We start from the raw sequence: 56,328 nt of genomic DNA, 5'->3' as shown, positions 1-56,328 counted from the left end.
AAGCACGACACGATCGGGCAGGACCTCGTCGGCATGGTCGTCGACGACATCGTCGTGGTCGGCGCCAAGCCGCTCTTCATGACGGACTACATCGCCTGCGGCCGGGTCGTCCCCGGGCGCATCGCGGACATCGTCGCCGGCATCGCCCGCGGCTGCTCGGAGACCGGCACCGCGCTGGTCGGGGGCGAGACGGCGGAGCACCCCGGGCTGCTCGGGCCGGACGACTACGACGTGGCCGGTGCCGCGGTCGGCGCGGTCGAGGCCGGGTCGCAGCTCGGCGCGCACCTCGTGCAGGACGGCGACGTCGTCGTGGCGATCGAGTCCTCCGGGCTGCACTCCAACGGGTACTCGCTCGTGCGGCACATCCTGTCGTCGCGCGGCGTCGGGTACACCGACTCGTTGCCGGAGCTCGGCGGCCTCGTGGGGGAAGCCCTGCTCGAGCCGACGCGCCTCTACACGACGCCGCTGCTGTCGCTCATCGAGCAGCACCCGGGCGCCGTGCACTCGCTGTCGCACGTCACGGGTGGTGGCATCGCGGCGAACCTGGCGCGCGTGCTGCCCGTCGGGTCCTGGGTCGAGGTCGATCGCTCCACGTGGGAGCCGCTCCCCGTCTTCCGTGTGCTCGCGTCGATGGCGGGCACTCCCATCGAGGACACCGAGGGCACCTGGAACCTCGGCATCGGCATGTTCGCGGTGGTCTCGGCCGCTGCGGCGTCGGACGTCATCGCGTCGCTCGGGACCGCCGGGCTGCCGTCGTGGGCGGTCGGGACGATCTCGACCTCGGCGCGTGACCTCGACGGGTTCGAGCAGGGCGCGAAGGGCGTCGACGGCGGCGCGGTGCGGCTCGTGGGGGCGTACGCGGGCTGAGCGCGGGCGCCCGGGGCCGCGCGGGCCGCGCGGGCTCGAGGTCGCACGAACTGCCGTCCGGACTCCTCCCGGGCGGCAGTTCGTGCGACCGGGGCGGAACGGGCGCGGCAGGTCGTGCGACCTCGGGTTGGTCGTTCGTTGCGTGCGCGGGTCGTTGCGGGCGCGCGTGTGCGACATCGTCGCTGTCGTACGACGTCGGATTCGTCGTTCGTCGCGCGCGGGGGTCGTTGCGGGCGCGCGTGTGCGACATCGTCGCTGTCGTGCGACGTCGAGGATGTCGTTCCGAGTCCGCGGGGCCCCGGCCGACGTCAGACGCGGGCGGCACTGGGCGGCACCGGGCGGCACGCACGACGAAACGCCGCGCTGCCCCGGAGGGTGCGCGGCGTCGTCATCGAGCCTGGGTCAGGCGGACTTGTTCTGGTCCTGCTGCGGTTCGAACTCGTCGTCTTCTTCGAGCTGGTCATCACCGTATTGGTCTGCCCAGCGGTCGACGTAGGAATTCTCGTCCGAGTGTTGCCCGGCGGAGAGCTCTCGTTCGAGCGCACCGTAGTTCGTCTCCGGGCTGAAGTACTTCAGTTCCCGGGCGACCTTGGTGTGCTTCGCCTTCTGACGGCCGCGCCCCATGCGTGACCCCCTCGTGATCGGCTCTGGTCCGGTCCTGGCGGGAGAGGAGTCACCCGGGGAACCGAACGGTTTCGTGGTTTGAAATCTGCCGATCACTCTACCATGTACCCCGATCTGGACGTCGCCGCGACGGCCCCGCCCACAGCAGAATCGAAGTGATGACAGACGACGCGCAGGCCCCGGCCGACCAGCACGCCCGGGTCGTGGTGATCGGCGCGGGTCAGGCCGGCCTCTCGGTGGGATACCACCTCCGCCGGCTCGGCCTGACGCCGGGGAGCGATCTGGTGCTGCTCGACCGGGCGCCGAGCACGGGTGGAGCCTGGCAGTTCCGGTGGGAGGCCCTCCGCCTCGGAGCCGCGCACCGCGTGCACGACCTGCCCGGGATGAACGCGATGGGCCTCCGGTTCGACGACGCCGACCGGTCGCGACCGGCGCGGGACGTCGTCGGCGAGTTCTACCGGCGCTTCGAGCAGCACTACGACCTGCGGGTCCGTCGTCCGGTCTCGGTGTCGTCCGTGTCGCGCATCGGGGACAGCCTCGGAGCGTCCGGAGGCCTGTGCGTCACCGTCCGGACCGCCGACGGGCGCACGAGCCGGATCGGCGCCGAGGTCGTCGTGAACGCCTCCGGAACGTGGGGCACGCCCTTCGTCCCGTGGTACCCGGGTCGCGATGCCTTCGGCGGTCGGCAGCTGGACACGACGGAGTACCGGAGTGCGGCGGAGTTCGCCGGTCAGGACGTGGTGGTCGTCGGCGGTGGCACCAGCGCGATCGGGTTCCTGCTCGAGCTCGACGGCGTCGCCGCGCGGACCCGGTGGTTCACCCGGCGGCCGGTGGTGTGGTCGGAGTCGGCGGCGCTCGACCTCGAGTCCGCGGTGGCGGCGGTCGAGGAGCAGGACCGGGCCGCCAGGGCGGGGGAGACCCTGCCGAGCATCGTCTCCGGCACCGGTGTCCCCGTGTCGCGCCGGATCCGTGCCGGGCTCGAGCGGGGTGTGCTGCGGGACTCGCCGATGTTCACCCGGCTCGACGAGACCGGTGTGGTCACGGCAGACGGTGAGCACGTGCACGCCGACGCCGTGATCTGGGCGACCGGGTTCCGTGCGGACCTGCGGCACCTCGCGCCGCTGCACCTGCGAACCGCGGCCGGCGGCATCGTGGTCGAGGACGGTCGGTCGGTGGACGAGCCGCGGTTGTTCCTGGCGGGGTACGGGCCACAGGCGTCGACGATCGGAGCGAACCGTGCCGGGCGGCGGATCGCCCGGCAGGTGATGGACGTGCTCGCGGGTGACGATGCGGGATCGGCGCCGGCGGTCGGGTCCGACTGACCTCGCACGGTGCGACCTCGCCGACGCACCGTGCGAGGTTCCGCGCCCGGTGCGGGGCGGAGGCCGTCCCACGGAGCGCGGAACCTCGCACACTGGCGGGGGCGTCAGGCGGGCAGGGGCTCCTCGACGCCACGACGCCGGCGCGAGGCCAGCAGGAACACGGCGTCGAGCGAGAACCGCCCCGGCCCGGTCAGCGCCACCGCGAGGGACGCCACCGCGAGCACGAGGACGTACTCGAACCCGCCGTCCTGCGAGTAGAACCCCGCGGACGCGTGCGCGAGCAGGCCGGCCACGACCATGTCGACCGCGAGCAGCACGCCCACGATCCGGGTCGCGACGCCGAGCACGAGGAACACCCCGCCGACGAGTTCGAGCCCGGCGACGAGGGGCGCCGCGACCTCGGCGAGGGGGACGCCCATGCCGGAGAAGCCCTGGGGCACGGAGCCGATCCCCTGCGCGAACTTCTGGGCGCCGTGGGCGATGAACACCACGCCGAGGACGATGCGGAGCGCGGTCAGGCCGATGGAGGTCGATGTCGTTCGCATGCCGTCGAAGCTAACCGGTGACGCGTCATCATCCACCCCCGTCCGGGGGACTTCCCGGACATCACCAGAACATGCCCAGGCCCGGGTCCGCAGAAGCGCGGACCCGGGTTCAGGAATCGGCGCCGCGTCCGGTCTGCTGCTGCAGGCGGTCGATGTGCTCCGAGGCCTCGGCCTTGGTGAGGTCGGCGGGGAGTTCCTCGCCGGCCTCGCGGGCGAGGGTGTCGAGGTAGCTGCGCTGCGGCCCGGTCATGGGCTCGTCACCGGTGACCCACTGCTCGGGGTCCTTGCTGGCGTCGGTGCTGGGGTCGGGGCGGGCGCCGCCGAGGGTCTCGGGCTGGTCGGTGCGGTCGTCGATCGGGTCTGCGTCACTCATGGCGTGGACGCTACGCCGCACCCCCGACCGGAAACCCCACCGTGGCGTCCCCCGGACACACGGCACCCACGTCCGCGGTCAGTCCGCGACCGCGGTGTACCGCACCAGGTCCGGGCCGACCGAACTCACCGCGATCGGGACCGACCGGTCCTCGCGGCGGATCCAGATCGTCGCGGCACGCTCGTCGATCCGCTCGACCTCGTGCAGGGTGCCGTCGATCAGGACGGCAGCGCGGACCAGGACGTGCCCGGTGCCCGAGCGCGGCGGCAGCCCCACGACGTCGTCGCCGAAGGCCGGGTACCGACCGGGCGACAGGAACGGCGACACCGGGGTGGTCACGATCTCGAGGCCCTCGTCGACCGCGCGCACCGCCACGAGCCGCACCGCCTGGTCGGTGGGGAGCGGCACGTCGACGACCGGGGCGTCCGCGGAACCCGCCAGTGCGCGGAAGGCGGGCCGACCGTCGGGGGCGAGCCGCGCCTCCAGGCCGTCGATCCGGACCCGACCGCGACCGCGCGAATCCGCGTACGTACCGGGTTCGATGCCGGACCGACGCGCCTCGATGCGGGAGACCACCACACGGTCCGGGCGGTACCAGTCGCGGAGCGTCGCCGGGTCGACCCAGCCGATGCGGTGCGTCGAGTCGTCGGCCGCCCGTTCGTCGAGCGCACCGAGGGGGTGCGGGCCGCGGACGGCGACGAGTCCCTCGTGCGGGCCGCCGGGCGTCGGCTCGTGGTCGAGCACCTCGACGCGCTTCGAGACCTTGCCGCCGTGCCCGTCGAACGTGGCGAACGTGCGCAGGTCGGAGATCGTCATGACGACAGATGCTACGACGAGCGACCGTCGCCGCGTGGAGGTGACGGGACGAGGACGTGCATCTCACCGGTGCAGTCGGTCGGGTCGACGCCCTCGGCGGGACCGGCCGGACGGGTCGCGCGGCGCGGCTGCAGGCTGTTCCGCTGGGCCGACCGGAGCAGCCGGTCGTCCTCGGCGTCGTGCTGGACGACGCCGTGCGGGGAGCGGCGGAGTGCGGGGCGGATCGGCTCGCCGCGACGCTCCTGGCCGGGGAGCGGGCGGGATCGCCGGCCGTACAGGAGCTCGGAGGAGTCGAGCAGCCAGGGCACGAGCGCGACGGTCACGCCGTGCACGAGCAGCAGCTTCTTCCGGATGCGGCGACCGCGGTGGTTGTGGAGGAAGGTCTCCCACCAGTGCCCGACGATGAAGACCGGCGTGTAGACGGTCACGACCTCGGAGCCGTGCTCCATCCGGTGCGCCTTGATGTACTTGATGAGCGGCATCGAGATGTCGCGGTAGGGGCTCGGCACGATGGTCAGGGGGACCTCGATGCCGTACTCCTCCCACTGTGCCCTGAGCCGGGCCGCATCGGCGTCGTCGATCGCGACGTGCAGGGCCTCGAAGCTCGCGTGCTTCGCGGCGATCGCGTAGTCGAGGGCCTTGAGCACGGGCTTCTGCAGCTTGTTCACCAGGACGATCGCGTGGTCGCCGGTCGCGCCGAACCGGGTCTCCTCGTCGGCCTCGATCTCGTGCGAGACGTCGCGGTAGTACCGGTTCACGCCGAGCATGAGCACGAACAGGATCGGCATGATCAGGAACACGAGCCAGGCGCCGTGCGTGAACTTCGTGATCGTGACGATGACGAGGACGACGAACGTGAAGGTGGCGCCGGTGGCGTTGATGGCGCGGGAGCGCATGACCTGCCCACGGTTGACCGGGCCGTCCGCGGTGCCCGCCCGGTCCGCCCGCAGCAACCGCGTCCAGTGCACGATCATCCCGGTCTGCCCGAGCGTGAACGACACGAACACACCGATGATGTAGAGCTGGATGAGGCTCGTGACGTTCGCCCGGTACACGATCAGCAGCGCCGCCGCGACGAGGGCGAGCACGATCACGCCGTTCGAGTAGATGAGCCGGTCGCCGCGGGTCGACAGGGCCTTCGGGGCGTACGAGTCGCGCGCGAGGATCGACCCGAGCAGCGGGAAGCCGTTGAACGCCGTGTTGGCGGCGAGCAGCAGCACCGCCGCGGTGGTCGCCTGGATCACGAAGAAGAGGACCGTGTTGTCGCCGAACGTCGCGGCCGCGATCTGCGCGATCAGGGAACGCTGCGGCGTCGTGGCGCACTGCGCGAAGCCCTGCAGGTCGCACGCGCTCTCGGCGTAGTGCACGCGGGAGATGAGGGCGAGCGTGATGAGACCGACGAACAGCACGATCGCGATCGACCCCATGAACACGAGGGTCATCTGCGCGTTCTTGATCTTCGGGCGGCGGAACGCCTGCACGCCGTTCGCGATCGCCTCGACACCGGTCAGCGCCGAGCAGCCGGACGCGAACGCGCGGAGGAGCAGCAGGATGAACGCGGCCTGCGTCGTGTGCTCGACGTTCTGCACGGTGTAGGCGGCGGACTCCGCGACCGGGGCGTTGCCGGCCGCGGCCCGGACGAGCCCGACGACGACCATCACGAAGACGCTCGCCACGAAGAGGTAGGTCGGCACGGCGAAGGCCTTGCTCGACTCGCGGACACCCCGGAGGTTCGCGGCGGCGAGGAGCACGACGAACACCAGGGCCAGTTCGACCCGGAACTCGTTGAGGAACGGGAGCGCGGAGATGATGTTGTCCACGCCGGACGCGACCGAGACCGCCACCGTCATGACGTAGTCGACGAGCAGTGCGGAGGCCACGACGAGCCCCGCCTTCTCGCCGAGGTTCCGGTGTGCCACCTCGTAGTCGCCACCGCCGGACGGGTACGCCTTGATGAGCTGTCGGTAGGACGCGACGACCACGACGAGCAGCAGCACGACGAGGGCGGCGACCCACGGGGCGAACGTCAGGAACGCCATCCCGCCGAGCAGCAGGATCATGAGGAGTTCCTGCGGCGCGTACGCCACGGAGGACAGCGGGTCACTCGCGAAGATCGGCAGTGCCAGGTGCTTCGGGAGGAGCTGTCCCTCGAGCTTCTCGGAGGGGAGGGGATCCCCGATCAGTCGCGCTTTCAACGACCGGATCTCGTTCGTCACGAGCGGCAAACCTACTCATTTCCGGGCGCGAGTCAACACGGCCGACCCCGGTGGTATTCCCCGTCCGTGCCGGTTCGGGTCGGGCGCACCCCGGAAACCCCTTGCGGTTGACGCTGCGTCAACCTCTACCGTGGCCTGCATGAGGGATTCGACAGACACGGCAGCCGCAGCTGCGAAAGCACCGCACGGCATCGCCGACGTGGCGCGTTCCGCCGGTGTGTCGAGCCGCACGCTCCGGCACTACGACGCGATCGGCCTGCTGCCCGCGACCGCGGTCGGCGAGGGCGGGCTCCGACGCTACGACGACCGCGCGCTGGTCCGGCTGCAACGGATCCTCCTGCTGCGCGGGCTCGGACTCGGGCTGGCCGACGTCGGCCGGGTCCTCGACGGCGAGCAGGACGACGTCACGGCCCTCACGGCGCACGTCGCGTGGCTCGAACGCGAGCGCGACCGGCTCGCGCGGCAGCTCGCGGCCGTGCGCACCACCATCACGAGGATCGAGGAAGGACAGGACATGGACGCCACCGACACGTTCGACGGGTTCGACCAGACCCGCTTCCGGCAGGAGGTCGAGGAGCGCTGGGGGCCCGCGGCCTGGGACCGAGGCGCACGCTGGTGGGAGTCGAAGGACCCCGCCGCGAAGGAGGCCTTCCAGGCGGAACAGCGGGCGATCGCGCAGGACGCCGCAGCGCTCGCCGCGTCGGGCGCGGGTCCGGCATCGGAGGCCGGCGCAGCACTCGCACGGCGTCAGTTCGCCTGGCTCGCCGAGGCGACGCCCCCGGCCGAGCTCACCGCCGACCGGTTCCGCACGCTCGGCGACATGTACGTGCAGGACGAGCGGTTCACGCACGCCTACGAGTGGGCGGGCGCGGGTGCCGCCCGCGCCCTGCGGGACGCGATGCACGCCCTGGCCGACCGCGGTCTGTGAGGGACGACCCGCGCCTCCTGGCGGACTGCCTGGAGGCGCGGGTCGTCACCGTCTGTCGGCCGCCGGTCGTCAGAGGGACTTGCGCAGCGCCTCCAGGCCGTCGCGCAGACGCGTGACCGTGTCCGCACCGAGCGTGCCGCGGGTCGCCCGACGGCGGAGGTCCGCCCGGACCTGCTGCCGGAACGACGACAGGACCATCTCGACCTCGCGCAGGGCGCCGGCACCCTCGGACGGGACGTCCACGGGCTCGTCTGCGGTCCGGCCGCGCGGTGCCTGCGCGCTCGCCGCGAGGTCGGCGCGGAGGGACCGCATCGCCTCGCCCACCGAGGCGCGGACGCCGTCGGCGAGGGACTTCACCGAGTCGTTGACGCCGTTCTCGACCGCGGCGATCTCGTCGGCACGGGCGTCGAGCTCGGCGCGGCCCGCGTCGGTGATCGCGTAGACGGTCTTCCGGCCGTCGGCGGACTTCGTGACGAGTCCCTCTTCCTCGAGCTTGGCGAGCCGCGGGTACACGGTGCCGGCGCTCGGGACGTAGGTGCCGCCGAAGCGGTCGCCAAGGGCCTGGATGACCTCGTACCCGTGCATCGGGTGGTCGGCCAGCAGCACGAGCAGGTAGAGGCGCAGGTGGCCGTGCGCGAAGACGGGGCTCATTCGGGCACCTCGCCGTCGTTCACCGGCGCCGCGGGCATGGTCGGTGCAGCCGGCGCCGTCGGTGCCGTCGGCTCCGCGACGGGTGGGGCGTGCAGCACCGCGATGTCGCCGGACACCGAGTTCACCTTGAGGTCGAGCCACTGCCCGGACAGTTCGCCGCCCTGCTTGACGTACGACCCCCGCACGCCGCGGATCTCCGAGTCGTCGAACTGCAGCTTGCCCGAGGCGGTGCTGACGGTGCACTGGTAGGGCACGCCGTCCTCGAGTCGGACGCTCACCGCACCGGACACCGTGTTGACGCGGGCCTGGTCGGGGGTGCCGTGCAGGTCGAGCACCACGTCGGCGTTCACCCCGTCGGCCGAGAACCGCGGGATCGCCCCGGTCGCCACGACGTCGCCGGACACGGTGTGGACCGTCAGTGCACCGTCGAGCTCGCGGATGGTCGTCGTGCCGGACACCGCGTTCACGGTGACGTCACCCGCGACGTCGTCGACGACGAGGTCGCCGGACACCGTGTTGAGCGTGGCGCCGCGGTTCGTGCCGGACAGCAGGGCCCCGGCCGAGACGACGCCGAGGGTGACGATGGCGTCGCGTGGCACGAGGACGCTGACGTCGGCGTGGGCCTTGCCACGGAACGACTTCAGGAAGCCGATCGGGTCGTCCCACCGGACCTGCGGGTGGTCGATCGTGAGCGTGTCGCCGTCGAGCTCGATCTTCATCGGCTTGCCGGACACGCTGTGCACCTCGACGCGGGCGGTCGGCTCGTCGTGCGCGACGACGTCCACCTGTCCTCCGGCGAGGCCCACGCGCAAGCGGCGGACGATCCCGGTGTCGATCACCTTCGGCTCCTCGACGAGCCACTTCTCCTGGGCCATGTTGCCTCCTCGAACTCGCGATGTATCGCGTCTGTAGCAGACACGTTATATCGCGACCTGGACGCACGCAAGGGCTCTAGGCGACCTCCGAGGCGGCGGCGGCCCGCGCCTCCTGGACCGGTGTGGCGGCACGCGTCCGTTCCGGGCTCCACGGGAACCGGCGGAAGACCGGCATGAGCGGCTGCACCATCGGACCGATCGCGAACGCCGCGACCACGGTGCCGGCTCCGACGTCGCCGCCGAGGAACCAGCCGACGATCACGACCGAGACCTCGATGACGGTCCGCGCCACCCACACCGGCCAGCCGAGGCGCTCGTGCAGGCCGACCATCAGGCCGTCACGAGCGCCCGTGCCGAAGCCGGCGCCGATGTAGAACGCGGTGGCGACCGCCAGGAGCACCAGCCCGGCGACGAACAGGAGGACCCGGCCGACGAGTTCCGACGGCGTCGGGACGAGCCAGAGCACGAGGTCGGCGCTCGGTCCGATCGCCAGGGCGTTGAGCAGCGTCCCGATGCCCGGCTTCTGGCGGAGCGGGATCCAGAACAGCAGGATGACGCCGCTCGACACCACGGTGATGACGCCGAAGGACCACGGCACCACGTTCTCGAGGCCCTCGGTGAGGACCGTCCACGACGAGACCCCGACGACCGCACGCACCTGCAGTGCCGTCGAGGCGCCGTAGAGGAACAGGCCCACGAAGAGCTGGACGAAGCGGAGCGTGAGGGCGGTCGAGCGGGGCATGGCTCGATCGTCGTGGAGATTGGACTGCGGGTCGAGAGCCAATTCCGCTACCGTGGATCCATGACCCCGGTCCTGCTCAGTGCCCGATCAGCAGCACTCCTCCTCACCGACTGGCGCGCCGGTACCGACGCCCCGGCGTACGAGGCGCTGTCCGACGCGCTGCGCGTGCTCGTCATCGACGGCCGGATCCCGCAGGGCGTGCGGCTGCCCGCCGAGCGGGGCCTCGCCACCGCGCTGGGCGTCTCGCGCACCACGGTCGCGAACGCGTACTCGAGGCTCCGGTCCGACGGCTTCGTGGTGTCGCTCCGGGGGTCCGGCAGCGTGGTCCGGCTCCCGGCCGGGCTGATCGGCCGACCGGACCCGGAACGGCTCGGCGGCGTCGTCGACGACGACCTGCTCGACCTCCGCAAGGCCGCACTGCACGCGGCTCCCGGGATCGCCGAGGCGGTCGAGCGCGCGGTGCGGCACGTACCCGCGGCGCTCGCCGGCATCGGGTACGACACCGTCGGGGACCCCGGGCTGCGCGCGGCGATCGCCGCGCGGTACACCGAACGCGGCCTGCCCACCGACCCGTCCCAGGTCGTCGTGACGATCGGGGCGCAGCACGCGATCGCCCTGCTCGCCCGGGTGCTCGTCCGCCGGGGCGACGCCGTCCTCGTCGAGTCCCCGACCTACCCGCACGCGCACGAGGCCTTCCGTGAGGTCGGCGGTCGACTCGTCGGCGTGCCCGTCGACGCGCGGACCGGGTGGGACGCCACGGCGCTCGAGACCACGATGCGCCGCACGGCGCCGGCGGTCGCGTACGTCATGCCCGAGCTGCACAACCCGACCGGAGCGACGATGTCCGCGTCCACCCGGGAGCTCCTGCTGTCCGTCGCTGCGTCGACCGGGACGACGGTCATCGCGGACGAGACCATGGGCGAGCTGCGGATCGAGGGCTCGCCGTCCCTGCCACTGGCAGCGGCCGACCCGTCCGGGGCATCGGTCGTGATGATCGGGTCGGCCGACAAGGTGTTCTGGGGCGGCCTGCGGATCGGTTGGATCCGCGCCGCACCGGCGCTCCTGCAGCGGCTGCTCCTCGCCCGTCCGACGGGCGACCTCGGCACGCCCGTGCTCGACCAGTTGGTCGCGCGGGAGCTCGTCCCGCGCACGGAGGCGGTCCTGGAGGCGCGGCGCGAGTACCTGCGCCAGGGTCGCGACGACGTCGTGGGTGCGTTGCGCGCGCGGCTCCCGGAGTGGGATGTGCCGTCGCCGGCGGGCGGGTTGACGACGTGGGTCGGGCTCGGGCGACCGGTGTCGAGCGCGCTGGTGCTCGCCGCACGCGCCGAGGGAGTCGTGCTGGCGTCCGGCGGGGTCTTCGGGCCGGACGGCGGGTTCGAGCGGTTCCTGCGGGTGCCGTTCACGATGCCCCCGGCCGACCGGGTGCGGCTCGTCGACGTGCTCGAACGGTCGTGGGCGCGGATCGGTGGTGACGCCGCCGGCGTGCGGGGGTCGCTCGCCGCGGTGGTGTGACGCGCCCTCCCCGCTCGGCAGTGTCATCCTCCGGGGTGACGCTCCTCGTGCGATCTGGCTCTGCGGAGTGATGCGTGCGACGCCCGGCCACCGGGATCCTGGTCCCATGGAGACGACCATGCACGCCGGCACGACGGCCCGTCCGGCGCCCGCTCCGACCCACGCGGTGCCCGCCGCCGCCCGGGTCTCGATGGCGCTCACGGGGGCACTGCTCGCCGGGGTGCTGACCTCGTTCGGGCAGGCGGTGCCCGGACTCTCCTCCGTCGCGAACTCCGCCGGACCCTGGTTCGTCGTCGCGGCTGCGCTGTGCCTGCTCGCCGGTGTGCGGTCGGGGCGCTGGGCGTCGCCGGTCGCGATGGTGCTCGGCGTCGTGCTCCTCGAGCTCATGCACGTGGGGTACTGGGCGACGACGAACCTGCGCGGCTACCCGGACGTCCTGTCGATCACGAACTTCTGGGTCCTGATGGGCATCCCCGCCGGGGTGCTCGCGGGTGCGGTCGCGGTGGCACTCCGGTCCCGGGACGTCGGGTGGCGCGGGGCAGCGCTCGGGGCGACCGCCGCCGTGCTGGTCGGCGAGGGCGTCCGGGCCCTGCTGCAGGTCGCGGACACCACGGGGCCGGTGACCTGGGTGGTCGAGATCGTCGTCGGTCTGGCGGTGCTCGTCGTGGCGGTCCTGACGGCACGGACCCCGCTCGGCCGGATCGTGGCGCTCGCGACCGGCGTGCTCGGGACCGTGGGCGTGCTCGGCGCGTACCTGCTCCTCGGCGGCTGAGCGCGTCGAGGGACGCCCTGCAAGGATCAGGGTGTGCACCTCCTCTCGGTCTTCAGCCTCCGCAACCGGGCGCTCATCGCGCTCGTCACCGTCGTCGTCGCGGTGTTCGGCGGCATCGCGCTGACGAGCCTCAAGCAGGAGCTCATCCCCAGCGTCCAGTTCCCGCAGGTCGCCATCGTCAGCGCGTACCCCGGTGCCACGCCCGAGGTCGTGTCGAACGACGTGTCGACGAAGATCGAGCAGGCGATCCAGGTCGTGCCGAACCTCGAGTCGACCACCGCGACGTCGTCGACCGGGCAGAGTGTCGTCTCGGCGTCGTTCGACTACGGATCGAACCTCGCCAGCGCCGAGGACAAGATCCAGACCGCGGTGAACGCCCTGTCGCTCCCGGACACCGTGCAGACGCAGATCGTCACCGGGTCCTTCGACGACCTGCCCGTGCTGCAGCTCGCCGTCACGGGGAAGGGCGACCAGGAACAGCTGGTCGACCGGCTGAACGCCACGGCGATCCCCGACATCGAGAAGCTCGACGGGGTCCGCCAGGCCGACGTCTTCGGCAACCCGGGGCGCCGCGTCGTGATCACCCCGGACACCGACGAGCTGGCTTCGCGGGGCCTGAGCACCCAGTCCATCGCGGACGCACTCGACGACAACGGGACGCTCGTCCCCGGTGGCACGATCACCCAGGACGGCACGACGCTGTCCGTGCAGACCGGGGAGCGGATCGCCTCGATCAAGGACATCGAGGGGCTGCCGTTGACCGCGTCGTCGAGCGGCGGGTCGTCGTCCGGGGCGGGATCCTCCGGCAGCTCCTCGTCCGGCGGTGCGGCGGATGCCGGGGCAGGCGCGACCGGCGGGGCGGGCTCGACCGGGGCCGTGGACGCGACCAGCGGGACTGCGGCGAGCAGTGCGGCGGGGGCGGGCAGCGCCTCCAGTGCGACCGCCGGTACCGGGACCGCCGCGACGACGCCGACCACCATCGGCGACGTGGCGAAGGTCGCGATCGAGGAGTCGCCGCGTACCTCGATCAGCCGCGTGAACGGCGAGACGGCACTGACCATCGCGATCACCAAGACGCAGGAAGCGAACACCGTCGACGTCTCGAAGACGGTCCGCGACGCCCTCCCCGGCATCGAGGCGAAGGTCGCCGGCGACCCCCGGTTCACCGTCGTGTTCGACCAGGCGCCCTACATCCAGCAGTCGATCGACTCCCTCGCCGAAGAGGGGCTCCTCGGCCTCGGGTTCGCCGTCGTCGTGATCCTGCTGTTCCTGCTGTCGGTGCGGTCGACGATCGTCACCGCGATCTCGATCCCGACCTCGGTGCTCCTCGCCGCGATCGGCATGCGGGCGACCGGGTACACGCTGAACGTCATCACGCTCGCCGCGCTCACCATCGCGATCGGACGCGTGGTGGACGACTCGATCGTGGTCATCGAGAACATCAAGCGGCACCTGCAACCCGGGGTGGACCGGACCCGGGCGGTGCTCGACGCCGTCCGCGAGGTGGCCGGTGCCGTCACCGCGTCGACCCTCACCACCGTCGCTGTGTTCCTGCCGGTCGCGTTCGTCGCGGAGCTCGTCGGCGAGCTGTTCCGGCCGTTCGCCCTGACCGTGACGATGGCGCTCGTGGCGTCGTTGCTGGTGTCGCTGACGATCGTCCCGGTGCTCGCGTACTGGTTCCTCCGGACACCTGCCGCCGGTGGCACCGTCGCCGGTGGCGCCGCCGCTGGTGGCGCTGCTGCCGGTGGCGCTGCTGCCGGCGGTGCTGCTGCCGACGGGTCCGCTGCGACCGCCGCGCTGTCGTCCGCCGAGGACCTGCACGACGCCGGCACGTCCGACCGGCTCCGGCGCGGGTACCAGCCCGTGCTCCGCTGGGCCATCGGTCGGCCGGCGCTCGTGGTGGTCCTGGCGGTCCTCGTGCTCGGCGGCACCGCGGCCGCCGTGCCGTTCGTCAAGACGAACTACCTCGGCGACTCCGGGCAGAACACCTTCACGGTCACGCAGGACCTCGAGCCGGGGACGAGCCTCGGCGAGCAGTCCGACGCGGCGAAGGAGGTGGAGCGCGTGCTCCGCGGTGTCCAGGGTGTGCAGACCGTGCAGACCACCATCGGGACGAGCGGGCAGTCCATCCAGGCGGCCTTCGGAGGCGGGGCGTCGGCCTCCGTGCAGTACAACGTGACGACGGACGCCGGCGACGACCAGACCGCCATCCAGTCCACCGCGCGCGACCGCATCGACCGGATCGACGGCGTCGGCGAGGTCAGCCTCTCGTCGGCCGGTGGCGGCTTCGGCGGCTCGAGCGACATCGAGGTCGACGTCACCGCGCCGACCCAGGCAGAGCTCCGGACCGCGGCGGCGTCGGTGCTGCGCGAGATGCGGAAGGTCGACGGCACGACCGGCGCGACGAGCAACCTGTCGGCGTCCGAGCCGTACCTCGCCGTCCGGGTCGACCGGCAGGCGGCCGCGGAGCGCGGGCTGACCGAGACACAGGTCGGCGGGATCGTCGCCGCGGCGGTCTCGCCCCGCGACACCGGCACGATCGAGATCGACGACGCGACGCTCGACGTGTACATCGCCGACCCCGAGCCCCCGACGACCGTCGCCGCACTGCGGTCGCTGTCCGTCCCCACCTCGACCGGGTCGGTGCCGCTGTCCGACCTGGCGACCGTCGAGCAGTCCGAGGGGCCGACGTCCATCACGACGTCGAACGCCGTCCGGACGGCCACGATCACGGTGACCCCGGACTCGACGAACCTCGGCGCCGCCGTGCAGAACGTGACGGCGGCCGTCGACGCGCTCGACCTGCCGCGTGGCGCATCCGCCGAGATCGGCGGTGTCGCCTCGAGCCAGTCGTCGGCGTTCAGCCAGCTCCTGTTGGCCATGCTCGTCGCGGTCCTGATCGTCTACGTGATCATGGTCGCCACGTTCCGGAGCCTGCGGCAGCCGCTGCTGCTCCTCGTGTCGGTGCCGTTCGCGGTCACCGGCGCGCTGCTCCTGCAGATCGTGACGGGGATCCCGCTCGGTGTGGCGTCACTGATCGGCCTGCTCATGCTCGTCGGCATCGTGGTGACGAACGCGATCGTCCTCATCGACCTCGTCAACCAGTACCGGCGCCGGGGGCTCCGCGTGCACGATGCCCTGATCGAGGGTGCGACCAGACGACTCCGGCCGATCCTGATGACCGCCCTGGCGACGATCTTCGCGCTGCTCCCGATGGCCGTCGGGCTGACCGGCCGGTCCGGGTTCATCTCGCAGCCGCTCGCGCTCGTGGTCATCGGCGGGCTGGTGTCGTCGACGCTGCTCACCCTCGTGGTGCTGCCGTCGCTGTACGCCCTCGTCGAGGGGCTCTTCGAGCGGCGGGCCGACCGGCGGGCGGCGCGTGGGGCCGCGGCGGGGGAGGCCACTGCGCGTGAGGCCACTGCGGGGGATGCCGCGGCGCGCGAGGCCACTGCGGGGGTCGCCGCGGCGCGTGGGCCCGCGGCGGGAGAGGACTAGCGGCGGTACTCCGCGTCGATCGCCGAGATCGGGTCGACGACGGAGGCAGCCGGCGCCGCCGCGGGTGCCTCCTCGCGCTCGACGGCACGGAACCACGACACGAGGACGCACGTCAGCGTCACGAGGAACACCACGCCGGCGCCCTGCGACAGCACGGTCATCCGTCCGGTCACGGCCGCGTACCCGCCGAAGGCGACCGCGGCGGTGAACGACAGACCGAGCAGGAGCTCGGCGAACGTCTGCAGCGAGGAGTGCCGCTCCCAGCGGGAGGCAGTCGCGTGTGCAGGGCGCATCGAGGTGTCGGTCACCCCCGAAGTCTGCGGTGCGCGGGCGGCGAGCGGCAGTCCCGACTCCGGGTGCCACCCGGCCGGGGCACGCGCGGCCGGTGCCGGTGCGGGTGCCGGTGCCGGTTCCCGAGTCTCGGCCCCGCGGACACTTTCGCGTCCACACCGCCCGAGGAACGTCCGCTGAACCGAGACTCGGGGCCGCGGCGGCCACCAGCCACCACCAGCCACGCGCGGCCCCCGGCCGCGCGCGGCTCCCGGCCGCGCCTCAGCCCAGGTGCTCCCGCAGGAAGCTCGCCACGCGCTCGCTCATCGCCTCGTCGAGCTGCGCGATGGAGTGCGCCGACCCCTCGACCGCGACGAACGTCACCGGCACGTCATGTCGTCGGAGCGTCGCCGCGAACTCCTGCGACTCCCACAGCGGGATGAACTCGTCGGTGGAGTGGCCGATGAAGAACGGCGCCGTGTCTGAGGTCACGTGGTACTCCGGCGATGCGCGGGTCGCGGCCGGACAGTCCGAGTAGGTCCGGCAGCCGAGGTACAGCAACTGCTTCCGCTGGAACGCGGCGGAGACGCCGTCGGCCTCGGTCGAACGGGTCGTCAGGTTCGTGGGGCCGCTCAGGTCGACGACGGCCCGGATCCGGTCGCCCTCGGCGTAGGCGGTCGAGTCGTGGTCCGTCACGGCGAGCATCGCCGCGAGGTTCCCACCGGCGCTGCCCCCGAACACCCCGACCCGCTTGCTGTCGACGTCGTAGGTCGACAGCGTCGTCGGACGGAACACCCAGTCGAGTGCCCGTCGGACGTCGTCCAGCCCGGCCGGGAACGGGTCCGTCGGGGCGAGCCGGTAGTCGACGTTGAAGGTGACGAAGCCCTCGGAGGCCAGGTACTTGCACACCGATCGGTACGCGGCGGTGGCCTTGTCGCCGTGGGACCAGCTCCCGCCGTGGATCATCAGGACGGCGGGACGCGCGCCGCTGGCCGCCTCGGCGACGACGGCGTCGCCAGCACCAGCACCGGCAGCGTCACCCTCGCCGCCGCCGGTCCCGTCGTCGGCGGCCCCGGCCCCCACCCCCGCAGCGGCGACGCCGGCCCCGGCAGTCCCGGCACCACTCGCGCTCCCGTCCCCGCCCGCGTCGGCCCCGACCTCGTCCGGCGTCGCGGAAGCCGTCCCGCCCGGCGTCGGCGTCGGGGTCCTCGTGGTGTCCGGCGCACTGTCCGCCGGCAGGCACACGTCGAGCCGCTGCAGCGCGTCCGACCCGTACGGCACGTCGGCGACGACGTCGATGCCGTGGTACCGGAGCGACAGCGGGTAGATCACGGGTCCGGCGGTCACCGTGCGGTTCTCGTCACCGACCGGGTCCGTGCTGCACGACGCGACCGCGCCGAGCGCCACGACCGCGGCGACGAGCGCGAGCAGCGTGCGACGGCCTGACCTCATCGGATCAACGGTAACCCGGTCCCCGCACGCCGTCGTCCACCCACGGGAGGAACCGACCCGCCCCGAGGACCACCGCCGGACGAACCCGTCCGGCGGTGCCAGGATGGTGACGACCCCGCAGGAGGACCCGTGAGCCGTCGCAAGGCCTGGAACGCCGACCCCGAACCACTGCTCCGCGTCGAGGAGGGGTTCCGCCTCGACCGGGTCGACCCCGACGGCACCCCGGGCTTCCCGGGGCGGAAGATCGACGGGCTCGAGGCGCTCGCCGCCGGGGCCTCCCGACTGTCCGCGCTGCAGGAGCGACTCTGGGCCGCCTCGACCGCCGGTGACCAGCGCCGCGTGCTCCTCGTGCTCCAGGCGATGGACACCGCGGGCAAGGGCGGGATCGTCTCGCACGTCGTCGGCGCGGTGGACCCGAACGGCGTGCACTACGCCGGCTTCAAGGCGCCGAACGCCGAGGAACGCGAGCACGACTTCCTCTGGCGCATCGAGCGACAGCTCCCGGGCGCCGGCCAGCTCGGCGTCTTCGACCGCTCCCACTACGAGGACGTCCTCATCCAGAAGGTCCGCGCGTTCGCCCCGCCGGAGGAGATCGAGCGCCGCTACGGAGCCATCGTCGACTTCGAGGACCAGCTTGCCGCGTCGGGCACGAGCCTCGTCAAGGTGATGCTCCACATCTCGAAGGACGAGCAGCGCGAACGACTCGGTGAGCGCCTCGACCGACCCGACAAGCACTGGAAGTTCAACCCCGGCGACATCGACGAGCGCCTGCTCTGGGACGACTACCAGGACGCGTACCAGACGGTGTTCGACCGCACCTCGACCGCGACGAACCCCTGGTACGTCATCCCGGCGAACCGCAAGTGGTACGCCCGGCTCGCCGTGCAGCAGCTCCTGCTCCGCACGCTCGAGGACATGCAGCTCACCTGGCCCGCAGCGGACTTCGACGTGGCCGAGCAGCGGCAGCGGCTCGCCGAGTCCTGACCCGCGAACGGTCCAGGAGGCACGGATCGCCCCCGCCTCGCAGCCCCGGCCCGGCGGTGGGCTGGCCAGCGACGGTCCGATCGCGTAGACTCACTCGGTCGGCCTTCGACGCCGTGACATTGCGATCACGGAGTTTTCGTTTGGGTGTGTGTTGCTCGAGGGCTGGATTCACGTCGATCCGCGACGGGAAGAACCCCCTCTCCGCACGCAAGCCCCCGCCGATGTCGCTGCCGGGCGCTGCGGTACGTCTGCACCCCGAGAAAGTAGCCATGGCCCCGTACAACAAGGGCGGCGCGGACAACCGCGCCTCCGACCGTGTCCGTCACCCGAACGGCACCCCCGCCGCTCGCAGCAGCAAGCACCGCGGTTTCCGCGCCGCCGACCCGTCCGCTCCGCGGCAGAAGCAGCGTTGGGACGCCGAGGAGCGTCGCGGCCGTGCGGCGCAGGGCGAGCGCCCGAGCCGTCCGAACTGGGAGCCGCGCGACGGTGGCCAGGGCCGCCCGCAGCGTGATGACCGTGGCGGCCGTCGCTTCGACCGCGATGACCGCGCTCCCCGTCGCTTCGACCGCGACGACCGTGCGCCCCGTCGTGACAACAACGACGACCGTCCGCGTCGCTCGTTCGACCGCGACGACCGTGCCCCGCGTCGCTTCGACCGCGACGACCGTGCCCCGCGTCGCTTCGACCGCGACGATCGTGCCCCGCGTCGCTTCGACCGCGACGACCGCGCTCCCCGTCGTGACGACGACCGCGCTCCGCGCCGGTTCGACCGTGACGACCGTGCGCCCCGTCGTGACAACGACGATCGTCCGCGCCGGAACTTCGACCGTGACGACCGCGCGCCCCGCCGGTTCGACCGCGACGATCGTGCGCCCCGCCGTGACGCCGACGACCGTCCGCGCCGGAACTTCGACCGCGACGACCGCGCTCCCCGTCGCTTCGACCGCGACGATCGTGCGCCCCGTCGTGACGACGACCGCGCCCCGCGCCGCTTCGACCGCGACGATCGTGCGCCCCGCCGTGACGCCGACGACCGTCCGCGCCGGAACTTCGACCGCGACGACCGCGCCCCGCGCCGCTTCGACCGCGACGACACCGAGCGCAAGCCCTTCGTCCCCGCCGACGACGTCAAGCTCGAGAAGCTCCAGGCCGAGGCGACCCTCGCGGCCGACGTCGAGGGCGTGACCTTCGCCGACCTCGGCATCGGCGGCAACATCTCCCGCGCCCTGGCCGAACTCGGCGCCACGAGCCCGTTCCCGATCCAGGCAGCGACGATCCCCGACGTGATCGCGGGCAAGGACGTGCTCGGCCGCGGCCGCACGGGCTCCGGCAAGACGATCGCCTTCGGCGCCCCGCTCGTCGAGAAGCTCATGGAGAACGGCGGCGGCACGAAGCGCAAGATGGGCCGCGCCCCGCGTGCGCTCATCCTCGCGCCGACCCGTGAGCTCGCCCTGCAGATCGACCGCACCGTGCAGCCGATCGCCCGCTCGGTGGGCCTCTTCACGACGCAGATCTACGGCGGCGTCCCGTACGGCCGCCAGGTCGGTGCGCTCGAGCGTGGCGTCGACATCATCGTCGGCACCCCGGGGCGCGTGCAGGACCTCATGAACAAGGGGACGCTCGACCTCAGCGAGGTCGTCATCTCCGTGCTCGACGAGGCCGACCACATGTGCGACCTCGGGTTCCTCGAGCCGGTGCAGGAGATCCTCTCCGCCACGGCCGAGGTCACCCCCGAGGGCAACCGCGCCCAGAAGCTCCTGTTCAGCGCGACGCTCGACGCCCAGGTCGCGTCGCTCGTCGAGCAGTTCCTGCACGAGCCGTCCGTCCACGAGGTCGCCGGTGAGGACCAGGCCTCGTCGACGATCGACCACCGCGTGCTCGTGGTCGAGCAGCGCCAGAAGGACCAGCTCCTCGAGGAGCTCGTTGCCGGCGCCGGCAAGACCATCGTGTTCGCTCGCACCCGCGCCTACGCCGAGCGGCTCGCCGACCAGTTCGAGGACGCCGGCATCCGCGCGACCTCGCTCCACGGCGACCTGAACCAGTCGCGCCGGCAGCGCAACCTGCAGCTCCTCACGAGCGGCCGCGTGAACGTGCTCGTCGCGACCGACGTCGCCGCCCGTGGCATCCACGTGGACGACGTGTCGCTCGTCGTGCAGGCCGACGCACCCGACGACTACAAGGCGTACATGCACCGCTCGGGCCGCACGGGGCGTGCCGGCAAGGAGGGCACCGTCGTCACGATCGTCCCGCGCAGCCGTCGCCGCAAGATCGAGGGCATCCTCGAGCACGCGGAGATCGAGGCGGACCTCGTCGACGCCGCCCCCGGTGACGGGATCGTCGCGGAGCTCGCCGCGCGGTAGTCGCGAGCAGACGCAGGACGGGAGGCGGGGGGGGCGGGGGGGCCCCCCCCCCCCCCCCGGCCCCGCGGGGGGGCGGCGGGGGGGGGGGGGCCCCGGGGCCCCCGCCCCTCCCGTCCGTCACATGGTGAGCAGAAGCGGTCGGGTCGCCGCCGTCGACCCGACCATTCCTGCTCACGATGCGCCGCGTCAGCGGTTGAAGAAGAGCAACCCGCGCACGTACCCGGCCTGCCCGGCATGCTGCGTGCAGTCGTCGAGGATGCTGACGAGCCGCGCGCCCCGCGTGACGGGCGGGTCCCACGCGTCGTCGACCACCGGGTCGAAGTCCGCCGGCTCGAGCGTGCCGACGTAGGCGACCGTGCGGTCGTGCACCGCGCGGAGGTAGTCGACCAGCAGGGCTGCCGAGGCGCGGACGCGTCCGACGTCGTCCCGCGACATGCCGTAGCCGAGCGCCTCGGCGGGGAACGGCAGTCCGAACCGCTCCACCCAGCCGTCCGCCGTCCACACCTGCTCGGTGCCCGCGAGGTCCGCGATCTGGGCGTCCTGCCCGCGCGCGATGTGCCACGCGAGCCAGGCGAGGGTGTTCGCACCGGCGGCCGGACGTGCGGCCAGCTGGTCCTCCGACAGCCCGCTGACGGCGCGCTCGACCGTGGCGGGGACGCGGGAGAACGCTTCGATGAGGAGTTCTGAGGGGGTCATGCCGGCAACGCTACGCGCGGTGTCCGACACCGTTCGTCACGGCTGCAGGCCGGCGATCGTCCCCGCGACGGAGACCGATCGCGAGTGGCGTTCGAGCGCAGCGCCGAGCCGGTCGAAGGCGTCGGCGAGGCCGGCGCGGTCGCCGGGAGCGATGACCTCGCGGAACGCCGACGAGTAGACGGCACCGATCTCGCGCGCCACCTCGGACCCGGACGGGGTGAGGTGGAGGAGGATGCTGCGGCGGTCGTCGGGGTTCGGACGACGCTCGATGTGGTCGCGCTTCTCGAGCCGGTCGATCAGGCTCGTCATGGCACCCGTGGAGAGCTCGAGGTACTCGCCGGCCTGCTTCGGCGTGATGCCCTCGCCGTCGGCGGACGCGAGGAAGAACACGAACCGGGCGTCCGTGGCGTTCAGCCCGCGGGTGGAGCTCTCGTGGTGCAGGACGCGCGCGTGCTGCATCTGCAGCACGCGGAACGCCGTCATCAGCTTCGCGACGTCGCCGTCCGGGTCGACCTCGGGGATGCTGACGGTCGGCGACACGGGGGCAGGGGGGAGCTGCGCGGCGTCGAGGGGTCGCGCGAGCGCGGTGGTGGTGTCCGTCATCGGGCGGCTCTTCTCGGGAGGGTGATCGCCTGCGCGATCGGCGGGACGGCACGGGTATGCCGTCGTGCTGCTCATTGAACAAGTATCTCACCGATTGAAGTACCCCCAACTGTGGGGGTGTAGCTTCCCTTGTGAGCCACACGGCGCTCAAGTAGCTTGATCGTCGTAGCAACCACGGCGCCGTCGCGACCAACCACCGCGGAACCCCGGCGCCCCCTTTGGATCAGGAGCTCCGTCATGTCCCGTGTCTCCCCGCGCGCTGCGCGTCTCGCCGCCTGGATCGCCATCCCCGCCGCTCTCGTGGCCTCGGGTGTCGTCGTCTCGACCGCGTCCTACTCGGCCTTCTCTGCCACCACGGTCAACCCGACCAGCAACTGGACGGCCGGCAGCGTCGCCCTCACCGACGACGACAACAACACCGCGCTGTTCAACGCGACCGGCCTCAAGCCCGGCTCGACCGGTGCGAACTGCATCACGGTCACCTCGACCGGCACGCTGCCCTCGACCGTGAAGCTCTACGGCACGAACGCGGCCACGACGAACGCCCTCGCGTCGAACATCAACCTCACCGTCGAGCAGGGCACGGGCGGCGGCTTCGGCTCCTGCACCGGCTTCACCGCGGCGTCGACCAACGGCACGCTCTACAGCGGCACCGTCGCGGGCTTCGGCACGGCCTCGACCAACTTCGCCACGGGTGTCGGCAGCTGGGCCCCGACCGGCAGCGGCTCGGAGTCGCGTGTCTACCGCTTCACCTACACCGTCTCGAGCACCGCACCGAACACCGTGCAGGGCGGCACCGCGGCCCTCGGCTTCACCTGGGAGGCCCAGAACAGCTGAGCCGGCGACACGGCAGCGTGATCGACGCTCCCGTGTCCACCGCGTGACGTCCGGGACCGAGCCCGATGCGGGCCCGTCCGTCACCGTCCGACAACGCGCCCCCGGTCGAAGGCAGTCATGGTCAGCATCGAAGTGCACGGCGGTCCCACGCCGCACGACGCGCTCCGTGACGCCGTCGACTGGGGGCGCGTCGTCGTCGCCACGCTCGCCCGCGGCGTCGTCGCGACCCTGCTCGGGCTCGCGCTCTGGGCAGCTGCTCCCGCCGTCATCGGCTGGCAGCCGACGACGGTGATGACCGGATCGATGGAGCCGCGGCTCACCCCCGGCGACGTCGTGGTCTCCCGCCCGGTGTCGGCCGGGGACGTCCGGATGGGCAAGGTCCTGCTCGTCGACGACCCGGACCAGCCCGGGCACCTCCGCATGCACCGCTACGTCGAGGACGGTCCGCGCGGCACGATCGTCACGAAGGGCGATGCCAACCCCCGGCAGGACTCCACGCCCGTCGAACCCTCGGCCGTCCACGGAGTCGCGTTCCTGCGGGTCCCGTTCGTCGGTGCGCCGATCGTCTGGCTCCGGGCGGGGGAGTGGGGCAAGGTCGGGATGCTGGCACTCGGTCTGGTCGCGGTGCTCGCGCTCTGCACGATCGACGGATCGCTGCGGCGGTTGGTCGGTCCGGCGGGGCGCTCGTCGGACGAGGATGCGTCGCGCGACGAGGGTGGCGGGCCGGACGGTGGCGCTGGCGCTGGCGGCGTCCGTGTCCGTGACGATGGCGCTGTCGGCGGCGGTGACAGCGTCGGCGTCGGCGCCGGTGACGGTGACGGCCAGGAGGCGCGGGTCGACTCCGCCCCGCGCGTCGCCACGGCCCCGACCAGCGCCCCCACCGCCGTCGCGAGCCGCCGTACCCGCCGTCGCGCGGACCGCCGAGTGCGTCGGTTCCGCCGTCTCGGCGGCGCGGCCGCCGTCCTCGTGCTCGCGGGCGGCGCCGGGTTCCTCCTGCCGGCGGAGGCCGTCGCCGGGCCGTGGTCGCGGACCACCGTCACGTCCACCTCGTTCGGCGCTCTCACCGTCCCGCAGGCCACCGCGCTCGCCTGCACGCCGAACGGCGACGGCTCCGTGAACATCGGCTTCACCTACGGCGGGCCGGCCGCGACCTCGTTCTCCGTGATGAACGGGACGACCGCGCTCGCCACCCAGTCGACCTCGCCCGTGCGCGTCGCCGGCTCCGGTCTCCTCAACCTCGGCCAGGTGTACACCGTCACCGTCCGCGTGAACTACCTCGGGAACTGGACGTCGACGAGCACCGCGACCGCCCGGATCCAGACGGCCCTCATCGGTACCAACCTCAGTTGCGCCTGAGTTCTCCACAGGTCGCCGCGGGGCACCCGGCGATGTCCCCGGCCGGCGCTACCGTGACCGCATGCGCATCCTGCACACCGGCGACTGGCACCTCGGCCGCACACTGCTGGGTGCCGACCTGCTCGAGCACCAGGCGGCCTTCCTCGACTGGCTCGTCGACCAGGCACGGGCGCGTGCGGTCGACCTCGTCGTCGTCGCCGGGGACGTCTACGACCGAGCCATCCCGCCGGTCGACGCCGTCCGGATGCTGTCCCGGGTGCTCGAACGGCTGGCCGAGACGGCCACGGTCGTCATCACCCCGGGCAACCACGACTCCGCCGCACGACTCGGCTTCGGTGCCGGCGTGATGGACCCGCGGGTGCGGATCCTCGCCGAGCCCGCAGGCATCGCCACCCCGGTCCTCGTCGACGACGCCGACGGGCCCGTCGCGGTGTACGGCATCCCGTACCTGCACCCCGACCTCACCCGGTACGCCCTCGCGGCGGTGCCCGACGAGCCGCTCGCCCGCTCGCACCAGGCCGTCGTCGGTGCGGCGATGGACCGCGTCCGCGCCGATCTCGCCCAGCGGCCCGGTACGCGCAGCGTCGTCGTCGCCCACGCGTTCGTCGGCGGGACCGAACCGAGCGACAGCGAGCAGGACATCCGCGTCGGCGGGGTCGACCGGGTGGCGCGTGCCGTGTTCGACGGCATCGACTACGTCGCGCTCGGGCACCTGCACGGGCCGCAGCGCGTGGGGGACGGCGACCGCGTGCGGTACGCGGGCTCGCCGCTCGCGTTCTCGTTCGGCGAGCGGCACCAGCAGAAGTCCGTCACGGTCGTCGACCTCGACGACTCCGGGCAGGTGACGGCCGAGCTCGTGCCGGCGCCCGTGCCGCGGCGGCTCGTCGACGTCCGGGCCACGATCGACGAGATCGAGTCCGGGGCGCACCGGTCGGCGGCGGACGCCTGGGTCCGCGTCGCCGTGACGGACACCGTCCACCCGGAACGGATGTACGCCCGGGTGAAGGACCACTTCCCCCACGCCCTCGCCATCACGCACGAGCCGGCCGACCGCGCCGAGCGTGCCGCCGCCCGCGCGGTGACGGCGACGTCCGACCCGGTCGAGGTGGCAGCCGACTTCGTGTCGTTCGCCACCGGCACCGTGCCGGACGACGACGACCGCGCGATCCTGGCCGAGGCGTACGAAGCGGCTGCCCTGGCCCTCCAGCGCGAGGGGGACCGCTGATGTACCTGCACCGGCTCGAACTCCGCGCGATCGGCCCCTACCCGGAACTCGTGTCGATCGACTTCGCCGCGCTCGCCGCCTCCGGGGTGTTCCTGCTCGAAGGGCCGACGGGTTCCGGCAAGTCGACGATCATCGACGCCGTGGTGTTCGCCCTCTACGGCGGACTTGCCGGTGCCGACGCGAGCGACGACCGGTTGCACAGCCAGCACGCCGACCCCTCGGTGGAGCCCTTCGTCGAGCTCGTGTTCGAGACCGGTGCCGGTGTCTACCGCGTCCGACGCACGCCGCAGTACCAGCGCCCGAAGCAGCGGGGGACCGGCACCGTGAAGCAGCAGGCCTCCGCGCAGTTGTTCCGCCTCGCCGGGCCGGCCGACGTGGCCGGTGAGCCGATGTCCTCGCGCATCCCCGAGGTCGCGGTCGAGATCGCCCGGATCATCGGCCTCGACAAGGCGCAGTTCCTGCAGACCGTCGTCCTGCCCCAGGGCGAGTTCGCCCGGTTCCTGCGGTCTCCCGGCGAAGACCGCCGCAAGCTGCTGCAGTCATTGTTCGGCACGCAGGTCTACGACCGGACGGCCGACGAACTCGCTGTCCGCCGTCGCGCCGTCCTGGCCGAGGTCGAGGGCGCCGACGCCCGGGTCCGCGACGCCCTGAACCGGTTCGCCCAGGCCGCGGGTGTCGACGAGCCGGACGAGTCCGACGTCCCCGAGACCGTCGCGGCACTCCGAGCGACCGCCGACGCTGCCGAGTCCGCTCGCGCCACCGCGTCGCACGCGGCCGCTGCTGCGGCGGCGCACGAGCAGTCGGTCACTGCTCGCGCAGCCGCACTCGACCGCCGCGCCGTCCTCGTCGCACGTCGTGCGGAACTCGACGCGGGTGCCGACGGGGTCGCCGCGGCCCGCGTGCGCCTGGCGTCGGGCGAACGCGCTGCCCGCGTCGCGGTCGTCGCCGACGGGCTCGACGCCGCACGCGCCCGCTCCGACCACGCCGCCGCGGCGGCGGACGCCCTCCGCGCACAGCACGGCGTGACGACCGACCGAGACGCCCTCGCCCACCAGCGGACCGCCGTGACCGAGTGCCTCGCCGCGGTCCGGCACCGCATCGACCTCGAGCAGGCGCTCCCCGGCAGGCGTCAGGCGATCACCGACGCCGTCGCTCGCGGAACCCTGCTCACCGAACGCCTCGCCGACCTCGACACGGCGCTCGATGCCCGCCCCGCCGAACGCGCCCGCATCGTCGAGGACGCCCGGGCCGCCGCCGCGCTGGCCGCCGGGTCCGAGGCCGCGCGGCTCGAGGTCGAGCGTGTGCGTGCACTCCGGGCCGACCTCGTCGCCCGGGCCGCGTCCGAACGGCGCGTGCAGGGTGCCGAGCAGACCGTCGTCGCCGCCCGCGCCACCGCCCACGAGCTCGTCCGGGGCGAGCAGCAGTTGCGGGAGCGCCGCATCGCCGGACTCGCCGGAGAGCTCGGCGCCGCACTCCTGCCGGGCGACCCGTGCCCGGTGTGCGGGGCGACGGAGCACCCGGTCGTCGCGACACCGCAGGACGACCACCCCACGACCGAGGCGATCGAGGCCGCGGCCGAACGTGCCCGGCGTGCCGAGCGAGCCCTCGGCGACGCCGCGACGGCCCTCGCACTCGAACGGGCCGAACTCGCCCGGCTCGTGCAGGTCCTCGGTGACGTCGACGACGACACCGTCGACGCCCTCGCGGCGGCGGCTGACGCAGCCGTCACGGCGGCGCACGACGCAGCCGTCCGCGTGCGCGACCTCGAACAACAGCGGGCCGCACACGACGAGGGGACGCGCACCCTCGAACGGCAGCGGAACGAGGTCGACGCCGAACGCGCCGTCCTCGCCGGAGCAGCCGCAGCAGATGCCGAGCGCCTCGAGCAGGACGAGTCGGCGGTGTCGGCCGCGATCGAACGCGTGGCCGAACACCTCGACGATGCGCCGGAGACCCTGCGCCAGGGGGTCGAGTCGCTCGACGCGCTCGTCGGTCGACTCGACGCGGTGCTCCAGGCCGACAGCCGCGCGGACTCGGCAGCAGCCGACGTCCGCGAACGTGCGGCCGAGGTGGAGCGGGTCCTCGCCGAGCAGGGGTTCGACGACGTCGCCTACGCCCGCGCCGGGGTCCTCGACCGAGCGGACGCCGAAGCACTCCGGGCCGAGGTCGCCCGGGCCGACCAGGCACGGGCGGTCGTCGACGCGGGACTCGCCGAACCGGCGGTCGTCGCTGCGGCCGACGACGACCCGGCAGCACTCGACCTCGACGGAGCCCGCGCAGCACGGGACGCCACCGCAGCCGCGGCCGAGGCAGCCGTCCGCGCGGCCACGTCGGCGGTCGACCAGGCCGTCGCGTCCGAACGGTGCGCAGCCGAGCTGGACGCCGCGGTCCGTGCCCGCGACGACACCTCTGCGCGCAGTCGGGCCGTGGTGCGGCTCGCCGACGTCGCGGCGGGGGTCGCAGCAGCCAACCCCACCGGGATCACCCTCGGCACCTACGTGCTCATGCGCCGGTTCGAGGACGTCGTCGCCGCGGCGAACGACCGGTTGCGGGCGATGCTCGCGGGCCGGTTCACGCTCGAGACCTCCGACGAGCGGGAGTCCGGCTCACGTGCACGGCGTACGGGCCTCGCACTCGCCGTGCACGACCAGACGACCGACACCGTGCGCGACCCCCGCAGCCTGTCCGGCGGCGAGACCTTCACGGTGTCGCTGTGCCTCGCGCTCGGTCTCGCCGACGTCGTCCAGGCCGAGGCGGGCGGGGTCTCCCTCGGCACGCTGTTCGTCGACGAGGGGTTCGGCACGCTCGACCCCGAGACGCTCGACGACGTGATCGGGCAGTTGTCTCGTCTGACCGCGGGCGGCCGTCAGGTCGGGATCGTCAGTCACGTCGAGGAGCTCAAGCAGCGGATCCCGGAGCGCATCGCCGTGCGGCGCACGTCCGACGGCGGATCCCGGGTGACGACCACGGTCTGACGCGCCCGCGCCCGCGCCCGCGCCCGCGCCCGCGCCCGCGCCCGCGCCCGCGCCCGCGCCCGCGCCCGCCCCCGCGCTCGCGCTCGCGCTCGCGCCCGCGCACGCACCCGCCCCGCCCCCGCCGCGCCACCGTGCGAGGTCCCGCGCTCGGTGCGGGGCCCCCGACGTCCCACCGTCAGCGAAACCTCGCACGGTGCGGATCCAGGACGCTGCGCAACCCCACGCGTCAGGGCGACGGCGACACGTCCACCGTGCCGTCCGGCGGCGGCAGGATGTCCGCAGCGACCCACGGGAACACGAACGTGAACAGGACCCACACGATCGCCGCGAGGAGCACGAGCAACTCGATCACCTTGAGCGCCGCGGGGCCGGGCAGGATGCGCCAGACGAACGGGAAGATCACTTCGACGTCTCCGAGAGTTCCTTCGGGGTGCCCTCCGACGCGGGCATCCAGTAGTCGAGCTTGGCGTGGGTGACGTACCGCTCCTTCGCCGACCACATCGGGTGGCACGCGGTCAGGGTCAGCCAGCGGTCGTCGGCCGTCGGCTCGACCCCGGGCTTGTTCGGCACCGGGGCGATGGTCTCGACGTGGTCGGGCGTGACGATCTGCGAGTCGGTGACCTTGTAGACGTACCAGACGTCGAACTTCGTCTTCGCGTCGGTCACCCGCACGACGACGTCGTCGCCGGTCTTGAGCTCGGCGATCTGGTTGAGCGGCTTGCCGTAGGTCACCCGGTGCCCGGCGACGGCGAAGTTGCCCTCGGCGCCCGGCATCGCGGTGTCCTGGTAGTGGCCGAGGCCGATCGTGTTGAGGACCTTCTCACGGTCGGTGCCCTCGCCGATCGGGCGCTCGTAGTCCTTGCCGAACCGGGGGATCTGCATCGTGCCGAAGACATCGGTGACGTTCGGTGGCTCGGCGAGCACGGGAGCGGGCCCGCGGTGCTCGGTGCCGGTCCCCGAGACGTCCTTCTGCCCGAGGCCGTCGACGAGCTTCGTCTGCTCGTTGACCGCGACGACGTCCGTCCACCACGCCGTCCACACCACGTACAGCCCGGTTCCGGCGCCCGCGATGATGAGCAGCTCGGCGATGAGCGAGACGATGGCGCCACCCACGGTCTGGCGGCGACGCGGTGCCCGTCGTGCAGCACCGGCAGCACCGTCGCGGCGGTCTCGGCGCGACGGGAGTGTCTCGTGTGCGGTCACGGGGCTCCTGATCCGGATGGGGTGGTCGGACAGGTCTATCAGATCACGACGACGACCCCGTGACGAGGTTGTCCACAGCACCGTTACGGTGAAGTGATGCAGCACCTCCTCCGCCGGTTCGACCCGGCCGACACAGAAGCCGTCGTCGCCCTGTGGCAGGCCTGCGGTCTCGTCCGGCCGTGGAACGACCCCCGCCGCGACATCGCCCGCAAGCTGACCGTGCAGCCCGAGCTGTTCCTGGTCGCCGAGGACGCCGAGGACCCCGCCCACCCGGTCGTGGGAGCGGGCATGGCCGGGTTCGACGGGCACCGCGGCTGGGTGAACTACCTGGCGGTGCGGCCGGACCTGCAGGGCTCGGGGCTCGGGCGCGCGTTCATGGCGGAGTTCGAGCGACTGCTGACGGACCTCGGCTGCCCGAAGCTCAACCTGCAGGTCCGGGCCGGCAACGAGCAGGTCATCGGCTTCTACGAGGCACTCGGCTACACCGACGACCGCACGGTCTCGCTCGGCAAGCGGCTCATCCCCGACGCCTGACGCCCGCTCCGGCCGCCCCGAGTCTCGGCTCCGCGGACAGTTTCGCAGCCCTGCGAGCACGAAACTGTCCGCCCAGGCGAGACTCGCCCAGTGCGGCGCAGCGCCCGGCCTACGCGAGCGCCAGCCCCACCGCGGCGCCGAACGCCAGCACGATCCCGGCCCACTGCACGGGCGTCAGCCGCTCCCGGAGCACGATCCCGGCGAGCACGACCGTCCCGATCGGGTACAGCGCGTTGAGCACGCTGACCACGGGCAGGGTCGCCGGGTCCTCACTCGAGTGCAGCCCCGCTTGGATGAAGACGTTCGCCGCGGCGTCGAGGACGCCGCAGGCGACCACCGTCCACACCAGGCGGGCCGGCCAGCGTCCGCCACGACGGATGCCGGGAGGCGCGGCAGACCCCGGAGCGTCGGCCGACCTCGCGGGGTCTGCCGCGCCTCCAGGGCCCCGCCCCGTGACCGCCGCCCGCCGCGTCACCACGACCGCCGCCGTCCCGAGCAGCACCGCCTGCAGCACCCGCGACACGACCAACGGCACGACCCCCGAGTCCGACGGCGTCATGTCGTACGCGAGCACGATCCCGCCGAAGCCGCACCCTGCGACGGCCGCCGTCACGAGCCCCACCGCGGTCACCCGCGCACCCGAGGTGTCCCGCACCGATGCCACCAGAACCACCGCGAGGACCGCCACCACCAGCGCGACCACCGCGAGGCCCGACAACGCCGTCCCGCGCAACACCGCCACCAGGACGGGCACGACGGCGGCGAAGACGGCGGTCAGCGGCGAGAGCACGCTCATCGGGCCGATCGCCAGCGCGCGGTAGAGGAGGAGGACGCCGACGCCTCCGGACACGCCCGCGACCGCGCCCCACAGGACGGACTCCGCACCGAACGCACCCCCGACCACGACGAGCCCGACCAGCAGGGGCACGATCCCGACCGCCGCGGCGACGGCGGCCACCGTCACCGCACGGACACGACGTGACGCGAGGCCGCCGAGGAAGTCGGCGAACCCGTAGACGAGCGCGCCGGACAGGCCGAGGACGACGGTGAGCACGGCTCCCATCCTGCCCGGCCCGGTAGCCTGCGTGGCGTGAGCGTTCCCTACCACCGCCTGCCCCGCGTCGACGCACGCTGGAGGTGGTGGCGCCCGCTGGTGGCGCTGGCGTTCCTCGCCGGCTGGTACTTCGTCTCGCAGGTGATCATCGCCGTCGCGTACTTCGTGCCGATCGGCGCGAACCGGGGACCGCAGGGGGTCATCGACCTGCAGAACGACCTCGCGAGCGGGGCGCTCGACCCTACCGACCCGGTGGTGCTGTCGCTGTCGCTCGTGTCCCTCGTGGTCCTGCTGCCGGGCATCCTGCTCGCGGTGAAGATCGCGCGCGTCGGTCCCGCCGGGATCCTGTCGTCCACACGGTTCCGGGTGCGCTGGGGCTGGACGGCCTGGTGTCTCATCCCGACGCTCGTCATCGCGGCGATCATGTTCTGCTTCCAGGGGCTCGGGATGCTCACCTTCGACGGCGGCCTGGGGTGGGACCACGCCGCGATCGGCCAGTCGACGGTGTCCCTCGGCACGCTGACCACGACGCTCGTGCTCGTCATCGTGCTCGTGCCGTTCCAGGGCGCAGCGGAGGAGTACATCTTCCGCGGCTTCCTCATGCAGACCATCGGCTCGTGGATCCCGGTCCGCATCGTGGGCACGGTCCTCGCCGTCGCGGTGTCGACCGTCGTGTTCGCCCTGCTGCACATCCCGAACGGCTACAACGTCTGGGGCATCCTCGACGTCGGGTCGTTCGGCCTCATCGCCGCGATCATCGTGCTGCGGACCGGCGGCCTCGAGGCGACCGTGCTGCAGCACGCCTTCAACAACATCATGATCTTCGTGCTGCAGGCGCCGGGCTGGTCGAGGATCGACCTCTCGTCGCAGGACGCCAACGGGACCATCGGCGGCTGGCTCGTCACGCTCGGTACCTCGCTGCTCTACTGGGGCATGGTCGAGGTGCTCGCGCGGTGGCGCCACCTCGACCGCCGGTTCGCGGGCGCGGCCGCACCGCGGTTCCGTGGTCCGACACCGGTCTGGGCGGGTGGCGGGCGCTGGTTCGGTCCAGGAGGCACGGGCTGGGCGAGCGCCCCGGCCCGCCTCGACGAGACGGCCGGCTCGGCCGACGGGGCGGACGCAGCACCTGTGGACAACGCCGTGGGTGTTGCCGGTCGGCCGTAGGCTCGTGGCATGAGCACCACGCCCGCGCCCGCCGCCGTGTCTGCTTCCCGAGCCGCCGCGCTCGACGTCCTGCACCGCGTGTGGGGGTACGACGACTTCCGGGGCGAACAGGCCTCGATCATCGACCGGGTCGTCACCGGGGGCGACGCACTCGTCCTCATGCCGACCGGCGGTGGCAAGTCGCTCTGCTACCAGGTGCCGGCGCTCGTGCGGGACGGCGTCGGCGTGGTCGTGTCGCCGCTCATCGCGCTCATGCAGGACCAGGTCGACGCCCTCGCGGCGAACGGCGTCAAGGCCGCGTTCCTCAACTCCACGCAGGGGCCGGACGAACGTGCCCGAGTCGAACGCGCCGTGGTCTCGGGCGAGGTCGACATGCTCTACCTCGCGCCCGAGCGACTCCGGCTCGAGTCCACGCGTGCACTGCTCGACCGCGCGCAGATCGCCTTGTTCGCCATCGACGAGGCGCACTGCGTCGCCCAGTGGGGCCACGACTTCCGGCCGGACTACCTCGAGCTCAGCGTCCTGCACGAGCGCTGGCCGACCGTGCCGCGCATCGCCCTGACCGCCACCGCGACGCCGCAGACCCACCGCGAGATCTCCGCCCGGCTCGGCCTCGACGACGCCGCGCACTTCGTCGCCGACTTCGACCGGCCGAACATCCAGTACCGCATCGAACCGAAGACCGGGGCGCTGCAGCAGCTCCTCACCTTCATCCGCACCGAGCACAGCGGCGACGCCGGCATCGTGTACTGCCTCTCCCGCAACTCGGTCGAGCGCACCGCGGCCGCGCTGTCCGAGCAGGGGATCCCGGCGCTGCCCTACCACGCCGGTCTCGACGCCAAGGTGCGGGAACGGAACCAGTCCGCCTTCCTGCGCGAGGACGGCGTCGTGATGGTCGCCACCATCGCGTTCGGCATGGGGATCGACAAGCCGGACGTCCGGTTCGTGGCGCACCTCGACCTGCCGAAGTCGGTCGAGGGCTACTACCAGGAGACCGGTCGTGCCGGGCGCGACGGGCTCCCCTCGACCGCCTGGCTGGCGTACGGGCTGAACGACGTCGTGCAGCAGCGCCGGATGATCGACCAGTCCGAGGGCGACGCCGCGCACCGGCGGCAGCTCAGCGCGCACCTCGACGCGATGCTCGCCCTGTGCGAGACCATCGAGTGCCGGCGCGTCCGACTGCTCGCGTACTTCGGGCAGGAGAGCACGGCGTGCGGCAACTGCGACACGTGCATCGCCCCGCCCGAGTCGTGGGACGGCACGGTCCCGGCGCAGAAGTTCCTCTCCACCGTGGTCCGGCTCGACCGCGAACGCGGGCAGCGGTACGGCGTCTCGCACCTCGTGGACATCCTCGTCGGCAAGCAGTCGCCCCGCGTGCAGGAGCTCCGGCACGAGTCCCTCGCCACGTTCGGCATCGGCAGCGACCTGGGCGAGGCGGAGTGGCGCACCGTCGCCCGACAGCTCCTCGCGCAGGGCTACGCGGCGGTGTCCGGCGACGGGTTCGGCACGGTCGTCCTGAGTCCGACGAGCGCCGACGTCCTCGGCGGCCGCGTGCAGGTCCGGATGCGGCGCGACCCGGTGAAGGCACCCCGGGCCTCCCGCAACCGTCGGACCGTCGTGACGGACATGCCGCAGGAAGCCCTCGGGCTGTTCGAGGCCCTGCGCGCCTGGCGTGCGGCCCAGGCCCGCGAACAGGGCGTCCCGGCGTACGTGGTCTTCAACGACGCGACGCTGCGGGGCATCGCGGCGGTGAAGCCGTCGGACGAAGACCAGCTCGCCGAGATCTCCGGCGTCGGCGGGGCGAAGCTCGAGCGCTACGGCCGTGCGGTGCTCGGCGTCGTCGCCGCGGCCGAGTGATCGCGACACATTCCGTGGCGGGCATGCGATCGGGGTCGTGATCACTACACTCGGAGACTCCCGTCACGAGGAGGCCCGTGTGTCCGGATCGTCGAAGTACACCACGCTGAGCCGTGCCTTCGTGGCGCCGCTCGCTCGCATGATCTGGCGACCGCGGATCATCGGTCGGAAGAACATCCCGAAGCGTGGCCCGGTGATCCTCGCGAGCAACCACCGCTCGTTCATCGACTCCCCGACGATCGGCCTCCTCGCCCCACGGAAGGTGTTCTTCCTCGCGAAGAAGGAGTACTTCACGGGCAAGGGCTTCCGGGGCTCGGTGACGCGGGGCTTCTTCGAGGGCATCGGCGCGATCGGTGTCGAGCGGGGTGCGGGTTCGGCGGCGCAGGAGGCCCTCGACCTCGGGCTCGAGCGGCTCCGGGCCGGCGATGCGTTCGCGATCTACCCCGAGGGCACCCGGTCCCTCGACGGCCGTCTCTACCGGGGCCGCACCGGAGTGGCCTGGCTGGCCCTGACGAGTGGTGCACCCGTGGTGCCCGTCGCCCTCACCGGTACCCAGGACGTCCAGCCGGTGGGGTCGCGCGTCCCGAAGCTCGCGAAGGTCACGGTCGAGTTCGGGACGCCGCTCGACCTCTCCGGCTTCGGAGAGGCCTCGTCCGGCCGGGCTCGTCGCCACGCGACGGACGCCGTGATGGCGGCGATCCAGGAGCTCAGCGGACAGGAGCCCGCGAACGCCTACAACAACCCGCCGGCGACGATCGTCGAACGGGTGCGGCAGGTCCTCAGACGCGACGATCCGACGGCCGCGGTCGAGCCCGACTGACGAGCGCATACACGAAACATGCTATTGCACATCTGAAATACTGGTGGTTGAATGGAGTCGTGCCCAGGGGCACACTCCGACCGCGTCCCGCCCGAGAACGGGACGCCCGACCACCTGATCGGAAGGCAAGCAGCATGTCCTCCACGCCGCTCTTCGACTCCATCGCCCGCCGTGCCGAACGGCCGACCCCCGCTCCGGCGGCACCGGCAGCTCCGAGCGCGCCGACCATCTCCCGGGCCACGTTCGCCCCCGCGCCGACCTCGCCGATGACCGCCCCGGTCGAGCCGCAGGGCCCCGTGTTCGTCCCGGCGTCGCTCGTCGCCGCGATCGAGGCCATCCCGACGCGCGTGGTCGCCGCGACGACCGCCCACGCGGTGGCTCCGGAGCAGCTCGTCCTGGTCGAGGCCGTCGCCGACGCGATCACCCGCGCCGTGGTGGACGCCGTCGTGACCGAGCTCGAGCGCATCGCCCGCGACGGCGTCGTCCGCGCCTGAGCCGGCCCTCGACGAAGCCGATGTCCACGACGACGGACCGCCTGCCGATGCGCCCGCGGGGCGCCGCTCGCCACGCGGCGAACGCCCCGGCCGGGGTCGAGCCGGTCCCCACCCGTCGTGCTCGCCGTGCGGCAGAGCGTGCGGCGGCGGACCCGACCACCGCGCCCGGCACCGGCACCGGCACCGGCGCCACGCCGCTGCGCGCCGCCGCTCCGAGCATCGAGACGCCGGGCACCGACGTTCCGGGCACCGCCAGCCTCCGGCATCCCGATGTCCCCGCGGCGTCGCCCGCGCCGACACCCCCGGCGTCCGAGCCGTCGACCCCGCCGGCAGCCAGACCGTCGGCCCGCCGGGCTGCGTCGGCCCCGCTGGCCGTCCCGGTCGTGTCCCCGACCGTGACGACCGGAGCCGTCACCCACTCGACCACCGGGGCGGCGGTGTCCCCTCCCGCCGCCCCGGTCTCCACCAGCGCAGGGAACCCGCAGCCCCTGCCGTCGCGACGGACGCTGCGCACCGAGACGCTCGCAATCCGCCCCACTGCCCTCGGGCATGCCGTCACCCAGGCGATCACGCTGCCGCTCCGTTCGATCGGCTCGGCCTTCGCGTCCGCACGGGCCGTCCCGCTCACCGCGACCGCCGTCGCCGCGTGCCTGTTCGTCACCGTCGCCACACCGCAGACGGCGACCGCAGCGAGCGCGACGTCGATGCTCCCCGCGCTCGACGTGCAGGAGTACACGACCTCGGCGACGTCGACCGCCCGCGCCGAGCGGGACGGCTTCGCGATCGGCCGGGCACCCGAGCGTCGTGCGGCAGCGGCTCCGACGTCCGAGCCGGCTTCCGGCGCCTCGGCGGCGAGGCCCGTCGCGGGGACGATCCCGGTAGCGGGCGGCTTCGGCTCGCGGTGGGTCAGCGGCTGCGGTGCCTGTTCGACGAACCACCAGGGGCTCGACTTCGCCGCGCGCGAGGGGACGGCCGTCGTCGCGGCGATGTCCGGACGCGTGGTGTCCGCCGGGGTCGTCGGCGGGTACGGCAACCAGGTCCTGCTGCAGCACGCCGACGGCTCCCAGACCCGGTACGGGCACCTCTCCCAGATCGGTGTGCGGGTGGGTCAGACCGTGACGGCGGGGCAGCGCATCGGCGCCGTGGGGAACACCGGCGTCTCGACCGGGTCGCACCTGCACTTCGAGGTCCTCCACGGTGGGGTGGCGGTCGACCCGGCGGTGTGGCTCCGGGACCGCGGACTGCTCTGATCGACGGCGCGTACCGTCGAACGGGCGACCGCACGGTGCGGCGCAGGGACGGAGACGCGCGTGCGGGTGACGGTACTGGGGACCGGGGCGATGGGTGCCGGGGTGGCTGGGTCGCTGCTCCGCGAGGGCCACACGGTGACCGTGTGGAACCGGAGCGCCGACAAGGCCGCTCCGCTGGGTGAGCAGGGTGCGACCGTGGCGGACGACCCCGGTGCAGCGGTGACCGATGCCGAGGTCGTGCTGCTCACGCTCTTCGACACGGACGCGGTGGTGGACGTCCTCGAGGCCTCCGCGGGCGACGCCCCGACCGACGCCGTGTGGGTGCAGTGCTCCACGATCGGCGTCGCCGGCACCGAGACCGTCGTGCAGCTCGCCGCGAAGTACGGGATCACCCTCGTCGAGGCGACGATGCTCGGCACGAAGGCACCCGCTGAGCAGGGCACCCTGACGATGCTCGCCGCCGGCCCTGCGGACGTGCTCGACCGCATCGACCCGGTGCTCGACGCGATCGGCGCGAAGACCGTGCGTGCGGGGGATCAGGTCGGTGCCGGGACCGCGCTCAAGCTCGCGGCGAACGCCTGGATCGCGTCGATCACGGCCGCGACCGGGCAGTCGCTCGCGGTCGCGAAGTCGCTCGGGCTGGACCCGGCGCTCTTCCTCGAGGCGATCGACGGCAGCGCCAGCGACTCGGCCTACGCGCACGCCAAGGGCGGGTCGATCATCGAGGGATCGTTCCCGGCGCAGTTCGCGCTCGACGGTCTCCGGAAGGACATCGGCCTCATCACCGACGCCGCGCGCAGCACGGGGGTGTCGACGGTCCTGCTCGACGCACTGGGCCGGGTCTACGCCGACGCCAGCGCTGCGGGACACGGCGGCGACGACATCGCTGCCGTCGGCACGGCGTTCTAGCGCAGGTCGTCACGCCGGGCCGTGCGGCGCTCGTCCCGTCCGAGGAACCGTCGGAGTGCGTTCGTCAGGCGCCCCACGGTTTCGTCGTTCATCGTGTTGGCGAGGTCGAACGCCTCGCGCGCGGGATCGGCACCGGCCTGGATCCGACGGAGTGCGGCGTCCGCGCGGGCCCGGGCGTCGAGCTCCGCCAGGGGCATGTCGTCCTCGGGGTCGTGCGGCGCGGGCGTCGCGGTGCCGTCGGTGCCCGTGTCTGCCATGCCAGCAGGCTACGCGGACCGGCTGACGCGGTGCCCACGACCGGCGACGTCGACGCCGTCCACGACGCGGACCATCTCGTCGAGGAACGACACGATGACGGCCATGTCGTCGGTCGACAGGTGCTCGGTCGCCTCGACCGCGCGGGAGTCGAGCTGGTCGATCACCCGGAGCACCTGGCGCATCGAGCCACCGGACGCGGTCAGGATGACGCCGCGACGGTCGTTCGGGTCCGGGTGGCGTTCGACGTGCCCGCTCCGGACGAGCCGGTCGACGAGTGCCGACGTCGACGCCGGGGTGATGTCGAGGTGCTCGGCGAGGTCCTTCGCATTGACCGTGCGGCCGGCCTCTTCGGCGTCGAGGAGTGCGCGGAGGGCGAGCAGGGCGTTCTCGCCGATGCCCAGTGCCTCACGCGCGCGTCGCTGTGCCGCGCTCTCGGCGCTCCGGTACCTGCGGAGTGCGTTCAGCACGTCCACCGCGTCGACCCGGGAATCCTCGCCGTACCAGAACCCCGCGGCGCTCGTCGTCACCTCGGTACTCATGGTCACAATGCTAGACGCTCTAGTTAGATTGTCTAGCGAGCGCGGAGAGTGGACCGGGGACGCACGCCGGACGTCCAGGATCGGACCCGGCACACGGGCGCACCAGCGGGGTCCGCTCAGAGCCGCAACACCCGTGACGCGGCGACGAAACACCCTCGCAATCCCCGGTCAGTAGGTTCACGGCATGCAGGAGCCGACGTGCTGAGCCGACTCGCGGGGAGCGTGTTCCACGTCGGGAGCGCCGTGGAACGGGCCGAGGTCGTCGCGCGCATGCTCGACGTGTACGTCGCCCGCGGTGAGCCCGCCGGGGTCGAGCACGACCGGGCGGTCGCCGCCGAGCTCCGGGCGGTCGTGGGGGCCGCGGGACCGGCGAACGACCCGGACCGGGCGTCGACGATCGACTCCCTCGCCCTCGACCGGCACGAACCGGCGTCCATCGCGTCGGCCGTCGCGGTCGCGCGGGACAACGCGCGGCGTGCCCGTGAGGTCGTCTCCACCGAACTGTGGGACTGCCTCAACGTCACCCGGTCGCGGATGCCCCGCAAGGTCGCGCCCGATCGTGCCCATGAGTTCCTGGCGTGGGTGCGGGAGCGCAGCGCCCTGGCGATCGGGGTCGTCGAGGCCGATGCGAGCCACGACGAGGTCTGGGAGTTCTTCACGCTCGGCCGTGCGCTGCAGCGGTGTTCGGCCACGGCGCGACTGCTCGCGTCGGGGCTGCTCGACCCGGAGTCGGGTGCGTCCTGGACGACGGCGCTCCGGGCGTGCGGCGCCGGCGAGGCGTTCCAGCGCGGCCGCGACCACCACACGCCCGGGCCGGAGGACGCCGCGGCGTTCCTGCTCCTGGACGAGCACAGTCCGCGGTCGCTGCGGTTCCTCGCGCGGCGGGCGGACGAGTGCCTCGCCGACGTGGCGCCGTCGTGCATCGCCGACGAGGTGCGTGCGTTCGCGGACACCCGAGCGGGCCTCGAGTCGGTGTCCGACGACGGCGCGGTCCTGGCAGCCCGCGCCGCGGGGGAGCGGCTCGCGGCGGCGGCGGACCTGGTGGTGCAGGCCCTCGACGAACGCGTCTTCGCCGCGCCCGAACCCGCGCGCTGAGCCGCGCTGAACGCGCGCTGAGCCGCGCCCGAACCCGTGTGCCGGACCGCGCCCTGGACCGATGTGACGACGGACGGGAGGCGCGGTGCGGGGCCGACCCGCGCCTCCCGTCCGTCAGGCGGTCACGTCAGACCGCGCTGGACCGGTCCGCGACCGCCTCGTCGCGCTCCAGGTCCTGCCGCAGCGCCGCGCGCGACGCGCGGGTCCCCACGACCGGCACCGCGTGCGTGATCGCCAGGTGCAGCCGGGTGTCCGCGTCGTACCGCACCCGGAAGCGCTCGTACCGGATGAGCCACACGAGCGCGATCGCCAGGGCCACGAACCCCGATGCCGCGCCGACGGCGATGGCCCAGCGCGGACCCCACGCGTCGGCGACGGCGCCGACGATCGGGGCGCCGATGGGGGTGCCGCCCGCGAAGATCGCCATGTAGAGGGCCATCACCCGTCCGCGCATCGCGGGCTTCGTGGTGGTCTGGACGAGGGCGTTCGCGGTCGTCATGAACGTCAGCGACGCGAGTCCGACGAACACCAGGACGATCGCGAACGACCAGTACGTCGGGGCGACGGCGGCCGCGACGCAGGCCAGGCCGAACCCGGCGGAGGCGACGACGAGCGTGCGCATCCGCGGGCGGTCGCGGCGTGCGGAGAGCAGGGCGCCGGCGACCGAACCGATCGCCATGACCGAGTTGAGCAGGCCGAACTCGCCCGCCCCCTTGTGGAACTCGACGCGGGCCATGGTCGAGGTGAAGATCGGGAAGTTCACGCCGAAGGTCCCGACGACGAAGATCATGCAGAGCACGACGATGATGTCCGGCCGCGTCCGCACGTACTGGAAGCCCGCGAGGATCTGCCCCTTGCCGCGCTTCGGCCGGATCCGCTCGGCGAGCTGTGCGGGGTCGACGAAGCGGAGCGCGATGAGCACGGCCAGGAACGAGGCGGCGTTGATGACGAACACCCAGCCGGAGCCGATCGCCGCGATGAGCACGCCGGCGACCGCGGGGCCGATGAGCCTGGCGGCGTTGAAGGAGGCCGAGTTGAGCGCCACGGCGTTGGCGACGTTCTCGCCCTGCACGACGTCGGACACGAAGGCCTGGCGGATCGGGGTGTCGAACGCGGCGACGATGCCGAGCGCGAGGGCGAACCCGTAGAGCGACCAGATCGTGGCGGTGTCGGTCAGCACCATGATGCCGAGCCCCAGGCCGAGGGCGCCCATCAGCCCCTGCGTCAGCATGAGCATCTTGCGCCGGTCGAACCGGTCGGCGGCGAGCCCGGTCAGGGGCAGGAGGAGCAGCTGCGGACCGAACTGCAGGGCCATCGTGATGCCGACCGCGATGGCGTCGTTGTCGGACAGCTTCGTCAGGACGATCCAGTCCTGGGCGGTGCGCTGCATCCAGGTGCCGACGTTGGACACCAGGGCGCCGGCGAACCAGATGCGGTAGTTGCGGCCGGACAGGGAGCGGAACATGGCGGTCACTGCTGGGCCAGCCTCCTCATGATCTCGGTGGCGTCCGCGAGGGTCCGCCGTTCTGCGTCGGTGAGCTCGGCGAGCCGCGGGGTGAGCCAGCCGTCCCGACGACGACGGGTCTCCTCGACGAACGCGGCACCGGCACCGGTCGCCCCGAGCAGGACCTTGCGGCGGTCATCGCCGTGGTCGCCCTTCGAGACGAGGCCGCGCTCGACGAGGACGGCGATCGTCTTCGTCATCGACGGTGGGGTGACGCCGTCCTGCCGGCTGAGTTCGGCGAGGGTCATCGGGCCGTCGCGGTGCAGTCGGGCGAGCGCGGAGAACTGGGCATCGCTGACGGTGGTGTCGGCCTTCTGTGCACGGAGCGTGCGGGAGAGGCGGTTCACCGCGATGCGGAGGTCGGTGGCGTCGGTCACGGGTCGTTAGCCTAGCAAATTAGTTCAGCGAACGAACTGATTTTCGGGTGTATCGTGCTGTTGAACAACAGGTGTTGTCCAGAGAGAAGGAATCATGTCCGAGTTCGAGGGCAAGGTCGCCATCGTCACCGGTGGCGGCAGCGGGATCGGCGAGGCCGTCGCGAAGGAGCTCGCCGCTGCGGGCGCGACGGTCGTCGTCACCGACATCAAGCTCGACGCCGCACAGCGGGTCGTGACGTCGATCGAGGAAACCGGCGGGACGGCGAGTGCGTTCGAGGCCAACTCGGCCGTCGCCGCCGACAACGAGCGCATGGTGCAGTTCGCCGTGGACACCTACGGAGCCCTGCACCTCGCGGTGAACAACGCCGGCATCGGCGCCGCACCGCAGCCCATCGGCGAGTACGACGTCGCCGCGTGGGACCGCGTGCGTGCGGTGGACCTCGACGGGGTGTTCTACGGCCTCCGCTACGAGATCCCCGCGATGGTCGCCGCCGGCGGTGGTGCGATCGTGAACATGTCGTCGGTGCTCGGCTCGGTCGGCATCGCGCAGAACGCCGCCTACGTGGCGTCGAAGCACGCGCTGGTCGGCCTGACGAAGGTCGCCGCCCTCGAGTACACGGCGCAGGGCGTCCGGACGAACGCGGTCGGCCCGGGCTTCATCGACACGCCGCTCGTGCGCGCGTCGCTCTCGCCCGAGGCGCTCACCGCGCTCGAGGCCGAGCACGCGGCGAGGCGCCTCGGCACCGATGCCGAGGTCGCGGCCCTGGTGCTGTTCCTGCTCAGCGACAAGGCGTCCTTCATCAGCGGCAGCTACCACCTGGTCGACGGCGGCTACAGCGCCCACTGAGGCGCTGCGTCCGCGCGCGGGCGCGGGCGCCGGCGCCGCATGGTGAGCAGAAATGGTCGGGTCCGGCGTGCGGACCCGACCATTTCTGCTCACCGAGCGCGCGCCTGCGCGCGCCTGGGCGCGCCTGCGGGCGCGGGCGTTCGCGCGTCCCGCGCCGTCGGACGGGAGGCGCGACGGGCGTGAGCGGGTCTGCACACGCGAGCCGCGCCTCCCGTCACGCATGGTGAGCAGAAACGGTCGGGTCCGGCGTGCGGACCCGACCGTTTCTGCTCACCAAGCGCGCGCCCGCGCGCCCGCGCGCCCGCGCGCCCGCGCGCCCGCGCGCCCGCGCGCCCGCGCGCCCGCGCGGCGCTCAGTGGAACTGCGGGATCGTCATCCAGATGCCGAAGAGCACGGCAGCGATGCAGACCGCGAAGCACAGCCCGGCACCCGCCAGCGCGAGCGGGGGCGTGTGGCCGGACCTCGGGGTCTCCTGCGCGTACTGGGTGTGCTCGCCCCCGGCGTCGACCGGTTGGCCGGTGCCGAGCAGCCGCAGCCCGAGCGTGTAGAGGAGCACCACGCCGACCGCGGCCACGAAGCCGACCCCCGCGACGGTGCCGATGCTGGTGAAGTCGATGTCCATCGTCGTCCCCTTCAGTTCCGGGCCGCGACGGGCTCGCGCTCGGCCTCGTCCGCGGTGATGTCCTCGTGCGAGACCGGGCGCCGCTTGGCGAGGGCGTAGAACGTGAGGCCTGCGGCCAGGGCGAGCACCGCGACCAGGACGAGCCCGATGGTGGACGTCGACGCGACCCAGGTGGCGAGGGCACCGACGACCGCGGCTGCGGGCAGCGTGATCACCCACGCGACGACGATGCGACCGACGACCGACCAGTGCACGTCGGCGAGCTTCTTGCCGAGGCCGGAGCCGATCACCGAGCCGCTCGTGACGTGGGTGGTCGAGAGCGCGAAGCCGAGGTGCGAGGACACGAGGATCGTCGCCGCCGAGCTGGTCTCCGCCGCGAAGCCCTGCGGGGACTGCACGTTGGAGATCTTCTTGCCGACGGTCTGCATGATCCGCCAGCCGCCCATGTAGGTGCCGAGGCCGATCGCGAGGCCGCACGCCAGGATCACCCAGAGCGCCGGGCCGGTACCGGCGGACTGGTAGTTCGCGGCGATGAGGGTGAGCGTGATGACGCCCATCGTCTTCTGCGCGTCGTTCGTCCCGTGGGCGAGCGACACGAGCGACGCCGAGATCGTCTGGCCGTGCCGGAAGCCCGTGGCTGCACCGTGGGTGGTCGCGTTCTTCGTCAGCGTGTAGGCGATGTACGTCGCGACGAGGGCGATGACGCCCGCGATGACGGGGGAGAGCAGGGCCGGCAGGACGACCTTCGAGACGACCGTCGCCCAGTCGACCGAGTTCAGGCCCGCGCCGATGATCGACGCGCCGATGAGCCCGCCGAAGAGCGCGTGCGTCGAGGACGACGGGAGGCCGAAGTACCAGGTGGCGAGGTTCCAGAGGACGGCGCCGACGAGTCCCGCGAAGATCATGGTCGGCGAGATGTGGATGCCGTCCTGCCCCTCGCGGATGATGCCCTGCGAGACGGTCTTCGCGACCTCGGTGGACAGGAACGCGCCGACCACGTTGAGGACGGCGGAGATGAGCACGGCGGTGCGGGGCTTGAGGGCACCCGTGGCGACCGAGGTGGCCATGGCGTTCGCGGTGTCGTGGAAGCCGTTCGTGAAGTCGAACACGAGGGCCACCACGATCACCAGCACGACGGTGACGAGGACGTCCATGCGCGAGACGCTAGGCCTGCTCCGAACCCGCTGCGTGAACGCCGGGTGAACACCGGCGGCCACCTGGCTGCGTCCGACCCGTCTGCGAGGATGCTCACGTGCCCACCTTCTCCGCAGCGCGAGGCGACGCCTCGTTCACCGACGCGCACGGCGTCGAGATCGTCTACTCGACCTGGCGTGCGGCGCGTCCGAAGGGCATCGTGCAGATCGCGCACGGGGTCGGCGAGCACGGACTCCGGTACGAGCCGCTCGCGCAGGACCTCGTCCGCGCGGGCTGGACCGTGCACGCGAACGACCACCGCGGGCACGGTCGGACCGGCCTCGCGCAGTGGGACGGCGACCACGCCAAGCTCGGACGGCTCGGCCCCGGGGGCCTGCGGGCCGCGATCGCGGCCGTCGAGCAGATGAGCGCCGTCGCGCGCGAGGACACCCCCGGCGTCCCACTCGTGCTGCTCGGCCACTCGTGGGGCTCGCTGATGGCCCAGCGGATCGTGAACACGTCGTCCGGGTCCTACGACGGGGTCGTCCTCTCCGCGAGCGCGTACCGGTTGCCGGGGTGGATGAACAGCGGCGACCTGAACGCCCGGCACGCGGGCTCGGGGCCGACGAAGTTCGAGTGGCTCACCCGGGACCGGGCGGTCATCGAGGCCGTCGCGGCCGACCCGCTCGCGGTCGAAGCGGACGTCATCGGCCTCTTCGGGCTGCGGGACGCCCTCCGGCTGCTCGGGGTCCCGCGTCGGGGCATCGCGCACGACCTGCCGATGCTGCTGCAGGTCGGCTCCGAGGACTCGCTCGGCGGCCCGCGGTCGGTCGAGCGCCTCGCGCAGGCGTACCGGCGGCGCGGTGGGCTCTCCGACGTCACCGTGCGGGTGTACGAGGGGGCGCGGCACGAGGTCTACAACGAGACCAACCGCGACGAGGTCGTCGCGGACCTGGTCGCGTGGCTGGACCGGGCGGTCGCGCGCACGTCCTGAGACGGTACCGGCTGACGGCCAGGAGGCGCGGGGCGGCGCCGCCCCGCGCCTCCAGTCCGACGCGGCGTAGGCTCGTGGTGTGCACGGTGAGTACAAGGTCCCGGGAGGCAAGCTGGTCGTCGTCGACCTCGAGGTCGTCGACGGGGTGATCGACCAGTTCCGGCTCGCCGGGGACTTCTTCCTCGAACCGGACGACGCGCTGCCGCTCATCGACGCCGCCGTGGACGGGCTGCCGGCCACGACCGATGCCGCGGGCATCGCCGCCGCCGTCCGTGCCGCCCTGCCGGAGGACGCCGTCCTGCTCGGGTTCACGCCCGAGTCCGTCGGGGTCGCCGTCCGCCGTGCCCTGTCGCGCGCGTCGACCTGGCGTGAGTACGACTGGGAGATCATCCACGAGGGGCCGATCAGCCCGAACGAGCACCTCGCGCTCGACCAGGTCCTCACGGAAGAGGTCGGGGCCGGTCGCCGCGGCCCGACCCTGCGCATCTGGGAGTGGGACCAGCCGGCCGTCGTCATCGGGTCGTTCCAGTCCCTCAAGAACGAGGTCGACCCCGAGGGTGCCGCGAAGTACGGCGTCGAGGTCGTCCGTCGGATCTCCGGCGGCGGCGCGATGTTCATGGACGCGGGCGCGATCATCTCGTACTCGCTGTACGTGCCGACCGACCTCGTGCAGGGCATGACCTTCGCCGACTCGTACGCGTACCTCGACGAGTGGGTGATCGAGGCGCTGAAGTCCCTCGGCATCGAGGCCTACTACCAGCCGCTCAACGACATCTCGTCGACCAAGGGCAAGATCGGCGGCGCAGCACAGAAGCGGCTCGGCACCGGATCGCTGCTGCACCACGCCACCATGAGCTACGACATGGACGGCGAGAAGATGGTGCAGGTGCTCCGCATCGGTCGCGAGAAGATGAGCGACAAAGGGACGACCTCGGCTGCGAAGCGCGTCGATCCGCTGCGCTCGCAGACCGGCCTCACCCGTGCGGAGATCATCGACCGGCTCATCGCGACCTTCACGAAGCTGTACGGGGCGCACGAGGGGCACGTGACCGCGGACGAGCGGCGGCGGGCGCAGGAGCTCGTGGCGTCGAAGTTCGCGACGCGGGAGTGGCTCGAGCGCGTCCCCTGATCGGGCGGCTGTCGACCGCGCACGGCACCCCCTAGGGTCGGCAGGTGCGCAGATCACCCCGTCCGTTGTCGGTACTCGTCGGAGTCGGCCTCGTCGCGACCGCCCTCGCGGGGTGCTCGGACGGTGCGCCGGACGACGCCTCGAGCGACGCACAGTCCGGGCTGCAGCGGTGGACGTCGCTGATGGAGACGGCGATCACCGACCCCGAGCACGGTCGCGGTGGGGCCGGGGGTTCCGGCGAGGGCATGGTGACCCTCGAGAACGTCCCGGCCGGCGACTGGGACCTGCTGCTCGCGTGCAACGGTGTCGACGGCGAGTACTTCCGCGCGACGGCCGGAGCCGACGTCGCGGACGTGCTCGGGCGGACGGACGCTCCGTGCGGGGCCACGACGCGGATGTCGATCACCGTGCCGGAGCCCGGCGGACTGACGCTCCGGGCGCGACCGCTCAGCGATGCGCCGGAGGCGGTCCGGCGTGGTGACGTGGTGACGTACTGGTACGTGGGCGTCGTGCCGAAGGGGTTCGAAGCCGGACAGCGGACCTACGACCTGGGCTGATCGTCCTCGTCGTCGTTGGCGTCGTCGTCGTCGGCGGGGGCACGGAGGACAAGGTCGATGGCGCCCGACGACCGGCCCGGGCGGAGGAAGGCCTGGTTCACGGGCGCGACGTACGAGCCACTGAAGGTGACCTCGTGCTCGGCGTCGTCCTCCTCGTCGTCGTCGGGCTCGCCGGTGTCATCGGTGTCGTCGGCGGAGCGGGTTCCGAGCAGCTTCCGGGTCAGGGCGCTCCGCTCGGTGAGCAGCGAGTCGAGCGCTGCACGCAGGTCGACGTCCGCGGGCTCGGCACCGCGCAGGGCCGCACCGAGGACGCTCCGCCGCATGAGCTCCTTGGCGAAGGAGCCCGTCGTGCCCTCGGCACGCTCGGCCGCCTCGGCGAGGGCGGCCTCGGAGAAGGGCAGCGAGCCGGCGTACCGACGGAAGAGCCGGACGCGCTCGGGCAGGGCGGGGAGCGGGATCTCCACGGCGAGGTCGACCCGGCCGGGACGGTCCGCGAGGGCGCGTTCGAGCACGGACACCCGGTTCGTGGTCATCACGAAGGCGACGTCCGCGTCGCCGTCGAGCCCGTCGAGGGCGTCGAGCACCTCGAACAGCAGCGGCTGCGGGGAGCTGAGGCGTTCCATCGCGACGAGGTCGATGTCCTCCATCACGACGAGTGACGGCTGGAACGTCCGGGCGATCTCGGCCGCGGCACCGATCGCCGCGATGCTCGAGCCGGTGAGCAGGATCGCGGTGACCCCGGTCGTCCGGGTGAGGAGGTGCCGGATCGTGAGCGTCTTGCCCGTCCCGGGAGGGCCGTAGAGGAGCACACCGCGCTTGAGGTGCTGTCCGGCCGCGAGGAGCGCCGCACGCTGCTCGCCGATCCCCACGACGTGGTCGACCACCTCGTCGAGCACGCCCGCGCCGAGGACGACGTCCTCGGCATCGACCTCGGGTCGGCGCAGGAACGTCGCCCCGGCATCGGACCCGTACTCGGACTGCACGAACGACAGGACCTGACCGCGCAGCACGCTCCGCTCGATCATCAGGGCACGGAGGCGGAGCAGGAACGCGGTGGCGGCGTCCTGGTCGGGGGAGAGGATCTCGAGGCTGGCGCGCCCACGGCCGTACTCCGGCTTGGCCGACCGCTGGACGACCGCGACCGGAGCGTCGTCGAAGGTGAGGAACCGGAGGCCGAACGACACGACCCGACGGGTGGTGTCGGCACCGGTGGCCCGGGTGGCGTAGCTCACGGGGCCGGGCGCCCACCGCATGTGGGGGTTCGCGATGAACTCGCTGACGGAGCTGTGGAACCGGCTGTCGTCGCCCGCGATGCCGACGAGGGCGTCGGGGTCGGTGCCGGCGAGCTCCTCGAGGGCGATGTCGGCGTCGACGAGGCGGTGGTCGGGGAACTCCTCGGTGACCACGGGGACCGACTGTGGGTCGACGCCGAGGTGGGCGCCGATCCGTTCACCGATTGGTGTGGTCACCGCCTGCTGTTCGGCGGCGGCGAGTTCGTTCGCCTTCTCGATGTAGCGGGCGAACGCCCGCATGAGGTCCCGGTCTGCGTCGTCGAGCACGTCGCCATCCTGGCACGCAGCGCTGGAACGCGTCCGGCCGCACGGTCCGCACGTGGTCGGCCGCCCGGACGGTCGGGGGCACTGTGGGGTTCCTGCCGCACGTGGTCGGCCGCCCGGAGAGGGGGGTTCCGGACGGCCGCAGGACCAGTGTGGGTGTCGTCCTGAAGAACGAGCCATGTGGATCGTGAGAATCCTCCGCGCGGCGGATGTCCCCGTCCGATCACCGACGTAGCGTCGTGTGCGTGAACTGGTTGATCCTCCTGGGGGCGGCGGCCGCCGCGGCCGTCGTGATGTGGATCGCCGATCGCGTGGGGTGGATCGACCTGTCGAACAAGGCCACGCGCAGCGGCGGATCCGGCGGTGTGGTCTCGATGATGGACGAGGTGTTCGCGCCGACCCGTCACGAGACGCAAGCGGAGTACGAACGGCAGTCGCGCCTCCCGAGGGAAGCACCGACGCCGGCGGACGACGACCACGACCTGCTCAGCGGGAGCGTGCTCATCAAGGTGCCGGCGGTGCGCAGCGCCGGTCGGCACGCGGTGCGGGCCGGGACGCACGACCGGTCGTACTGACGACTCGTCCTGGCGGGAGCCGGCAACGCGCGGGCCGCGTCAGCGGGTCGTGAGCTCCTGGTAGTCCGGGTGCCGCTCGATCCAGGCCGCGACGTAGCTGCACTGCGGGACGACCCGGCGCGAGGACCCCGAGCGGACGTCGTCCAGCGCGTGCTCGACGAGGATCGAGGCGTGACCACCGCCGCGGTGCGCGGGGTCCACCTCGGTGTGGACGAAGCGGATCTCGTCGCCGTCGACCTCGTACGCCGCGAAGCCGATCACCTCGCCGTCCTCGACGAGGGAGTACTGCTGCTTGTCGGTGTCGTTCCGGACCTCGGGTGTCGCCATGGAGCAGACGCTACGCCCCTCCCGAAGAAGGGCCTGTGTGCGCGCTGGACGCCGGGCTAGGGTCTGATCGTGCAGCACGAGACGACCCCGCCGTTCCGCTTCCGGACGCCTCCCGGGTGGCCGACACCCTCCGCCGAGTGGGTGGAACTGCACCAGGCCGCCGAGCCCGCACCGGGGTGGTCGCCCGCACCGGGGATCCCGCCCGCACCCGAGGGCTGGCGCTTCTGGGCCCCGGTACCGCGGTCGTTCCGGGGTTTCGTGCCGGCCGCAGCCCGCCGCGTCCGCGTCGCGCAGTGGATCGGCCTCGTGGTGGCGATCCTCGCGCTCGCCGCGGTCATCGTCGTCGCGGCGCTCGGTGGTCTGGCCGTGGTCGGACTCCTGCCGCTCGTGGCCGGGATCGCGGTACTGGTGGTGTGCTCCGCGCGGGCGGGCGAGCTCGCTGACCGGACCGCGGCCTCGATCCGGGACGATGCAGCGGTGTGGCGGCGGACGGAGGTCCCGGCGCGGGCACGGGCGGCGTTCCCGGACCTCGACGAGGACGCAGCCGTGGCTGCCTGGGAGGCGGCGGCGTGGGGGCTGCCCACCGTGCGGCCGTTCGTGGCGGACACAGCACCGAAGCGTTCGCCGTTGCGCCACCGCACTCGTACGGTCGTCGCCGTGACCGCGGGTGCCGCCGCGCTCGTGCTCGTCGTCGGCGCGACGACGGCCGTCGACCCGGTCGTCCGTGCCTTGCAGAGCGACGGGCAGACGCTCGCGTACGGACTCCAGGACACCGCACCCGACGGCAGCGTCCCGGACGACAGCGGCCCGGACGACGACGCACCGGACCAGGACGCACCGGACGCGGGGGACCAGGCGCCGTGGACCTCGGACGACGGCACGGTCACCGCGTCGTTCATCGGCGACGACGAGACGTGGCAGGCGACCTGCGGAGCGATCGACTTCGCGGACGGCTGCTGGTCGTGGCAGATCGACAGCGAGTGCGACGGGCCGGCCCGGGTCACGGTCGGGTTCTCCGCCACCGAGGGCGGTGACGACGTGCGCACCGACACCCGCACGGTCGTGCTGACCTCCGGGCGACCGCTCGTCCTCACCGAGCAGGGGTCCGAGGAGTGGGGCGGCATCCGCGACGTCACCTGCTCCACCGCACCGGAGCACCCCGTGGCGCTGACCCGGAGCCCGCTCGACTCCGACGCCGAGGACGCCGACGGCTCCTGGCCGGACGGCTGCGTCGACTACGGCTGCGCCGGGTGGGAGGTCACACCCGACACGTCCTGCGACTCGGCGACCGTGCAGTTCTCCGTCGACGAGGAGGTCGCGACGCTGCCCGGTCCGCACGACCTCGTGGTGGCGACGGCACTGCGCGCGGGCGAACCGGTGGACGTCTGGGCCGGCGGCGCGTGGCTGCCGGAGGACGACGCGACGATCTCCCAGGTGACCTGCGGCTGAGCCCGGCCCGCGGACTCCGCGGGGACGGGACGCCGCGTGGACCAGAATGGTGCACGTGCACAGCGGCGACGATCGAGGACCGGACCGGGTGGTCCTCGGCGACAACCTCGACGTCCTGCCGACCCTGGCGGACGGCTCGTTCACGCTCGTGTACCTCGACCCGCCGTTCAACACCGGCCGCTACCAGCGTCGGCACGCGAGCGCCGCGGTCCGCGAGCCGACGGTCGGCGACGAGGCCGCAGCTGCCGATCGCCGGCGCGAGCGGGTGACGGGTTTCCGAGGGAGCTCCTACGAGCGCGTCCGCGGCGACCTCATGCGCTTCGACGACCGGTTCGAGGACTACTGGTCGTTCCTCGAACCGCGGCTGTTCGAGGCGTGGCGGCTCCTCGCCGAGGACGGCACCCTCTACCTCCACCTCGACTACCGCGAGTCGCACTACGCCAAGGTCCTGCTCGACGCCCTGTTCGGCCGGGAGTCCTTCCTCAACGAGATCGTCTGGGCGTACGACTTCGGTGCGAAGTCCCGGTCACGGTGGCCGACGAAGCACGACACGATCCTCGTCTACGTGAAGGACCCGTCGCGGTACTGGTTCGACTCCGAGGCGGTCGATCGTGAGCCCTACATGGCACCGGGACTCGTCACGCCCGAGAAGCGTGCGCGCGGCAAGCTCCCGACGGACGTGTGGTGGCACACGATCGTGTCCCCGACCGGCAGGGAGAAGACCGGCTACCCGACGCAGAAGCCCGAGGGCGTGCTGCGCCGCATCGTGCAGGCCTCGTCGCGCGAGGGCGACTGGGTCCTCGACTTCTTCGCCGGCAGCGGGACGACGGGCGCGGTGGCCCGCGCGCTCGGCCGGCGGTTCGTGCTCGTGGACGACAACCCGGTCGCCGTCGACGTGATGCGCCGACGACTGCCGGGGGCGTCGTTCGACGTGGTCAGCCCGTCGGACGCATCGACGGGCTGACCACGTCGCTACTCGGCTGAGTGACGCCCGTGCCCGTGCTCGTCGGGCCTGGAGGCGCGGCTCGCCTCCGCAGCGTCGCCGCCGGTGGTGTCCGTGGTCGCGTCCGTTGCGGCGTGCGCGGCTCGGGTGCGGATCGCGCCCGTGGTGGTGGGCGGCTCGTCGACCGGCGCGGCGGCGGAGTGCGCGCCGTGCGTGGTCGCGTCGGGCAGCGGTGCGCGGGTGCCGTCGAGGGAGACGGTGGAGGCACCGCCGGCTGCTCCGCCCGACCGGGTCGTCGACTGCCCGACACCGACACCGACCGCGGAACCGGCCGAGCGCGGCTGCGAGACCACGTCCGGCGAGGTCGGCACGACCGCCATCGAGCCGGTGTCCGGCGAGACGAGCGATCCCGTCCGGGCGGCTGCGTGCTGGGCGTCCACGGTCAGGCGGTCCGCGTCGGCGGTCGCCCGCTCGTTGTCCGCGCGCTCGGTGTTCGCCTGCTCCTGCAGTGCCGAGACCTTGCGGAGCGGCGGCACGCGGAAGAACCAGGTGAGCACGAAGGCGAGCAGGATCACGGCGAGGCCGACGTAGTAGACGACCACGGCGGAGTCGCTGAACCCGACGAGGAACGGCCGGGTGAGGCGCTTGTCCGCGCCGTTGAGGAACGACGTGTCGCTCGTCGACGAGCTGGTCGAGGAACTCGCGCTCGAGTCACCACTTTTGAGCTGCTCGACGAGCGTCGGAGCGACCTCGTCGACGACGTTCTGGCGCTGGTCGGCGTTCGAGTAGTCCACCTGCAGCGTGCCGTCCACGACCTCGGCGTTCGCCTTCGACGCGGCGGTCTCGAGTGCCTGCTGCTCGGCGGCGGGCTTCGCGGCGGCGACCTGCTGGGCGATGACCGTGTCCGCCGAGGCCTCGGGGACCGTGCCGGCCGCGACCTGCTGCTGGACGGCAGCGGTGACCTGCTTCGTGACGGCGGCGTCCGCGGCCTCCTTGGCCTGGGCGGCGCCCTTGTCGAGACCGTCCTGGACGTTCTGCTGCACCGGGTCGACGATCTTGTTCCAGATCTGGTCCATCACGCCCTTGTTGTCCGACGCGTTCGCGACCGACGGGGTGAGTGCGGCGTTCAGGGCGCTCTTCAGGTCTCCCTCGTTCTGCATCGCCGTCGTGATGTTCGTCGGCATGAGCGTGAACAGGACGGACAGCAGCACGGCGGTGCCCATGGTGCCGCCGATCTGGCGGAAGAACGTGGCGGCGCTCGTCGCGACGCCGATGTCCCGCGGGCTGACGGAGTTCTGCGCCGCCAGGGTCAGGGTCTGCATGAGCTGCCCGAGCCCGAGGCCGATGCCGAACATGCCGAGCATCAGGAACCAGAGGGGGCGTTCGGCGGTGAGGAACGTCAGGACGGTGAACCCGATGGCCGTGAACGCCGTGCCGGTGATCGGGAAGACCTGGTAGTTGCCGGTCCGCGAGATGATCTGGCCCGAGGCGATCGACGAGATCATCAGACCGAGCACCATCGGGAGCATCGCGAACCCGGACTCGGTCGGCGTGACGCCCTTCACGATCTGCAGGTACAGCGGGATGGTGAGCATCGCGCCGAACATGCCGAAGCCGACGAGGACCGACAGGATCGCCGACATCGAGAACACCCGCGAGCCGAACAGCTTCAGCGGCAGGATCGCGTCGTCGCCCATCGCCCGTTCGACGATGATGAACGCGATGAGCCCGAGCGCACCGATCGCGTAGCAGGCGAAGGCGCCGGGGGAGTCCCAGCCCCACTCGCGGCCCTGCTCGGCGATGAGGAGCAGCGGCACCAGGGTCACGATGACGAGCGTCGCGCCCCACCAGTCGATCCGGGGCTTGCCGCGGTCGCCGAACTTCGGCAGGTGCAGGAAGGTCAGCACCATGAAGAGCGCGATGATGCCGATCGGCACGTTGATCAGGAACACCCAGCGCCACCCGGCGATGAACAGCAGCTGGTCCGCCCCGGCGAAGACACCGCCGACCAGCGGGCCGATGACGCTCGAGATGCCGAAGACCGCCAGGAAGTAGCCCTGGTACTTGGCGCGCTCGCGCGGGGCGAGCATGTCGCCCATGATGGCGAGCGGCAGGGACATCAGACCGCCGGCGCCGAGGCCCTGCAGTGCGCGGAAGCCGGCGAGCATGAGCATCGAGGTCGAGAACGACGCGGCGAACGACCCGACGATGAAGATGCCGATCGCGGTGAGGAACAGCGGACGCCGGCCGAAGATGTCGGACAGCTTGCCGTAGATCGGCGTCGTGATCGTCGACGCGATGAGGTAGCCGGTCGTCACCCAGGCCTGCTGGTCGAGGCCGTGCAGGTCGTCGCCGATCGTGCGGATCGCGGTGCCGACGATCGTCTGGTCGAGGGCGCCGAGGAACATCCCCGCCATCAGGCCGTAGATGACCAGCAGGATCTGCCGGTGGTTCATCACGGCGTTGGACGAGGTGGTGGGTGCCGCGGGTGCGGTCGCGGTCTGGGTCATGTGCAGGGTCTCCCGGAAACTTTGCGCTGGCTGCAAAGTTACATCTGCCGCAAGGTGAAGGGTCGCGCCGGAGTGGGTTCCTGAGTGGATCGGCAGCACCGGCACCGGTTTCGGTGGCGTCTGTCGGAACGCCCTCGTGAGCGCTCCCGACGCCGTCACAGTACGCCCGAGCGTGACGTGCGGTGCGTCAGGACGCTGCGGCGGCCTGTTCGAGGGCTTCTTGGAACCGCTCGTCCACCTCGATGCGCATCGCGCCCGTCTCGTCGTCGAAGCCGGACACCGCGCTGACCCGGCCGTTGCGCGAGAAGTACAGCAGGGGGCTCAGCACCCCGCCGGGCAGGCCGTGCTCGCCGTCCGTGAGCACCTGCACGACCAGGCTGGCGAGCATCTGCACCGAGGTGATGCTCGACGCGTCACGGATCGGGACGGCGAGCAGGAGGTGCCGGTGCGGGATCGCGAACACCGTGCCGAACCCGGCGGCGCCGAAGAGCGCCGGGAGGTTGACCGCCTTCGACGCGACGAACAGGGACTCGCCCTCGACGATGAACACCCCGGGGGCGATCTCGGCGTGCTCGTCCACCGGTTCGTCGTCGGTGCCCAGCTGCCCGAAGGCGAAGAGCTCGTCGATGCCGAGCGCGAGCCGCGGCAGGGTCGGACCCGACAGCGTGCTCACCATCGTCGGGTAGTCGACGCACAGCCCGAGCACCAGCCCGGGAGCGAACGGTCGGGCGTAGTCGAGGTCGGTGGGGTCGGACGGGCCGGCGCCGAGGCCCGTGCCGCCGTCCACGCTGGGGTCCGGCAGGATCCGCAGTCGGATACGCTGCCGCAGCTCGTCGGCGCCGAGCTCCTCGGGTGCCGGCTCGCTGTACGCCTGGATCATCCGGTCGAAGTGCTCGGCGACCATGTCGGCCTGCACGTCCGGGGTCTCACCGTGCACCTGCGCCGCGAGGTTCTCGAGCAGGAAGACCCGGCCGTCGGCGCCGACCAGGCGAGCCTGCTCGCCGGCCGGCACCTCGACCGTGGTCTCCATGCCGCGCTCGGCGAGGGCTCGCTGGGCGAGCACCACGAGCGTCGGGGCGGGCTCGTCGTGCCGATCGTCCTGCTTCCGGCCGAACCACCCCATCCGCGCCGGACCTCAGGCCCCGAGTGCGGCGTCGACGATCTCCTTGGCTTCGCGCTGCACCTGTGCGAGGTGCTCCTGCCCGACGAAGCTCTCGGCGTAGATCTTGTAGACGTCCTCGGTGCCGGACGGGCGGGCCGCGAACCACGCCTTGTCGGTGACGACCTTCACGCCGCCGACGGCCGCGTCGTTGCCCGGAGCCCTCGACAGCTTCGCCGTGATCGGGTCGCCCGCGAGGGTCTCGGCGGTGATGGCGTCACCGTCGAGCTTCGACAGGCGGGCCTTCTGCTCCTTGCTCGCGGCGGCGTCGACACGCTGGTAGACCGGGGCGCCGAAGCGTTCGGTCAGCTCGTCGTAGAGCTGCGACGGGGTCTTGCCGGTGACCGCGATGATCTCCGACGCCAGGAGCGCCAGGATGATGCCGTCCTTGTCGGTGGTCCACGCGGTGCCGTCCTTGCGGAGGAACGACGCGCCCGCCGACTCCTCGCCGCCGAAGGCCACGGAACCGTCGATCAGGCCCGGGACGAACCACTTGAAGCCGACCGGGACCTCCCACAGGCGACGACCGAGGGACTCGGCCACGCGGTCGATGATGCTCGACGACACGAGGGTCTTGCCGATCGCGGCGTCGTCGCGCCAGGCCGGACGGTGCGCGTAGAGGTACTCGATCGCCACGGCGAGGTAGTGGTTCGGGTTCATCAGGCCGCCGTCGGGCGTGACGATGCCGTGCCGGTCGGAGTCGGCGTCGTTGCCGGTGAGGACGTCGTAGTCGTCCTTGCGCGCGACGACCGAGGCCATCGCGCTCGGGCTCGACGGGTCCATCCGGATCTTGCCGTCCCAGTCGAGGGTCATGAACGACCAGGTGGGGTCGACGTCCGGGTTGACCACCGTGAGGTCGAGCCCGTAGTGGTCGCGGATTCGGTTCCAGTAGGGGAGCGACGCACCACCGAGCGGGTCGGCGCCGATCTTCACGCCGGCACGCTTGATCGCGTCGATGTCGATGATGTTCTC

53 protein-coding genes (2 of these 53 cut by a window edge) are annotated in these 56,328 nt (G+C 72.5%); 27 read left to right on the top strand and 26 right to left on the bottom strand.

Going from position 1 to position 56,328, the window contains the following annotated elements; translation table 11 throughout:
• Positions 1-867: the 3' portion of a phosphoribosylformylglycinamidine cyclo-ligase gene (purM, locus tag WFH25_RS11860; protein WP_336697822.1), read on the top strand. 228 nt of this gene lie to the left of the window's left edge; the window shows 867 of its 1,095 coding nt (coding positions 229-1,095); its start codon lies off the left edge, out of view; it ends in the stop codon at positions 865-867.
• Between the two features lie 402 nt (positions 868-1,269).
• Here purM and WFH25_RS11855 read toward each other — a convergent pair whose 3' ends face one another.
• Positions 1,270-1,491: a DUF3073 domain-containing protein gene (locus tag WFH25_RS11855; RefSeq protein ID WP_070417000.1), complete on the bottom strand. Its 222-nt coding sequence runs from the start codon at positions 1,489-1,491 to the stop codon at positions 1,270-1,272.
• Between the two features lie 158 nt (positions 1,492-1,649).
• On the opposite strand from WFH25_RS11855, the gene WFH25_RS11850 reads away from it, so the two are divergent.
• Complete coding sequence (locus WFH25_RS11850) at positions 1,650-2,813, top strand: NAD(P)-binding domain-containing protein (RefSeq protein WP_336697821.1); 1,164 nt, start codon at positions 1,650-1,652, stop codon at positions 2,811-2,813.
• 104 nt (positions 2,814-2,917) lie between these two features.
• Here WFH25_RS11850 and WFH25_RS11845 read toward each other — a convergent pair whose 3' ends face one another.
• The 4 genes from WFH25_RS11845 to WFH25_RS11830 all read right to left on the bottom strand — a co-directional run bounded on the left by WFH25_RS11845 (position 2,918) and on the right by WFH25_RS11830 (position 6,772).
• Positions 2,918-3,358, bottom strand: a complete 441-nt coding sequence (locus WFH25_RS11845) for a DoxX family protein (RefSeq protein WP_336697820.1) — start codon at positions 3,356-3,358, stop codon at positions 2,918-2,920.
• Positions 3,359-3,467: 109 nt separating this feature from the next.
• Positions 3,468-3,731 carry a DUF3072 domain-containing protein gene (locus WFH25_RS11840; RefSeq protein ID WP_070416997.1) on the bottom strand — a complete coding sequence of 88 codons (264 nt, stop codon included), beginning with the start codon at positions 3,729-3,731 and terminating at the stop codon, positions 3,468-3,470.
• 78 nt (positions 3,732-3,809) lie between these two features.
• A complete protein-coding gene (locus WFH25_RS11835) occupies positions 3,810-4,547 on the bottom strand; it encodes a hypothetical protein (protein WP_070416996.1) in 738 nt (245 codons plus the stop codon).
• Between the two features lie 11 nt (positions 4,548-4,558).
• Positions 4,559-6,772: an APC family permease gene (locus WFH25_RS11830; RefSeq protein ID WP_336697819.1), complete on the bottom strand. Its 2,214-nt coding sequence runs from the start codon at positions 6,770-6,772 to the stop codon at positions 4,559-4,561.
• Between the two features lie 130 nt (positions 6,773-6,902).
• Here WFH25_RS11830 and WFH25_RS11825 point away from each other — a divergent pair, with 130 nt between their 5' ends.
• Positions 6,903-7,691, top strand: coding sequence for a MerR family transcriptional regulator (locus tag WFH25_RS11825; RefSeq protein ID WP_336697818.1), 789 nt, complete (start codon positions 6,903-6,905; stop codon positions 7,689-7,691).
• Between the two features lie 69 nt (positions 7,692-7,760).
• On the opposite strand, the gene WFH25_RS11820 is transcribed toward WFH25_RS11825, so the two are convergent.
• The 3 genes from WFH25_RS11820 to yczE all read right to left on the bottom strand — a co-directional run bounded on the left by WFH25_RS11820 (position 7,761) and on the right by yczE (position 9,959).
• On the bottom strand, positions 7,761-8,342 hold the full coding sequence (locus WFH25_RS11820; RefSeq protein ID WP_336697817.1) for a PadR family transcriptional regulator: 582 nt from the start codon (positions 8,340-8,342) through the stop codon (positions 7,761-7,763).
• Complete coding sequence (locus WFH25_RS11815; protein ID WP_336697816.1) at positions 8,339-9,217, bottom strand: DUF4097 family beta strand repeat-containing protein; 879 nt, start codon at positions 9,215-9,217, stop codon at positions 8,339-8,341. The genes WFH25_RS11820 and WFH25_RS11815 overlap by 4 nt, the downstream gene beginning before the upstream one ends.
• A 76-nt stretch (positions 9,218-9,293) precedes the next feature.
• Positions 9,294-9,959: a membrane protein YczE gene (yczE, locus tag WFH25_RS11810; protein WP_336697815.1), complete on the bottom strand. Its 666-nt coding sequence runs from the start codon at positions 9,957-9,959 to the stop codon at positions 9,294-9,296.
• A 60-nt stretch (positions 9,960-10,019) separates the two neighbouring features.
• Here yczE and yczR point away from each other — a divergent pair, with 60 nt between their 5' ends.
• The 3 genes from yczR (at position 10,020) to WFH25_RS11795 (ending at position 15,738) form a co-directional block, all read left to right on the top strand.
• Complete coding sequence (gene yczR, locus WFH25_RS11805; protein WP_336697814.1) at positions 10,020-11,471, top strand: MocR-like transcription factor YczR; 1,452 nt, start codon at positions 10,020-10,022, stop codon at positions 11,469-11,471.
• Positions 11,472-11,577: 106 nt separating this feature from the next.
• Entirely contained in the window at positions 11,578-12,243 is a 666-nt protein-coding gene (locus WFH25_RS11800) for a DUF6518 family protein (RefSeq protein ID WP_336697813.1), read from the top strand.
• Positions 12,244-12,276: 33 nt separating this feature from the next.
• Entirely contained in the window at positions 12,277-15,738 is a 3,462-nt protein-coding gene (locus WFH25_RS11795; RefSeq protein ID WP_336697812.1) for an efflux RND transporter permease subunit, read from the top strand.
• Here WFH25_RS11795 and WFH25_RS11790 read toward each other — a convergent pair.
• Positions 15,735-16,046 carry a hypothetical protein gene (locus WFH25_RS11790; RefSeq protein WP_309778441.1) on the bottom strand — a complete coding sequence of 104 codons (312 nt, stop codon included), beginning with the start codon at positions 16,044-16,046 and terminating at the stop codon, positions 15,735-15,737. The genes WFH25_RS11795 and WFH25_RS11790 overlap by 4 nt on opposite strands.
• A gap of 244 nt (positions 16,047-16,290) precedes the next feature.
• Positions 16,291-17,460 (bottom strand): alpha/beta hydrolase, encoded by a 1,170-nt coding sequence (locus tag WFH25_RS11785; protein ID WP_336697811.1) that lies wholly within the window; start codon positions 17,458-17,460, stop codon positions 16,291-16,293.
• Between the two features lie 129 nt (positions 17,461-17,589).
• On the opposite strand from WFH25_RS11785, the gene WFH25_RS11780 reads away from it, so the two are divergent.
• Together WFH25_RS11780 and WFH25_RS11775 are read left to right on the top strand one after the other, a co-directional pair.
• The gene (locus WFH25_RS11780) at positions 17,590-18,444 is read left to right on the top strand and encodes a PPK2 family polyphosphate kinase (protein ID WP_336697810.1); all 855 of its coding nucleotides are present in this window, start codon (positions 17,590-17,592) and stop codon (positions 18,442-18,444) included.
• Positions 18,445-18,713: 269 nt separating this feature from the next.
• Positions 18,714-20,804, top strand: a complete 2,091-nt coding sequence (locus WFH25_RS11775) for a DEAD/DEAH box helicase (RefSeq protein WP_336697809.1) — start codon at positions 18,714-18,716, stop codon at positions 20,802-20,804.
• Positions 20,805-20,990: 186 nt separating this feature from the next.
• Here WFH25_RS11775 and WFH25_RS11770 read toward each other — a convergent pair whose 3' ends face one another.
• Positions 20,991-21,500: a mycothiol transferase gene (locus tag WFH25_RS11770; protein ID WP_261647022.1), complete on the bottom strand. Its 510-nt coding sequence runs from the start codon at positions 21,498-21,500 to the stop codon at positions 20,991-20,993.
• 36 nt (positions 21,501-21,536) lie between these two features.
• Positions 21,537-22,103, bottom strand: coding sequence for a MarR family winged helix-turn-helix transcriptional regulator (locus tag WFH25_RS11765; RefSeq protein ID WP_175495975.1), 567 nt, complete (start codon positions 22,101-22,103; stop codon positions 21,537-21,539).
• A 237-nt stretch (positions 22,104-22,340) separates the two neighbouring features.
• On the opposite strand from WFH25_RS11765, the gene WFH25_RS11760 reads away from it, so the two are divergent.
• The 4 genes from WFH25_RS11760 to WFH25_RS11745 all read left to right on the top strand — a co-directional run bounded on the left by WFH25_RS11760 (position 22,341) and on the right by WFH25_RS11745 (position 28,496).
• Positions 22,341-22,940, top strand: a complete 600-nt coding sequence (locus tag WFH25_RS11760; protein WP_336697808.1) for a hypothetical protein — start codon at positions 22,341-22,343, stop codon at positions 22,938-22,940.
• Between the two features lie 117 nt (positions 22,941-23,057).
• Positions 23,058-24,296: a S24/S26 family peptidase gene (locus tag WFH25_RS11755; RefSeq protein WP_336697807.1), complete on the top strand. Its 1,239-nt coding sequence runs from the start codon at positions 23,058-23,060 to the stop codon at positions 24,294-24,296.
• Positions 24,297-24,357: 61 nt separating this feature from the next.
• Positions 24,358-25,521, top strand: a complete 1,164-nt coding sequence (locus WFH25_RS11750; RefSeq protein WP_336697806.1) for a metallophosphoesterase family protein — start codon at positions 24,358-24,360, stop codon at positions 25,519-25,521.
• Complete coding sequence (locus WFH25_RS11745) at positions 25,521-28,496, top strand: SMC family ATPase (protein ID WP_336697805.1); 2,976 nt, start codon at positions 25,521-25,523, stop codon at positions 28,494-28,496. The genes WFH25_RS11750 and WFH25_RS11745 overlap by 1 nt, the downstream gene beginning before the upstream one ends.
• A gap of 226 nt (positions 28,497-28,722) precedes the next feature.
• On the opposite strand, the gene WFH25_RS11740 is transcribed toward WFH25_RS11745, so the two are convergent.
• Both WFH25_RS11740 and WFH25_RS11735 read right to left on the bottom strand, forming a co-directional pair.
• Complete coding sequence (locus WFH25_RS11740) at positions 28,723-28,899, bottom strand: hypothetical protein (protein ID WP_156794771.1); 177 nt, start codon at positions 28,897-28,899, stop codon at positions 28,723-28,725.
• A complete protein-coding gene (locus WFH25_RS11735) occupies positions 28,896-29,699 on the bottom strand; it encodes a class E sortase (RefSeq protein ID WP_229087447.1) in 804 nt (267 codons plus the stop codon). Before WFH25_RS11735 ends, WFH25_RS11740 begins: the two co-directional genes overlap by 4 nt.
• Before the next feature lie 96 nt (positions 29,700-29,795).
• On the opposite strand from WFH25_RS11735, the gene WFH25_RS11730 reads away from it, so the two are divergent.
• Positions 29,796-30,233 carry a GNAT family acetyltransferase gene (locus WFH25_RS11730; protein WP_336697804.1) on the top strand — a complete coding sequence of 146 codons (438 nt, stop codon included), beginning with the start codon at positions 29,796-29,798 and terminating at the stop codon, positions 30,231-30,233.
• A 109-nt stretch (positions 30,234-30,342) separates the two neighbouring features.
• Here WFH25_RS11730 and WFH25_RS11725 read toward each other — a convergent pair whose 3' ends face one another.
• Positions 30,343-31,287 carry an EamA family transporter gene (locus tag WFH25_RS11725; RefSeq protein WP_336697803.1) on the bottom strand — a complete coding sequence of 315 codons (945 nt, stop codon included), beginning with the start codon at positions 31,285-31,287 and terminating at the stop codon, positions 30,343-30,345.
• A 36-nt stretch (positions 31,288-31,323) separates the two neighbouring features.
• On the opposite strand from WFH25_RS11725, the gene WFH25_RS11720 reads away from it, so the two are divergent.
• From WFH25_RS11720 to WFH25_RS11695, 6 genes are all read left to right on the top strand, one after another.
• Positions 31,324-32,451, top strand: coding sequence for a CPBP family intramembrane glutamic endopeptidase (locus WFH25_RS11720; protein ID WP_336697802.1), 1,128 nt, complete (start codon positions 31,324-31,326; stop codon positions 32,449-32,451).
• A gap of 9 nt (positions 32,452-32,460) precedes the next feature.
• Complete coding sequence (gene recQ / locus WFH25_RS11715; protein WP_336697801.1) at positions 32,461-34,308, top strand: DNA helicase RecQ; 1,848 nt, start codon at positions 32,461-32,463, stop codon at positions 34,306-34,308.
• 79 nt (positions 34,309-34,387) lie between these two features.
• A complete protein-coding gene (locus WFH25_RS11710) occupies positions 34,388-35,128 on the top strand; it encodes a lysophospholipid acyltransferase family protein (RefSeq protein ID WP_070416975.1) in 741 nt (246 codons plus the stop codon).
• A gap of 134 nt (positions 35,129-35,262) precedes the next feature.
• On the top strand, positions 35,263-35,622 hold the full coding sequence (locus WFH25_RS11705; RefSeq protein ID WP_336697800.1) for a hypothetical protein: 360 nt from the start codon (positions 35,263-35,265) through the stop codon (positions 35,620-35,622).
• 20 nt (positions 35,623-35,642) lie between these two features.
• Entirely contained in the window at positions 35,643-36,872 is a 1,230-nt protein-coding gene (locus WFH25_RS11700) for a M23 family metallopeptidase (protein ID WP_336697799.1), read from the top strand.
• A gap of 60 nt (positions 36,873-36,932) precedes the next feature.
• Entirely contained in the window at positions 36,933-37,781 is an 849-nt protein-coding gene (locus WFH25_RS11695; RefSeq protein ID WP_336697798.1) for an NAD(P)-dependent oxidoreductase, read from the top strand.
• Here the strand turns inward: WFH25_RS11695 and WFH25_RS11690 are convergent.
• Together WFH25_RS11690 and WFH25_RS11685 are read right to left on the bottom strand one after the other, a co-directional pair.
• The gene (locus tag WFH25_RS11690; protein ID WP_336697797.1) at positions 37,778-38,038 is read right to left on the bottom strand and encodes a hypothetical protein; all 261 of its coding nucleotides are present in this window, start codon (positions 38,036-38,038) and stop codon (positions 37,778-37,780) included. The two genes, WFH25_RS11695 and WFH25_RS11690, sit on opposite strands and share 4 nt — an antisense overlap.
• Positions 38,039-38,047: 9 nt before the next feature.
• Positions 38,048-38,578, bottom strand: a complete 531-nt coding sequence (locus WFH25_RS11685; protein ID WP_070419236.1) for a MarR family winged helix-turn-helix transcriptional regulator — start codon at positions 38,576-38,578, stop codon at positions 38,048-38,050.
• A gap of 198 nt (positions 38,579-38,776) precedes the next feature.
• Between WFH25_RS11685 and WFH25_RS11680 the strand changes: the two genes are divergently transcribed.
• Entirely contained in the window at positions 38,777-39,673 is an 897-nt protein-coding gene (locus WFH25_RS11680) for an alpha-E domain-containing protein (RefSeq protein ID WP_070416970.1), read from the top strand.
• A 127-nt stretch (positions 39,674-39,800) separates the two neighbouring features.
• Here the strand turns inward: WFH25_RS11680 and WFH25_RS11675 are convergent, their stop codons facing one another.
• Both WFH25_RS11675 and WFH25_RS11670 read right to left on the bottom strand, forming a co-directional pair.
• Entirely contained in the window at positions 39,801-41,138 is a 1,338-nt protein-coding gene (locus tag WFH25_RS11675) for an MFS transporter (protein WP_070419235.1), read from the bottom strand.
• A gap of 5 nt (positions 41,139-41,143) precedes the next feature.
• The gene (locus tag WFH25_RS11670) at positions 41,144-41,554 is read right to left on the bottom strand and encodes a MarR family winged helix-turn-helix transcriptional regulator (protein ID WP_070416969.1); all 411 of its coding nucleotides are present in this window, start codon (positions 41,552-41,554) and stop codon (positions 41,144-41,146) included.
• 94 nt (positions 41,555-41,648) lie between these two features.
• Here WFH25_RS11670 and WFH25_RS11665 point away from each other — a divergent pair, with 94 nt between their 5' ends.
• A complete protein-coding gene (locus tag WFH25_RS11665) occupies positions 41,649-42,401 on the top strand; it encodes an SDR family NAD(P)-dependent oxidoreductase (protein ID WP_336697796.1) in 753 nt (250 codons plus the stop codon).
• Positions 42,402-42,753: 352 nt separating this feature from the next.
• Here WFH25_RS11665 and WFH25_RS11660 read toward each other — a convergent pair whose 3' ends face one another.
• Complete coding sequence (locus WFH25_RS11660) at positions 42,754-43,023, bottom strand: hypothetical protein (RefSeq protein WP_071303526.1); 270 nt, start codon at positions 43,021-43,023, stop codon at positions 42,754-42,756.
• An 11-nt stretch (positions 43,024-43,034) separates the two neighbouring features.
• Positions 43,035-44,177, bottom strand: a complete 1,143-nt coding sequence (locus WFH25_RS11655; RefSeq protein ID WP_336697795.1) for an inorganic phosphate transporter — start codon at positions 44,175-44,177, stop codon at positions 43,035-43,037.
• Between the two features lie 98 nt (positions 44,178-44,275).
• On the opposite strand from WFH25_RS11655, the gene WFH25_RS11650 reads away from it, so the two are divergent.
• The 3 genes from WFH25_RS11650 to WFH25_RS11640 all read left to right on the top strand — a co-directional run bounded on the left by WFH25_RS11650 (position 44,276) and on the right by WFH25_RS11640 (position 46,837).
• Positions 44,276-45,151 (top strand): alpha/beta fold hydrolase, encoded by an 876-nt coding sequence (locus WFH25_RS11650; protein ID WP_071295057.1) that lies wholly within the window; start codon positions 44,276-44,278, stop codon positions 45,149-45,151.
• A 79-nt stretch (positions 45,152-45,230) separates the two neighbouring features.
• Positions 45,231-46,280, top strand: coding sequence for a lipoate--protein ligase family protein (locus WFH25_RS11645; protein ID WP_070416964.1), 1,050 nt, complete (start codon positions 45,231-45,233; stop codon positions 46,278-46,280).
• 44 nt (positions 46,281-46,324) lie between these two features.
• Positions 46,325-46,837, top strand: a complete 513-nt coding sequence (locus WFH25_RS11640) for a hypothetical protein (RefSeq protein ID WP_336697794.1) — start codon at positions 46,325-46,327, stop codon at positions 46,835-46,837.
• Here the strand turns inward: WFH25_RS11640 and WFH25_RS11635 are convergent.
• Positions 46,822-48,396, bottom strand: a complete 1,575-nt coding sequence (locus WFH25_RS11635; RefSeq protein ID WP_336697793.1) for an AAA family ATPase — start codon at positions 48,394-48,396, stop codon at positions 46,822-46,824. The genes WFH25_RS11640 and WFH25_RS11635 overlap by 16 nt on opposite strands.
• 242 nt (positions 48,397-48,638) lie before the next feature.
• Here WFH25_RS11635 and WFH25_RS11630 point away from each other — a divergent pair, with 242 nt between their 5' ends.
• Positions 48,639-48,968, top strand: a complete 330-nt coding sequence (locus WFH25_RS11630; protein ID WP_336697792.1) for a hypothetical protein — start codon at positions 48,639-48,641, stop codon at positions 48,966-48,968.
• Positions 48,969-49,007: 39 nt separating this feature from the next.
• On the opposite strand, the gene WFH25_RS11625 is transcribed toward WFH25_RS11630, so the two are convergent.
• Positions 49,008-49,295: a GNAT family N-acetyltransferase gene (locus WFH25_RS11625; protein WP_070416961.1), complete on the bottom strand. Its 288-nt coding sequence runs from the start codon at positions 49,293-49,295 to the stop codon at positions 49,008-49,010.
• 69 nt (positions 49,296-49,364) lie between these two features.
• Here WFH25_RS11625 and WFH25_RS11620 point away from each other — a divergent pair, with 69 nt between their 5' ends.
• A complete protein-coding gene (locus WFH25_RS11620; protein ID WP_336697791.1) occupies positions 49,365-50,744 on the top strand; it encodes a hypothetical protein in 1,380 nt (459 codons plus the stop codon).
• A gap of 46 nt (positions 50,745-50,790) precedes the next feature.
• The gene (locus WFH25_RS11615) at positions 50,791-51,708 is read left to right on the top strand and encodes a DNA-methyltransferase (protein WP_442892410.1); all 918 of its coding nucleotides are present in this window, start codon (positions 50,791-50,793) and stop codon (positions 51,706-51,708) included.
• A gap of 8 nt (positions 51,709-51,716) precedes the next feature.
• Here the strand turns inward: WFH25_RS11615 and WFH25_RS11610 are convergent, their stop codons facing one another.
• The 3 genes from WFH25_RS11610 to pgm all read right to left on the bottom strand — a co-directional run.
• Positions 51,717-54,197, bottom strand: coding sequence for an MDR family MFS transporter (locus WFH25_RS11610; RefSeq protein WP_336697789.1), 2,481 nt, complete (start codon positions 54,195-54,197; stop codon positions 51,717-51,719).
• A gap of 187 nt (positions 54,198-54,384) precedes the next feature.
• Positions 54,385-55,320 carry a hypothetical protein gene (locus WFH25_RS11605; RefSeq protein WP_336697788.1) on the bottom strand — a complete coding sequence of 312 codons (936 nt, stop codon included), beginning with the start codon at positions 55,318-55,320 and terminating at the stop codon, positions 54,385-54,387.
• Between the two features lie 12 nt (positions 55,321-55,332).
• On the bottom strand, positions 55,333-56,328 hold the 3' portion of the coding sequence (gene pgm, locus WFH25_RS11600; RefSeq protein WP_336697787.1) for a phosphoglucomutase (alpha-D-glucose-1,6-bisphosphate-dependent). Its footprint extends 624 nt past the window's final position; the window shows 996 of its 1,620 coding nt (coding positions 625-1,620); its start codon lies off the right edge, out of view; the stop codon is at positions 55,333-55,335.

The organism is Curtobacterium sp. USHLN213 (assembly GCF_037144815.1).
Classification (GTDB): Bacteria; Actinomycetota; Actinomycetes; order Actinomycetales; family Microbacteriaceae; genus Curtobacterium.
Note: the sequence above shows the minus strand (reverse complement) of the source record. Positions and strands in the feature narration are given on the sequence as shown.

Excerpts from the sequence above, each read along its gene's own strand:
- WFH25_RS11615 (WP_442892410.1), top strand. The coding sequence starts at position 50,791 with ATGGTGCACGTGCACAGCGGCGACGATCGAGGACCGGACCGGGTGGTC.
- WFH25_RS11765 (WP_175495975.1), bottom strand. The coding sequence starts at position 22,103 with ATGACGGACACCACCACCGCGCTCGCGCGACCCCTCGACGCCGCGCAG.
- WFH25_RS11605 (WP_336697788.1), bottom strand. The coding sequence starts at position 55,320 with ATGGGGTGGTTCGGCCGGAAGCAGGACGATCGGCACGACGAGCCCGCC.
- WFH25_RS11610 (WP_336697789.1), bottom strand. The coding sequence starts at position 54,197 with ATGACCCAGACCGCGACCGCACCCGCGGCACCCACCACCTCGTCCAAC.
- WFH25_RS11675 (WP_070419235.1), bottom strand. The coding sequence starts at position 41,138 with ATGTTCCGCTCCCTGTCCGGCCGCAACTACCGCATCTGGTTCGCCGGC.
- WFH25_RS11690 (WP_336697797.1), bottom strand. The coding sequence starts at position 38,038 with ATGGCAGACACGGGCACCGACGGCACCGCGACGCCCGCGCCGCACGAC.
- WFH25_RS11625 (WP_070416961.1), bottom strand. The coding sequence starts at position 49,295 with ATGGCGACACCCGAGGTCCGGAACGACACCGACAAGCAGCAGTACTCC.
- WFH25_RS11800 (WP_336697813.1), top strand. The coding sequence starts at position 11,578 with ATGGAGACGACCATGCACGCCGGCACGACGGCCCGTCCGGCGCCCGCT.
- recQ (WP_336697801.1), top strand. The coding sequence starts at position 32,461 with ATGAGCACCACGCCCGCGCCCGCCGCCGTGTCTGCTTCCCGAGCCGCC.
- WFH25_RS11665 (WP_336697796.1), top strand. The coding sequence starts at position 41,649 with ATGTCCGAGTTCGAGGGCAAGGTCGCCATCGTCACCGGTGGCGGCAGC.
- WFH25_RS11840 (WP_070416997.1), bottom strand. The coding sequence starts at position 3,731 with ATGAGTGACGCAGACCCGATCGACGACCGCACCGACCAGCCCGAGACC.
- WFH25_RS11815 (WP_336697816.1), bottom strand. The coding sequence starts at position 9,217 with ATGGCCCAGGAGAAGTGGCTCGTCGAGGAGCCGAAGGTGATCGACACC.
- WFH25_RS11745 (WP_336697805.1), top strand. The coding sequence starts at position 25,521 with ATGTACCTGCACCGGCTCGAACTCCGCGCGATCGGCCCCTACCCGGAA.
- WFH25_RS11705 (WP_336697800.1), top strand. The coding sequence starts at position 35,263 with ATGTCCTCCACGCCGCTCTTCGACTCCATCGCCCGCCGTGCCGAACGG.
- WFH25_RS11850 (WP_336697821.1), top strand. The coding sequence starts at position 1,650 with ATGACAGACGACGCGCAGGCCCCGGCCGACCAGCACGCCCGGGTCGTG.
- WFH25_RS11845 (WP_336697820.1), bottom strand. The coding sequence starts at position 3,358 with ATGCGAACGACATCGACCTCCATCGGCCTGACCGCGCTCCGCATCGTC.
- WFH25_RS11730 (WP_336697804.1), top strand. The coding sequence starts at position 29,796 with ATGCAGCACCTCCTCCGCCGGTTCGACCCGGCCGACACAGAAGCCGTC.
- WFH25_RS11785 (WP_336697811.1), bottom strand. The coding sequence starts at position 17,460 with ATGAGGTCAGGCCGTCGCACGCTGCTCGCGCTCGTCGCCGCGGTCGTG.
- yczR (WP_336697814.1), top strand. The coding sequence starts at position 10,020 with ATGACCCCGGTCCTGCTCAGTGCCCGATCAGCAGCACTCCTCCTCACC.
- WFH25_RS11755 (WP_336697807.1), top strand. The coding sequence starts at position 23,058 with ATGGTCAGCATCGAAGTGCACGGCGGTCCCACGCCGCACGACGCGCTC.
- WFH25_RS11770 (WP_261647022.1), bottom strand. The coding sequence starts at position 21,500 with ATGACCCCCTCAGAACTCCTCATCGAAGCGTTCTCCCGCGTCCCCGCC.
- WFH25_RS11660 (WP_071303526.1), bottom strand. The coding sequence starts at position 43,023 with ATGGACATCGACTTCACCAGCATCGGCACCGTCGCGGGGGTCGGCTTC.
- WFH25_RS11820 (WP_336697817.1), bottom strand. The coding sequence starts at position 8,342 with ATGAGCCCCGTCTTCGCGCACGGCCACCTGCGCCTCTACCTGCTCGTG.
- yczE (WP_336697815.1), bottom strand. The coding sequence starts at position 9,959 with ATGCCCCGCTCGACCGCCCTCACGCTCCGCTTCGTCCAGCTCTTCGTG.
- WFH25_RS11825 (WP_336697818.1), top strand. The coding sequence starts at position 6,903 with ATGAGGGATTCGACAGACACGGCAGCCGCAGCTGCGAAAGCACCGCAC.
- WFH25_RS11835 (WP_070416996.1), bottom strand. The coding sequence starts at position 4,547 with ATGACGATCTCCGACCTGCGCACGTTCGCCACGTTCGACGGGCACGGC.
- WFH25_RS11750 (WP_336697806.1), top strand. The coding sequence starts at position 24,358 with ATGCGCATCCTGCACACCGGCGACTGGCACCTCGGCCGCACACTGCTG.
- WFH25_RS11760 (WP_336697808.1), top strand. The coding sequence starts at position 22,341 with ATGTCCCGTGTCTCCCCGCGCGCTGCGCGTCTCGCCGCCTGGATCGCC.
- WFH25_RS11685 (WP_070419236.1), bottom strand. The coding sequence starts at position 38,578 with ATGAGTACCGAGGTGACGACGAGCGCCGCGGGGTTCTGGTACGGCGAG.
- WFH25_RS11775 (WP_336697809.1), top strand. The coding sequence starts at position 18,714 with ATGGCCCCGTACAACAAGGGCGGCGCGGACAACCGCGCCTCCGACCGT.
- WFH25_RS11655 (WP_336697795.1), bottom strand. The coding sequence starts at position 44,177 with ATGGACGTCCTCGTCACCGTCGTGCTGGTGATCGTGGTGGCCCTCGTG.
- WFH25_RS11700 (WP_336697799.1), top strand. The coding sequence starts at position 35,643 with ATGTCCACGACGACGGACCGCCTGCCGATGCGCCCGCGGGGCGCCGCT.
- WFH25_RS11855 (WP_070417000.1), bottom strand. The coding sequence starts at position 1,491 with ATGGGGCGCGGCCGTCAGAAGGCGAAGCACACCAAGGTCGCCCGGGAA.